This is a genomic window from Pseudarthrobacter sp. NPDC092424, from assembly GCF_044754925.1.
In the GTDB taxonomy this organism is placed as follows: domain Bacteria; phylum Actinomycetota; class Actinomycetes; order Actinomycetales; family Micrococcaceae; genus Arthrobacter.
The window spans coordinates 83,049-138,771 of record NZ_JBIVQC010000007.1 but is presented as its reverse complement, the minus strand read 5'-3'; the positions used below and the strand labels follow the sequence as shown (position 1 = coordinate 138,771).

Annotated in this window: 52 protein-coding genes, 1 tRNA gene and 2 riboswitches (1 of these 55 running past the window's edge); of the genes, 30 read left to right on the top strand and 23 right to left on the bottom strand. The window is 66.8% G+C overall.

Translation table 11 applies throughout. The features are described from left to right. Positions 1-60: 60 nt before the first annotated feature. A complete protein-coding gene (locus ACIQCN_RS11840; protein WP_400605395.1) occupies positions 61-1,032 on the bottom strand; it encodes a Bug family tripartite tricarboxylate transporter substrate binding protein in 972 nt (323 codons plus the stop codon). A 218-nt stretch (positions 1,033-1,250) separates the two neighbouring features. Here ACIQCN_RS11840 and ACIQCN_RS11835 point away from each other — a divergent pair, with 218 nt between their 5' ends. After that, positions 1,251-2,123, top strand: a complete 873-nt coding sequence (locus ACIQCN_RS11835; RefSeq protein ID WP_400611106.1) for a shikimate dehydrogenase — start codon at positions 1,251-1,253, stop codon at positions 2,121-2,123. 10 nt (positions 2,124-2,133) lie between these two features. Continuing rightward, positions 2,134-2,928: an IclR family transcriptional regulator C-terminal domain-containing protein gene (locus ACIQCN_RS11830; RefSeq protein WP_400605391.1), complete on the top strand. Its 795-nt coding sequence runs from the start codon at positions 2,134-2,136 to the stop codon at positions 2,926-2,928. Here the strand turns inward: ACIQCN_RS11830 and ACIQCN_RS11825 are convergent. After that, positions 2,925-3,776, bottom strand: coding sequence for a LysR substrate-binding domain-containing protein (locus ACIQCN_RS11825; protein ID WP_400605389.1), 852 nt, complete (start codon positions 3,774-3,776; stop codon positions 2,925-2,927). The genes ACIQCN_RS11830 and ACIQCN_RS11825 overlap by 4 nt on opposite strands. Before the next feature lie 135 nt (positions 3,777-3,911). Here ACIQCN_RS11825 and ACIQCN_RS11820 point away from each other — a divergent pair, with 135 nt between their 5' ends. Next, positions 3,912-5,279 (top strand): MFS transporter, encoded by a 1,368-nt coding sequence (locus ACIQCN_RS11820; RefSeq protein WP_400605387.1) that lies wholly within the window; start codon positions 3,912-3,914, stop codon positions 5,277-5,279. Between the two features lie 8 nt (positions 5,280-5,287). Here the strand turns inward: ACIQCN_RS11820 and ACIQCN_RS11815 are convergent, their stop codons facing one another. The 3 genes from ACIQCN_RS11815 to ACIQCN_RS11805 all read right to left on the bottom strand — a co-directional run bounded on the left by ACIQCN_RS11815 (position 5,288) and on the right by ACIQCN_RS11805 (position 6,761). Continuing rightward, the gene (locus tag ACIQCN_RS11815; protein ID WP_400611104.1) at positions 5,288-6,442 is read right to left on the bottom strand and encodes a N(5)-(carboxyethyl)ornithine synthase; all 1,155 of its coding nucleotides are present in this window, start codon (positions 6,440-6,442) and stop codon (positions 5,288-5,290) included. Further along, a complete protein-coding gene (locus ACIQCN_RS11810) occupies positions 6,439-6,579 on the bottom strand; it encodes a hypothetical protein (protein WP_400605384.1) in 141 nt (46 codons plus the stop codon). The genes ACIQCN_RS11815 and ACIQCN_RS11810 overlap by 4 nt, the downstream gene beginning before the upstream one ends. 108 nt (positions 6,580-6,687) lie before the next feature. Then, positions 6,688-6,761 (bottom strand) — tRNA-Gly (locus ACIQCN_RS11805). A 227-nt stretch (positions 6,762-6,988) separates the two neighbouring features. Here ACIQCN_RS11805 and ACIQCN_RS11800 point away from each other — a divergent pair. Then, positions 6,989-7,432: an SRPBCC family protein gene (locus ACIQCN_RS11800; protein WP_400605382.1), complete on the top strand. Its 444-nt coding sequence runs from the start codon at positions 6,989-6,991 to the stop codon at positions 7,430-7,432. Between the two features lie 14 nt (positions 7,433-7,446). On the opposite strand, the gene ACIQCN_RS11795 is transcribed toward ACIQCN_RS11800, so the two are convergent. Continuing rightward, positions 7,447-8,802, bottom strand: coding sequence for a CAP domain-containing protein (locus ACIQCN_RS11795; RefSeq protein ID WP_400611102.1), 1,356 nt, complete (start codon positions 8,800-8,802; stop codon positions 7,447-7,449). Between the two features lie 631 nt (positions 8,803-9,433). On the opposite strand from ACIQCN_RS11795, the gene dcd reads away from it, so the two are divergent. Next, a complete protein-coding gene (gene dcd, locus ACIQCN_RS11790) occupies positions 9,434-10,009 on the top strand; it encodes a dCTP deaminase (protein WP_400605378.1) in 576 nt (191 codons plus the stop codon). A 42-nt stretch (positions 10,010-10,051) separates the two neighbouring features. On the opposite strand, the gene ACIQCN_RS11785 is transcribed toward dcd, so the two are convergent. From ACIQCN_RS11785 to ACIQCN_RS11775, 3 genes are read right to left on the bottom strand one after another with little or no spacing between them, the layout of a single operon-like run. Next, positions 10,052-11,233, bottom strand: a complete 1,182-nt coding sequence (locus ACIQCN_RS11785) for a cation:proton antiporter (RefSeq protein WP_400605376.1) — start codon at positions 11,231-11,233, stop codon at positions 10,052-10,054. 5 nt (positions 11,234-11,238) lie between these two features. Continuing rightward, on the bottom strand, positions 11,239-11,721 hold the full coding sequence (locus ACIQCN_RS11780) for a cation:proton antiporter regulatory subunit (protein WP_400611100.1): 483 nt from the start codon (positions 11,719-11,721) through the stop codon (positions 11,239-11,241). 28 nt (positions 11,722-11,749) lie between these two features. Further along, the gene (locus tag ACIQCN_RS11775) at positions 11,750-13,153 is read right to left on the bottom strand and encodes an MFS transporter (protein ID WP_400611141.1); all 1,404 of its coding nucleotides are present in this window, start codon (positions 13,151-13,153) and stop codon (positions 11,750-11,752) included. A gap of 139 nt (positions 13,154-13,292) precedes the next feature. On the opposite strand from ACIQCN_RS11775, the gene ACIQCN_RS11770 reads away from it, so the two are divergent. Genes ACIQCN_RS11770 through mnhG form a run of 6 tightly spaced genes read left to right on the top strand, consistent with a single transcriptional unit; the run spans position 13,293 to position 19,697 of the window. Next, positions 13,293-16,307, top strand: a complete 3,015-nt coding sequence (locus ACIQCN_RS11770) for a Na+/H+ antiporter subunit A (RefSeq protein WP_400611099.1) — start codon at positions 13,293-13,295, stop codon at positions 16,305-16,307. Then, positions 16,304-16,852, top strand: a complete 549-nt coding sequence (locus ACIQCN_RS11765; RefSeq protein ID WP_400611097.1) for a Na(+)/H(+) antiporter subunit C — start codon at positions 16,304-16,306, stop codon at positions 16,850-16,852. The genes ACIQCN_RS11770 and ACIQCN_RS11765 overlap by 4 nt, the downstream gene beginning before the upstream one ends. After that, entirely contained in the window at positions 16,849-18,471 is a 1,623-nt protein-coding gene (locus tag ACIQCN_RS11760) for a Na+/H+ antiporter subunit D (protein WP_400611095.1), read from the top strand. The genes ACIQCN_RS11765 and ACIQCN_RS11760 overlap by 4 nt, the downstream gene beginning before the upstream one ends. Continuing rightward, positions 18,468-19,013 (top strand): Na+/H+ antiporter subunit E, encoded by a 546-nt coding sequence (locus tag ACIQCN_RS11755; RefSeq protein WP_400605368.1) that lies wholly within the window; start codon positions 18,468-18,470, stop codon positions 19,011-19,013. The genes ACIQCN_RS11760 and ACIQCN_RS11755 overlap by 4 nt, the downstream gene beginning before the upstream one ends. Further along, positions 19,010-19,288: a monovalent cation/H+ antiporter complex subunit F gene (locus ACIQCN_RS11750; RefSeq protein WP_400611093.1), complete on the top strand. Its 279-nt coding sequence runs from the start codon at positions 19,010-19,012 to the stop codon at positions 19,286-19,288. Before ACIQCN_RS11755 ends, ACIQCN_RS11750 begins: the two co-directional genes overlap by 4 nt. Beyond that, the gene (mnhG, locus tag ACIQCN_RS11745; RefSeq protein WP_377214097.1) at positions 19,278-19,697 is read left to right on the top strand and encodes a monovalent cation/H(+) antiporter subunit G; all 420 of its coding nucleotides are present in this window, start codon (positions 19,278-19,280) and stop codon (positions 19,695-19,697) included. The genes ACIQCN_RS11750 and mnhG overlap by 11 nt, the downstream gene beginning before the upstream one ends. 35 nt (positions 19,698-19,732) lie before the next feature. On the opposite strand, the gene ACIQCN_RS11740 is transcribed toward mnhG, so the two are convergent. After that, complete coding sequence (locus ACIQCN_RS11740) at positions 19,733-19,996, bottom strand: DUF4235 domain-containing protein (protein WP_400605363.1); 264 nt, start codon at positions 19,994-19,996, stop codon at positions 19,733-19,735. Between the two features lie 134 nt (positions 19,997-20,130). Continuing rightward, positions 20,131-20,270: riboswitch (TPP riboswitch) on the top strand. Between the two features lie 67 nt (positions 20,271-20,337). Here ACIQCN_RS11740 and ACIQCN_RS11735 point away from each other — a divergent pair. From ACIQCN_RS11735 to ACIQCN_RS11710, 6 genes are all read left to right on the top strand, one after another. Continuing rightward, positions 20,338-20,961, top strand: a complete 624-nt coding sequence (locus ACIQCN_RS11735; protein ID WP_400611091.1) for an ECF transporter S component — start codon at positions 20,338-20,340, stop codon at positions 20,959-20,961. Further along, positions 20,961-22,508 carry an ABC transporter ATP-binding protein gene (locus ACIQCN_RS11730; RefSeq protein WP_400611089.1) on the top strand — a complete coding sequence of 516 codons (1,548 nt, stop codon included), beginning with the start codon at positions 20,961-20,963 and terminating at the stop codon, positions 22,506-22,508. The genes ACIQCN_RS11735 and ACIQCN_RS11730 overlap by 1 nt, the downstream gene beginning before the upstream one ends. Next, complete coding sequence (locus ACIQCN_RS11725) at positions 22,505-23,317, top strand: energy-coupling factor transporter transmembrane component T family protein (RefSeq protein ID WP_400605358.1); 813 nt, start codon at positions 22,505-22,507, stop codon at positions 23,315-23,317. Before ACIQCN_RS11730 ends, ACIQCN_RS11725 begins: the two co-directional genes overlap by 4 nt. Positions 23,318-23,431: 114 nt before the next feature. Beyond that, a complete protein-coding gene (locus ACIQCN_RS11720; RefSeq protein ID WP_400611087.1) occupies positions 23,432-24,955 on the top strand; it encodes a UDP-N-acetylglucosamine 1-carboxyvinyltransferase in 1,524 nt (507 codons plus the stop codon). Between the two features lie 69 nt (positions 24,956-25,024). Then, complete coding sequence (locus ACIQCN_RS11715; protein ID WP_400605354.1) at positions 25,025-26,299, top strand: glutamate--cysteine ligase; 1,275 nt, start codon at positions 25,025-25,027, stop codon at positions 26,297-26,299. A 65-nt stretch (positions 26,300-26,364) separates the two neighbouring features. Continuing rightward, positions 26,365-28,950, top strand: a complete 2,586-nt coding sequence (locus tag ACIQCN_RS11710) for an EAL domain-containing protein (RefSeq protein WP_400611086.1) — start codon at positions 26,365-26,367, stop codon at positions 28,948-28,950. On the opposite strand, the gene ACIQCN_RS11705 is transcribed toward ACIQCN_RS11710, so the two are convergent. From ACIQCN_RS11705 to ACIQCN_RS11695, 3 genes are read right to left on the bottom strand one after another with little or no spacing between them, the layout of a single operon-like run. Next, positions 28,916-30,124 (bottom strand): O-succinylhomoserine sulfhydrylase, encoded by a 1,209-nt coding sequence (locus ACIQCN_RS11705; RefSeq protein ID WP_400611084.1) that lies wholly within the window; start codon positions 30,122-30,124, stop codon positions 28,916-28,918. The genes ACIQCN_RS11710 and ACIQCN_RS11705 overlap by 35 nt on opposite strands. Beyond that, positions 30,121-30,534: a rhodanese-like domain-containing protein gene (locus ACIQCN_RS11700; protein ID WP_400605348.1), complete on the bottom strand. Its 414-nt coding sequence runs from the start codon at positions 30,532-30,534 to the stop codon at positions 30,121-30,123. The genes ACIQCN_RS11705 and ACIQCN_RS11700 overlap by 4 nt, the downstream gene beginning before the upstream one ends. After that, positions 30,531-30,803 (bottom strand): DUF1737 domain-containing protein, encoded by a 273-nt coding sequence (locus ACIQCN_RS11695; RefSeq protein ID WP_400605346.1) that lies wholly within the window; start codon positions 30,801-30,803, stop codon positions 30,531-30,533. Before ACIQCN_RS11695 ends, ACIQCN_RS11700 begins: the two co-directional genes overlap by 4 nt. A gap of 13 nt (positions 30,804-30,816) precedes the next feature. Next, positions 30,817-30,932: riboswitch (SAM riboswitch) on the bottom strand. Between the two features lie 238 nt (positions 30,933-31,170). Between ACIQCN_RS11695 and ACIQCN_RS11690 the strand changes: the two genes are divergently transcribed. Genes ACIQCN_RS11690 through ACIQCN_RS11675 form a run of 4 tightly spaced genes read left to right on the top strand, consistent with a single transcriptional unit; the run spans position 31,171 to position 37,614 of the window. Then, the gene (locus tag ACIQCN_RS11690; protein WP_400605344.1) at positions 31,171-32,199 is read left to right on the top strand and encodes an extracellular solute-binding protein; all 1,029 of its coding nucleotides are present in this window, start codon (positions 31,171-31,173) and stop codon (positions 32,197-32,199) included. Beyond that, on the top strand, positions 32,196-33,881 hold the full coding sequence (locus ACIQCN_RS11685) for an ABC transporter permease (RefSeq protein ID WP_400611082.1): 1,686 nt from the start codon (positions 32,196-32,198) through the stop codon (positions 33,879-33,881). The genes ACIQCN_RS11690 and ACIQCN_RS11685 overlap by 4 nt, the downstream gene beginning before the upstream one ends. Beyond that, entirely contained in the window at positions 33,878-35,023 is a 1,146-nt protein-coding gene (locus ACIQCN_RS11680; protein WP_400611081.1) for an ABC transporter ATP-binding protein, read from the top strand. The genes ACIQCN_RS11685 and ACIQCN_RS11680 overlap by 4 nt, the downstream gene beginning before the upstream one ends. A gap of 5 nt (positions 35,024-35,028) precedes the next feature. Further along, positions 35,029-37,614: an AMP-binding protein gene (locus ACIQCN_RS11675; RefSeq protein WP_400611079.1), complete on the top strand. Its 2,586-nt coding sequence runs from the start codon at positions 35,029-35,031 to the stop codon at positions 37,612-37,614. A gap of 26 nt (positions 37,615-37,640) precedes the next feature. Here ACIQCN_RS11675 and ACIQCN_RS11670 read toward each other — a convergent pair whose 3' ends face one another. Continuing rightward, positions 37,641-37,895, bottom strand: a complete 255-nt coding sequence (locus tag ACIQCN_RS11670) for a hypothetical protein (protein ID WP_400611077.1) — start codon at positions 37,893-37,895, stop codon at positions 37,641-37,643. Between the two features lie 233 nt (positions 37,896-38,128). Between ACIQCN_RS11670 and ACIQCN_RS11665 the strand changes: the two genes are divergently transcribed. Then, positions 38,129-38,845, top strand: a complete 717-nt coding sequence (locus ACIQCN_RS11665; RefSeq protein ID WP_400605334.1) for a TetR/AcrR family transcriptional regulator C-terminal domain-containing protein — start codon at positions 38,129-38,131, stop codon at positions 38,843-38,845. A 15-nt stretch (positions 38,846-38,860) separates the two neighbouring features. On the opposite strand, the gene ACIQCN_RS11660 is transcribed toward ACIQCN_RS11665, so the two are convergent. Further along, positions 38,861-39,325, bottom strand: a complete 465-nt coding sequence (locus ACIQCN_RS11660) for a pyridoxamine 5'-phosphate oxidase family protein (protein ID WP_400605332.1) — start codon at positions 39,323-39,325, stop codon at positions 38,861-38,863. A 42-nt stretch (positions 39,326-39,367) separates the two neighbouring features. After that, positions 39,368-40,297 (bottom strand): aminodeoxychorismate lyase, encoded by a 930-nt coding sequence (locus tag ACIQCN_RS11655; RefSeq protein ID WP_400611075.1) that lies wholly within the window; start codon positions 40,295-40,297, stop codon positions 39,368-39,370. Between the two features lie 132 nt (positions 40,298-40,429). On the opposite strand from ACIQCN_RS11655, the gene cls reads away from it, so the two are divergent. Beyond that, positions 40,430-41,869, top strand: a complete 1,440-nt coding sequence (gene cls / locus ACIQCN_RS11650; protein ID WP_400611139.1) for a cardiolipin synthase — start codon at positions 40,430-40,432, stop codon at positions 41,867-41,869. A 14-nt stretch (positions 41,870-41,883) separates the two neighbouring features. Here cls and ACIQCN_RS11645 read toward each other — a convergent pair whose 3' ends face one another. The 7 genes from ACIQCN_RS11645 to ACIQCN_RS11615 form a co-directional block, all read right to left on the bottom strand. After that, complete coding sequence (locus tag ACIQCN_RS11645) at positions 41,884-43,989, bottom strand: chorismate-binding protein (protein ID WP_400605330.1); 2,106 nt, start codon at positions 43,987-43,989, stop codon at positions 41,884-41,886. Between the two features lie 16 nt (positions 43,990-44,005). After that, a complete protein-coding gene (gene ykgO / locus ACIQCN_RS11640) occupies positions 44,006-44,128 on the bottom strand; it encodes a type B 50S ribosomal protein L36 (protein ID WP_011693081.1) in 123 nt (40 codons plus the stop codon). Between the two features lie 47 nt (positions 44,129-44,175). Then, entirely contained in the window at positions 44,176-45,171 is a 996-nt protein-coding gene (locus ACIQCN_RS11635; RefSeq protein WP_400611073.1) for a GTP-binding protein, read from the bottom strand. 49 nt (positions 45,172-45,220) lie between these two features. Then, positions 45,221-45,796, bottom strand: coding sequence for a low molecular weight protein-tyrosine-phosphatase (locus ACIQCN_RS11630; RefSeq protein ID WP_400611071.1), 576 nt, complete (start codon positions 45,794-45,796; stop codon positions 45,221-45,223). Positions 45,797-45,944: 148 nt separating this feature from the next. Then, positions 45,945-46,568, bottom strand: a complete 624-nt coding sequence (locus tag ACIQCN_RS11625; protein WP_400605325.1) for a LysE family transporter — start codon at positions 46,566-46,568, stop codon at positions 45,945-45,947. Between the two features lie 124 nt (positions 46,569-46,692). Further along, positions 46,693-47,511 (bottom strand): methyltransferase domain-containing protein, encoded by an 819-nt coding sequence (locus ACIQCN_RS11620; RefSeq protein WP_400605323.1) that lies wholly within the window; start codon positions 47,509-47,511, stop codon positions 46,693-46,695. Between the two features lie 9 nt (positions 47,512-47,520). Beyond that, a complete protein-coding gene (locus ACIQCN_RS11615; RefSeq protein ID WP_400605321.1) occupies positions 47,521-47,985 on the bottom strand; it encodes a MarR family winged helix-turn-helix transcriptional regulator in 465 nt (154 codons plus the stop codon). A gap of 160 nt (positions 47,986-48,145) precedes the next feature. Between ACIQCN_RS11615 and ACIQCN_RS11610 the strand changes: the two genes are divergently transcribed. The 7 genes from ACIQCN_RS11610 to ACIQCN_RS11580 form a co-directional block, all read left to right on the top strand. Beyond that, complete coding sequence (locus ACIQCN_RS11610) at positions 48,146-50,368, top strand: MMPL family transporter (RefSeq protein WP_400611069.1); 2,223 nt, start codon at positions 48,146-48,148, stop codon at positions 50,366-50,368. A gap of 158 nt (positions 50,369-50,526) precedes the next feature. After that, on the top strand, positions 50,527-52,392 hold the full coding sequence (dnaK, locus tag ACIQCN_RS11605) for a molecular chaperone DnaK (RefSeq protein ID WP_400611067.1): 1,866 nt from the start codon (positions 50,527-50,529) through the stop codon (positions 52,390-52,392). 2 nt (positions 52,393-52,394) lie between these two features. Then, complete coding sequence (locus ACIQCN_RS11600) at positions 52,395-53,081, top strand: nucleotide exchange factor GrpE (protein ID WP_400605316.1); 687 nt, start codon at positions 52,395-52,397, stop codon at positions 53,079-53,081. A 95-nt stretch (positions 53,082-53,176) separates the two neighbouring features. Beyond that, positions 53,177-54,148, top strand: a complete 972-nt coding sequence (locus ACIQCN_RS11595) for a DnaJ C-terminal domain-containing protein (protein ID WP_400605315.1) — start codon at positions 53,177-53,179, stop codon at positions 54,146-54,148. 15 nt (positions 54,149-54,163) lie between these two features. After that, complete coding sequence (locus tag ACIQCN_RS11590; RefSeq protein ID WP_400605313.1) at positions 54,164-54,589, top strand: heat shock protein transcriptional repressor HspR; 426 nt, start codon at positions 54,164-54,166, stop codon at positions 54,587-54,589. A gap of 180 nt (positions 54,590-54,769) precedes the next feature. Then, the gene (locus ACIQCN_RS11585) at positions 54,770-55,168 is read left to right on the top strand and encodes a hypothetical protein (RefSeq protein WP_400611137.1); all 399 of its coding nucleotides are present in this window, start codon (positions 54,770-54,772) and stop codon (positions 55,166-55,168) included. A gap of 8 nt (positions 55,169-55,176) precedes the next feature. After that, positions 55,177-55,723 carry the 5' portion of a phenylacetate--CoA ligase family protein gene (locus tag ACIQCN_RS11580; RefSeq protein WP_400611065.1) on the top strand. 815 nt of this gene lie beyond the right edge of the window, so the window shows 547 of its 1,362 coding nt (coding positions 1-547); its start codon is at positions 55,177-55,179; its stop codon lies off the right edge, out of view.

Below are 55,723 nucleotides of genomic sequence, written 5' to 3'. Positions count from 1 at the left end.
GGAGTTTCCTAACTGGTACCGGGGCCGGCCGCCGGATGGCGGCCGGCCCCGATTCAGGAGCTATTTTCCTTGCGCCAACTTGATCCACGGGCCGTAGCGGTCGGCCTCTTCGTCAAGGAATGCCTTCATTTCTTCGGAGTCCTTGAAGGTGGGGACCAGGTTGGAGCTTTCGATGACCTTCCGGTACTCCGGGTCCTCGACGGCCTTGCCCATGGCCTCGGACAGCTTCTTCACCACGTCCTCCGGCGTTCCGGCCGGGGCCATGATGCCTACCCAGGAGGCGTTCTGGAGGTCGATGCCCTCCTCCTTGGCGGTGGGGACATCCGGGTTCTTGGGATCCCGTTCATCCGTGAGCATGGCCAGGTAGCGCAGCTTGCCGGCGTCCACCTGGTTCTTCTGGGTGCCGATGGCGTCGATGGAGAAGTCGACGTCACCTGCGGCCGCGGCCGCGACTGCCGGTGCGGAGCCGTCGAACGGGACGGATGTCAGTTCGATGCCGGCCAGTTCCTGGAGGCCCTGCGCCGGCGAGTCCCAGACCGAGCCGACGCCGGGGCTGGAGTAGGTCACCTTTCCGGGGTTGGCCTTGGCGTCCGCCACCAGGTCCTTGAGCGACTTGTAGGGGCTGTCCACCGGAACCGCGATGGCGCCGGGGCCGGCCAGGCCCTGCCCGATGGGCTCGTAGTTGGACGGGTCGATGTCGTAGTCCTGGAACTGGAGCGTGGCCACTTCCACACCCATCATCGACAGGTTGTAGCCGTCCGGCTTCTGGTCCTTGAGCCAGTTGTAGGCCACGGAGCCGTTGGCGCCGGGCTTGTTCTCGACGATGACCTCAACGCCAAGCTCCTTTTCCAGGATCGGCGCGATGGTGCGGGCGGTGAGGTCGCCCGAACCGCCCGCGGCCCAGGGAACGGTCAGCCTGATGTCCTGGCTCGGAAATTCAGCGTCAGCATTGCTGTTGTTGCCGGATGCACAGCCGCTGAGGACCATGAGGCCCATGGTCCCCACGGCCAGTGATTTGATGAAGGCTTTCATTTACGGTGGCTCCTTTGATTTCCGTAACGGGGTGCAACGCGGCCCTTCTTTGGGCGGCGTACTGGCTTTAGTTGTCGATCTTGTGCGCTAGGCGAACATATGTGCATAAATCGAACACTACCTGTAATGTAGTTCACACCGGGGGCCCCGGGCAATGCCTGCGCCCCAATCGTGACCAACGGGCCGTTTATTGCGGTGGTTTACAGGAGGGCGTGCGCATGAGTGCAGTCTCGGAATCGTATTTGGTTGGGCTGATCGGGGAGGGGACATCCCACTCCCTGACCCCCGCCCTGCACGAGCGGGAAGCCGATTGCTTTGGCCTCAGGTACCTATATCGCCCCGTAGACCTGACGGTCCTGAACCGCCCGGCCGCCGATGTGGGGAAGCTGCTGCAGGCTGGCCAGGACCTTGGATTCAACGCGTTCAACATCACGGTGCCGGCCAAGCAGGTGGTGCTTCAGTACCTGGATGAATTATCGGACGACGCCGCGCGGCTGGGTGCCGTCAACACCGTCCTGATCAGGGGCGGCCGGTTTATCGGCCACAACACCGACTATTCAGGCTTCGGCACGGCCCTTCAGGAAGGTCTTCCAGACGCGGAATTGGACCAAGTGGTGCAGTTGGGTGCCGGGGGCGCCGGTGCTGCCGTCGCCTACGCGCTGCTTGCGGCAGGCGCCAAGTCCCTGATCCTGGCGGACGTTGACCCGGTGCGGGCCGCGGAGCGGGCCGCCGCGATGTCCAGGCTCTTTCCGGGCCGCGACGTCCGCCAGGTACCGCTCGACAACGCCGCGGAGGCGCTGGCGGATGCGGACGGACTGGTCAACGCCAGTCCCGTCGGGATGCAGGGCCACGCCGGCATGCCGCTGGATCCGTCCGTCATCAAGCCGCGCCAATGGGTGGCGGACATCATCTACCGTCCTATCCAGACCGAATTGCTCAAGGCCGCCGCAGACAAAGGCTGCCGGGTGCTGGACGGCGGGCACATGGCGGTAGGCCAGGCCGTTGACGCCTTCCGCCTCATCACAGGCCTTGAACCACAGGCCCCCCGCATGCGGGAGCACTTCCTCAGCCTGCTCCGGCAGGGCAGGTAATGTAGCAGCCGTGAGCGCCGTCGAGGAAGAGCCCGCGCCTCCCCACTTTGTGAAGTCCGTGGAGAAGACGTTCGCGGTGCTGCTCGCCTTCACCTCCAAGGAACCACGGCTGACGGTTACCCAAGTGGCCGGACGGGCAGACCTCAGCCGCGCCGCCGCCCGGCGCTTCCTGCTCACCCTCACCGACCTTGGCTACCTGCGTGCTGAGGGAAATTTCTTTGAACTGACGCCCCGCACCCTCGACATCGGTGCTTCCTTCATGGCCAACCTGACACTGCCGCGGATCGCCGAACCGCATCTGAAGACGCTGGCGGCGGAGCTTGACGAGACCACGTCGCTATGCATCCTGGACCGGGATGACGTCGTCTACGTTGCGCGGGTGGCGGCGCCCCGGCTCCTGAGTGTTTCCATCAATGTCGGAACGCGCTTCCCGGCGTGGGCCACCTCAATGGGCCGGGTCCTGCTGGCGGGGCTCGCCGGCCATGAGCTGGACGCCTATCTGGAGACCGTCCAGCTGCGGCCCTTCACGGACCACACTGTGAGCACTATCGACGAGCTCCGGACGGCGGTGGATGCCGCCCGCCAGGCCGGGTGGGCCATTGTTTCGGGTGAGCTTGAGGAGGGCCTTCGCGGAGTTGCCGTGCCGGTGTGGCGGGGGAGCCAGGTGGTGGCAGCCCTGAATGTGTCGCTGCAACGACACCGGATCGGGCCGGGGGAGATCGAAAAGAGCATCGTGCCGCTGCTGCTGGACGCGGCCCGCCATATTGGCGACGACTATGGCGGACGCAGCCCGCACAGGAGTTAAGGCTGCTTCAGGGCGCGGCCCAGGATGGCCTGGGTCAGCGCATCCACCACCTCCGTGTTGGCCAGCGGGTTGCGGAGCAGGGTGAAATCGACGTCGCCTACCGGGGGCAGGTCAAAGCGTCGGGTGATGATCTTCAGGTCCTCCGGAACCAGCGACGATGGCATCACCGCCACCCCGATGCCGGCCCGGACCGCGGCCAGGACGCCGCTGATCTGCCGGGTGGTGCAAGTGATGCGCCACGTCCGGCCATGGGCCTCCAGCGCGTCGATAGCCAGCTTCCGGCTCAGGCTCGGCGCCGGGTAGGAGATCAGCGGCACCGGATGCCCCGGTTCAAGGTTGGTCTGTTCCAGCCCCACCCACGCGAACGAGTCGTGCTGTACCGGCGTGCCCTCCTTGGCGCCCGCGACCCACTTGACGAAGACCAGATCGAGCTGGCCTGCGTTGAGCCGGCGGTATAGCTGGTCGCTTTGGCCCACCGTGAGCTCCAGGTTGATCTGCGGATAGACCTGGCGGAACTCGCGCAGGATGCGCGGGAGGCCGGTGATGGCAAGGTCGTCGGCCGTCCCAAAGCGCAGCCGGCCACGCATGGCAGAGCCGGAGAAGTAGCGCGCTGCAGCATCGTGCGCCGAGAGGATGGTGCGCGCGAATCCTGCCATCGCGTCTCCGTTGTCCGTCAGCCTAACTTCACGCGTGTCCCTGGCGATCAGCCCGCGCCTGGCGGCGGCTTCGAGCTTGCGGACGTGCTGGCTGATGGTGGGCTGGGCAAGTCCCAGGCGTTCGGCCGCCTTGGTGAAGCTTTGGGTTTCCGCCACGGCCAGGAACGAACGGAGCTGGGCTGGGTCGAACACTGCGGGACCTCCGGTGCGGGAAACTTACTCATTACGTTCTGCAATGGGAGTTATAGGGGCGATGCCCCTCCATAATCGCGTGCACCCACCCTAGCGTTAAGCACATCCCGACCGCCCGTTTGTGAGGACCTTCCTGTGGCATCCCCTGCGCCATCACCGGCCACCGTCAGCCAGCCCGTCACCGACCCCGCGCTCCACCAAACCCAGCCCGTCGCCGTCGTACCCCAGCACCTTCCCTGGCGCCATACCTTCATCTCGCTGAAGGTCCCCAACTTCCGCATCTTTGCCATCGGCCATTTCGTGGCCGTCATTGCCCTGTGGATGCAGCGCATTGCACAGGACTGGCTGGTGCTGCAGCTGTCCGGTTCCGTGACCGCGGTGGGCATCACTGTTGCACTGCAGTTCCTGCCGTCCCTGCTGCTGGGGCCGTGGGGCGGGATGGTGGCTGACCGGTTCGCGAAGCTGAAGGTGCTGATTCTTTGCCAAGGGATGGCTGCCGTCCTGGCAGCGGCCCTCGCGGTGCTGGCCCTCAGCGGTGCCATCGAGGTGTGGCACGTCTACGGGATAGCTCTGGTTCTTGGCCTGGTCACGGTGCTGGACCAGCCTGCCCGCCAGGTGTTCGTCCATGAACTGGTGGGGCCGGCGTATCTGCGCAACGCCATCAGCGTCAACTCGACCACCTTCCAGCTGGGCGGGCTCATCGGCCCGGCCCTGGCCGGGCTGCTCCTGACTGCCGTAGGGGCCGGCTGGGCCTTCGTGGCCAACGCCGCGGCCTGCTGTTCCACGGTGGTGGCGCTGCTGGTCCTGCGCCGCGACCAGTTGTTCGTCAGTCCACCCGTGCCCGGAAGCAAGGGCATGCTCCGTGCCGGACTGCGCTATGCGCTGGGCAAGCCGACCATCTTCTGGCCCTGGCTGATGGCAGGTTTCGTCGCCGTCTTCGCATTGGGCCTGCCGGTGCTGCTTGCCGCCTTCGCGGACCATGTTTTCAACATCGGAGCCGGCGGATACGGCCTCCTCAACGCGCTGGTGGCCCTTGGTGCGCTGACCGGCGCCGTCGCGTCGACCCGGCGCCGCCAGCTGCGGCTGCGGTCGGTTGTGTTCTGCGCCGGAATGTACGGCACCATGCTGTGCCTGGCTGCGCTTGCACCGTCCCTGGCCTGGTTCGGTGCAGCGATGGTCCTCTCCGGGTTCTGGTGCCTCTTGTTCCTGACAGCAGCCAACCAGCTGGTCCAGGTCAGCTCGAACATGGGAATCCGCGGCCGCGTCATGAGCCTATACATCATGGTGCTGATGGGCGGACAGGCTATCGGCGGGCCCATGATCGGCTGGATCGCTGAACATGCAGGCCCGCAGCTTGCCCTGACCGTCTCCGGCGGTGTACCCGCGCTCGCGGCGGTGACAGTCGCCGCCGTGCTTGCGAGGAAGGGTTCGCTGCGCCTGAAGGTGGATGTGAAGGACCGCCGCCACCCGGTGCGGATCATCAGCCGCGCGATGCCCGCCTGACGCTGCCTTTAGGCTGGAAGGTGCGGGTACTCCGCGGCGCGCCCCTGGAACTCGAGCACGTCCTTGTTGCGGATGACGCCGTCGTGGATTTCGATGGCCCGGGAGATGGTGTCGTTGCCTTCCCAGGCCGCAGGGCCGCCGATGACCGTCTCCAGGAACGGCAGCAGCGCCAGGCTGATCTCCCACGTGGACGAATTCCAGAGGTAGGACGGGCTGTGGTCCACGGCGTAGTAGCCAATGTGGTTCCCCACCGTGAACATGGGCTCGGCGAAGGTGGTGCAGCGGGCCCAGCTAAAGCCCATGCCCTCGTCGCAGGAAACATCAACGATCAGGCTGCCCGGGCTGAAAGCGTCCAGGTCAGCTGTCCGAAGGTACGTCAGCGGATTGTTCGGGTCCTGCAGCGTGCAGTTGACCACAATGTCGCTCTCAGCCAGGAACGGTGCCAGGGGAACCCTGCCACGCTCGGTGATGACCTGGCTCAGGAAGGGGGCTTCGGGGTCGTGGTCAAACTGGACGATGTTGACCGAGTGGATCGGGGCGCCCACAGCGGCCACTTCCCGGTTGGTCAGCACCTGTACGTCGTGAATGCCGTGGGCGTTCAGCGCTGTCACGGCACCGCGGGCGGTGGCACCAAAGCCGATGACGACGGCGCTTAGCCGCCGCCCGTAATCGCCCGTCGATCCGGCCAGGGCGAGGGCATGCAGTACCGAGCAATAGCCGGCCAGTTCGTTGTTCTTGTGGAACACGTGCAGCCCGAAGCCGCCGTCGCTGGCCCAGTGGTTCATGGCCTCAAAGGCGATCAGGGTCAGCTTCTTGTCTACCGCAAGCTGGGTGATGGCACGGTCCTGGACGCAATGCGGCCAGCCCCACAGGACCTGGCCGTCCCGCAGGTCAGCCAGGTCCTCAGGCTGGGGTTTTGGCAGAAGCACGACGTCGGCCTCCGCCAGCAGCGCTTCCCGGCCCGCCATCCTGCCCACAAGGGTGGAGAGGTGGGCATCGGAGACGCCGAAACGCTCGCCGTAGCCCTGCTCGAGGATGATACGGCGCCGGACTTCGGGGGAGACGCGCTCAAAATGCAGCGGATGGATGGGAAGGCGGCGTTCGTCCGGTTTACGTGTGGACGCCAGGACGCCGAGGGTTAGTTGGCTCTGTAGGCCGGTCACTTCTTTTTGGCGGCCTTGCCGGAGGTGATGTCCAGGGAACTCGCCGGTGCTGCGGCTGCGCGCTTATCTGCGCGCTTTTCCTTGATGGACTTGCCGGATTTTTTGGATGCTGCTTGACGGGGGGACTTGTCAGCCATGGTTGCTCCTGTAGTGGAACCGAATAGGTTCCTGACTACTGACGATACATGGCCGTACCTAATGGGAGGCGGCCGGCAACCGGGGAATTGTGGCAACCGGGGGAAGTGTGGAGCGGCTGACGGGAATCGAACCCGCGTATCAAGCTTGGGAAGCTAGCGCTCTACCATTGAGCTACAGCCGCGACGCCCCGCGTGCGGGGCAGGACTTAGCTTAGCGCAGATCAGCGCAGCACCCGCCAACCGCTGCCTCCGGAGGCCGTGTCCTGTTGCTTCCTGCGTCATCCAGTAACTCTTCAATAACGTCCGCCGCCCTGGTTAGGACCCGCCGCGCGGCGCTGGCTAACCTGATCCGGGCGGCCGCTGCGAATGTGGCCGCACGGCAAACGGACGGCGACACGGGAAGAATCTGATGGCATTCGCGGAGCACGAGGTCCTTATCAGGCGCGACGCGCTGTCTGTCTACCTCTACCTCGTTGACGCCACCAACCTGCCCTCATGGCGTGACGGCGTGCGGAGCGTCAAGCTGCTGCACGGGTCCGCCGGGACCAAGGGCGCCGTCTACCGGCAGATGGTGGCCGGCCGGTCCGGCCTCAGCATTCCGGCTGACCTGGAACTCGTTGAAGCCCGCCCCGGCGCCGAGGTCCAGTTCCGCGTGGTTTCCGGACCTGGCCGCAGGTCCGGCGGTTACTATCTGAGCACGGAGCCGGCCGGCACGCGCGTTCGGTTCGCGCTCGAAGCCAGGCCCGAGGGGCCCTTCGGGTTCCTCAACCGGATGGTGCAGCGCAGCCTTGAAGCGGACGTCGCCCAGCTTGAGCGGCTCAAGGGTGTCATGGAGCTCCAGCTCGCCAGCTGACCGGCGCGGCAGCCCTACTGCGCGAGCCTCTGGCCTGACCAGGACCCGGCAATGGACGACGGCGACGCGAGCTTGCCGCTGGTAAGGTCCCAGTACTGCAGGACATCAGTTCCCCGTCGCAGCGCCAGCCCCGTTGAGTTCAGGGCGGTCACATCCCGGAGCGGCCGCACGCTGGTAACGTCCTGCCAGCCGGTGGCCACGGTGGCGCGGACTTCCGCGGGCAGGACGGTGGTGCCGATGCCGCGGTACAGGACCACCGCGCCGTCAGTCCGCAGGGCCAGGACATCCTGGAAGCCGTCGGCGTTGTAGTCGACCATCGTGATGCGGGCCGCGGTCACGCCGGACGTCACCAGAACCCGGGTTGCCAGGTCCGCAACGCCCCGGTTGGGATAGAGGTAGAGGTTCCCTGCGGTATCCAGGGCCAGGATCTGGGGCATCCGATTGTTGGCACACCAACCGCCGACTGCCAGCTTGAGGCTGTCCCATCCGCCGTTGCCCAGGGTGAGCGGAGACTGGAACCCGCCGCCGGCAAGTCCGCGGTGCAGGGTCAGGTTGCCGGTGCTGTTCCACTGGGTCAGGAGGTCGTAGGCGCCGTCGCGGTCCCAGTCAGTAGTGAAGACTTCCTTGGCACCGCCGAACCCTGATCCGATGGCCTTGGCCGCGCCGTACGTCCCTGCGCCCGTGGAAGGACGGTTCAGCAGTTGCCCGGAAGCATTTACGGTGACGATGTCCGCTGCGCTGTTGATCGAGGCGGCGGAAAGGTCCAGCGTGGGCGGCATGTGCTTGGCAGTGGGGTCGCACAGGCTGGGCGGGGGAGCGGGGAAGGCGCCGCCGGGGTCTGTGGTGGAGCCGCCGGGAGCCGTGGTGGTTCCGGCCGGGAGGGTGCTGTAGCCGAAGAAGTTGACCACACCCCAGATCTTGTAGGTGCTGTCCGTGTACGTGATGCCCGCGCCCATAACGTTAAACCGCGGGTCCAGCAGCAGGGCGTTGTGGCCCGGGGAGCCCTTCCACCAGTTCACCAGGAGGGCGGGGTCACGGATCGTGTTGATGGAGATGACTTCCCCGGCGCCCTTGTCCGGGCTTAGCGCGCGCGGGTCGAGCCAGAAATTTGCCCGGTGTTCGATGACTTCGCGGCTGGCGATACTGTCTGACCACTCCTGCGCCATGCCGGCCACGGTGGCGTGGTACTTCAGCGGCGCCAGGCTCTTGGACACGCGGTACTCATTGATGAGGTTGAAGAGTTTGAGGATGTCGGCCGCGTTGCTGTCCTTGACCAGCGCCTGGGTGGACGGCAGTGGTTCTTCCGGTTCGGGCGGCGCCGCTGCCGCTCCGACCATCGAGTTGGCCAATTGACGGTCGGTGGCCCACAACGCCGGGATCCAGTTGGGGGAGGGCTTTGTTTCCGCAGGCGGTGTTCCGGTTGCGGGTGGGTCCGCAGGGGCGGACGGTGAAGGCGCAGGGGCGGCCGGCGGCACGGGGCTGGCAGGTGCTGGATCCGGACCATGGGTGGTGCCCGCGGCAGGTGCCTCTTCCTTTCCGGCGGCGGGTGCCTCGGCAAACCCGTCCGAAGAGCCGGGGGCCTGAGGCGTGGAAGCCGCGCTGCCGGCGTCGTCGGCTCCATGGGAGCCGGCAAGCCGCGGCCGTTCCCGGAGAGAATCCCTGGCCTGCTGGGGCTCCGCGTCCTTCTCCGCCGGTACGGGAGGACTATCGTCCGGCAGGGCACTCTCCGGCTGCGCGGCGGCCGACAGTGCTGACCCCGCCGATGGTCCGGTCTGGGGGGATCCGGGCGGCGCGCCCGCAGGGGACGAAACCAGCGCGACGGTACATAAGGTACCGATCACGGCGTTTGCCAGCCATTTTTTCACAAGATCCCCAGCTCAGTCGGGCCATCCGGGAGACCATCCGGCGCCTGAATGTTCACACGCAACATTAGCCCCACCTGTTGACGGCAACAACGGGTGCGCGATGCGGTGTGGATAACCCATACGGTAATTTGGGACAGTGCTGATCTCTGACCGCGACATTCGTGCCGAAATTGACTCCCGCCGGATTGTGCTTGAACCGTACGATGCCGCGATGGTGCAGCCGTCCTCCGTGGACGTGCGGATCGACAAGTTCTTCCGCCTTTTCGATAACCACAAGTACGCGCACATCGACCCCGCGCAGGAGCAGCCCGAGCTGACCCGCCTGGTGGAGGTGGAGGAGGACGAGGCGTTCATCCTGCACCCGGGCGAGTTCGTCCTGGGCTCCACCTATGAGACCGTGACGCTCCCGGACGACATCGCCGCCCGCCTGGAGGGCAAGTCGTCGCTGGGCCGCCTCGGCCTGCTGACGCACTCCACCGCCGGGTTCATCGACCCCGGGTTCTCCGGCCACGTAACCCTGGAACTGTCCAACATGGCTACGTTGCCCATCAAGCTGTGGCCCGGTATGAAGATCGGCCAGCTCTGCTTCTTCCGGCTGACCTCAGCCGCCGAATTCCCCTATGGCCAGGGCGAGTACGGGAACCGGTACCAGGGCCAGCGCGGCCCCACCGCGAGCCGCAGCCACCTGAACTTCCACCGCACGGGCATCTGAGCGGGCACTTCGGCAACCGGCCTGCGCAGCCGGGGCTAACCCCTAGGCCGGCGCTGCTGCCGCCCGCCGCCGGGTAGCGGCTTTGAGCAGCGGCTCAACGTAGCGCGCTGCGAGTGGTCCCAGAACCGCCATCAGCAATACATAGGCTGTCGCAAGGGCCGCAAGTTCGCCGGATATCGCGCCGGAGGCCACCGCGAGGCCCGCGATGACGATGGAGAATTCACCGCGGGCAATGAGCGTGGCGCCCGCACGGAAACGGCCGGGCCGGGCGATCCCCGCGCGCTTGGCGGCCCAGACGCCGGTCAGCATTTTGGTGGCGGCCGTGGTGACGGCCAGTACCAGCGCCCAGCCCAGCACCGGCGGAATGGTGGCAGGGTCGGTGTTAAGGCCGAACGCCACGAAGAAGATTGCGGCGAAGAGGTCGCGGAGCGGTTCGAGGATGCGGGTGGCGTTGTGCGCCGTGGCGCCGGAAATGGCGATGCCGAGCATGAATGCGCCCACCGCGGCAGAGACCTGCATGGCGGACGCCAGCCCGGCCACCAGCAGCGCCGCACCCAGGACGTTCAGCAGGAACACTTCCGAGTTTTCGCTGTGCACCGCCTTGGACACGTGGTGCCCGTGCCGCAGCGCCACCATCAGCACCACGCTGACCACCGCCAGGGCGATGCCCACGCTGGTCAGTCCGCCCAGGAAGCTGACCCCGGCCAGCACGGTGGTGAGCAACGGCAGGTACACGGCCATGGCAAGATCCTCGAACACCAGGATGGAGAGCACCACCGGGGTTTCGCGGTTACCGATCCGCCCCAGGTCTGTGATCACCTTGGCCGCGATGCCGGAGGAGGAGATGTACGTGACGCCGCCCAGCACCATCGCCCCTACCCCGCCCCAGCCCAGGAAGTAGGCCAGGGCGGCGCCAGGAAGGAAATTCAGGACAAGGTCCAGGACACCTGCATGCCAGGAGCGCCGCAGGCCGGTGAACAGTTCAGCAGCCGTATATTCCAGCCCGAGCATGAGCAGCAGCAGGATGACGCCGATCTCGCCGGAGAGATGGGCGAACTCGTGCATGCCCTCGAGCTTTACGATTCCGCCGGCCCCGAACGCCAGTCCGCCCAGAAGGTAGAGCGGGATGGGTGACATTCCGATCCGCCCGGCCAGCCTGGCCAACAGGCCAAGGCAGAACACAACGGCCCCCAGTTCGATGAGGGCCAGGGCGAGCGGATCCATGACAGTCAGCCGTGGCGGAGGATAGTTGCCGCCTCGTCCAGGCCTTCCTGGGTTCCAACGGCTACCAGGAGGTCGCCCGGGCGGAGGACGACGTCGGGTCCCGGCGAGGGGAGCACCTCGCCTTCGCGCATGATCGCAACGATGGACACGCCGCAGCGGGTCCGGATCGCCGCATTGCCCATGGGCTGGTCATGGAAGGGGGAATCGGGGGCGATGGAAAACTGCCGGGTGACGATGCCGGGCACATCCTTGTGTTCCTCGGTCAGCTTCATGGTCAAGTGCCGGCCGCCCAGCAGGTTGCCCAGGGTGGCGGCTTCGTCTCCGGTGAGCGGAATCGAGGCCAGGCAGGTGTCGGGGTCGTCCCAGGCGGAAACGATGAGTTCAGTCTGGCCTTCCCGCAGCTCCACCACGCCGATCCGGCGCCCGGACGCCGTCATGAAATCCTTCCGGCGCCCCAGGCCGGGAAGGTCAGTCTCATCCACGTTCATGGTTCCAGCCTAGTCTTCCCTGCGCGTTTCACGCGGCCGGAACCACCGCGATGGGTGCCTTGTCGGGGGACTTCACCGGGAGCAGGACCAGCAGACCGGCGAGGAGGACCAGCATGATCCCCAGGATCCCCCAGCGCTGTGCTTCCCCGGGAGCCACCAGCGGGGTGGCCACGGTGATGCTGAGCGTAAAGAGCGCCGGGGCAAGGAAGCTGACAGCGCGGCCGGTGGTGGCGTAGAGGCCGAACAGTTCGCCGGACTCGCCGTGCGGGGCGAGCCGGGCCAGGTAGGCGCGGGAGGATGACTGCGCCGGGCCCACGAAGAGGCACAGGAACAGCCCGAACACCCAGAAGGTGGTGCTGCCGGCCCACTCCTGCCCGAAGAACACGTAATCACCATTGCCCAGGATGAGGATTACGGTCCCGGCAAGCAGCAGACCCACCAATGAACCGGTAATGACGGCTTTGGGCCCCGCCCTGTCATCAAGGAAGCCGCCGATGAACGCCCCCACCGCGGCCACCACGTTACCGAAGATGGCGAAGAAGATGACCTGGGACAGCTCGAACCCGAATGTGCCGGCCGCAATCACCCCGCCGAAGGTGAAGACGGCGGCCAGGCCGTCCCGGAATACGGCGCTGGCGAGGAGGAAGTAGATGGTGTGCGGGCTGGTGGCGTAGATGGCCTTGATCCGCCGGACCAGCAGCGCGTAACTGGCCATGATCCCCAGCCGTTTGGCCTGTACCGCACGGGGCAGTTCCGGCACGGCGAACAGGACCGGCAGGGCGAAGATGAAGAACCAGAGCGCCGAGAAAACGGCCACCAGGCGAATGTTCAGGCTGTCCGCCGTGGAGGCGCCGAACCACTCGAACCTGGGTTGGACGAAGAGCTGGAGCACCACCAGCAGCGCCACGATCCCGCCCAGGTATCCCGCGCCCCAGCCCAGGCCGCTGACTTTTCCGATATTCCGCGGCGTGGAAATCTGCGTGAGCATGGCGTTGTAGTTGACGCCGGCGAATTCGAAGAAGACATTTCCCAGGGCTATGAGGGTGACGCCCAGGAGCAGGAATTCGGGGCGGGGGAACACGAAGAAGCACAGCGCCGTCAGGATGGCGACGGCGGCTGTATTGACTCCCAGCCACAGCTTCCGGCGGCCGCCGGCATCCGAACGCTGACCCGTGACAGGTGCCAGGAGGGCGATCGCCAGGCCGGCCAGTGCCAAGGCCGCACCCAGGACGGCGGACGCCTGGTCTTCACCGCCGAACGGCTCGGAGGTGAGGTAAACGGTGAACACGAAAGTGGTCATCACGGCGTTGAAGGCGGCCGAGCCCCAGTCCCAGGCTGCCCAGGCGAGGACCTGCCCCTTTCCGGGGGCCCGGGTCCCCGGCGCGGGTTCCGACGCTGGCCGGGCGGGGCCGGGAGCGCCTGCGCTGTCCATGGGTGTGGCGCTGTTCATAGGTGCATCGTATCCGTCGCGCCGTGTCCGGCTTGATAAACTGGCCGCTCTTTTGAACCTTACTTTTGGCCCGCCTGCTCCAACTTTTGATAATCGAATTCCTGACGTTGCGGAGATTCCAGTGATCACAGTCCTTGCCGTGCACTTTTCGGTGGCTGTGCTGGCTCCGTTCCTGTTCAGGAAGTGGGGCCGGAATGCGTTCTACGCGCTTGCCGCGGTGCCTGCCGGGTCCTTCGGCTGGCTCATCCTGCAGCACGCCCCGGTCTACTCCGGAGCCGGCGCGGTGGCCGAGGTGCATCCCTGGATTCCCGGACTCAGCGTGGACCTGGCGTTCCGGATGGACGCGCTGGCCTGGGTGATGTCGCTCCTGGTGCTGGGCGTGGGTGCGCTGGTGCTGGTGTACTGCGCCCGCTACTTTAAGCGGAAGGACCAGGATCTGGGCGCGTTCGGCGCGCAGCTGCTGGCGTTTGCCGGCGCCATGTTCGGCCTGGTGGTGGCAGACGACCTCCTGCTGCTGTTCGTCTTCTGGGAACTGACCACCATCCTGTCCTACCTGCTCATCGGGTTCGCCCGCACCCGGCTGGCCGCGCGCCGGTCGGCGCTGCAGGCACTCATGGTCACCACCGCCGGCGGCCTGGCGATGCTCGTGGGACTGGTCATGCTGGGCCATGCGGCGGGGACCTACCGGCTCTCGGCGATTGTGGCGCAGGCGCCCCCGCTGCTGGGTGGGCCGTCGGGCGCGATGGCGGGCGCCGCCGTCGTACTCATCCTGGTCGGCGCCATCACCAAGTCCGCGCTGGTCCCCTTCCATTTCTGGCTGCCCGGCGCCATGGCGGCCCCCACCCCGGTGAGCGCGTACCTGCACGCGGCCGCGATGGTGAAGGCCGGGATCTACCTGGTGGCGCGGCTGGCGCCCGGATTCGCGGAGGTGCCGTACTGGCAGCCGGTGGTGCTGGGCCTGGGCCTGGCCACCATGCTGGTGGGCGGCTACCGGGCCCTGCGGCAGACGGACATCAAGCTCATCCTGGCCCACGGCACGGTCAGCCAGCTCGGCTTCCTCACCGTGGCGGTCGGGCTGGGCACCCCTGATGCGGCCCTGGCCGGCCTGGCGATGCTGCTGGCGCACGGCCTGTTCAAGGCGGCGCTGTTCCTGGTGGTGGGGATCATCGACCACCAGTCGGGCACCCGCGACGTCCGCAAGCTGTCCGGCGTGTTCAGCTCGTCCCGGGCGCTCGGGATCGTGGCGGGGATCAGCGCCGCCTCCATGGCCGGGGTGCCGCTGCTGGCGGGCTTCGTGGCCAAGGAGTCAGTCCTGGAAGCCTTCGTGCACCACGCCGAGGACCCGGCCACGGGTCCGTGGGGGATGGTGATGCTGGCCGGGATGGTCCTGGGCTCCGTGCTCACCTTCGCATACAGCGCGCGGTTCATGTGGGGCGCGTTCGGCACCAAACCGGGCGTGCCGCGCACCCCGTTCAAGTCCATCAAGCCGTCGTTCCTTGCCGCGCCCGGCCTGCTCAGCCTCCTGACCATCGCCTACGGCATGTGGCCGGCCCCCGTGGACGGGTGGATCCAGCCCTACGCAGCCCAACTCGCCTCAGCAGCGCCCGACGCCGGAAGTCCCGCCGAGCAGGCAGGCCACCTTGCGCTGTGGCACGGTTTGTCCCCCGCCCTGGGACTGACGGCGCTCGCTTTCTCGCTGGGTCTGGCCCTCTATGCTGCCCGGGCGGCGGTGGAGCGGCTGCAGGCGCGGGTGCCGGCCTGGGTTGACTCGGACCGCGCCTACCAGCTGACTATCGGTGCCCTGGATGACGTGGCGGTGTGGGTGACCGGCCGGACGCAGCGGGGTTCGCTGTACTACTACCTGGCCGTCATTCTCACCGCGGCGTTCGCCCTCCCGCTGGCTGCGCTGCTGTTGGCCCGCAGGCCGCTGCCGGAAGGGATCTACCTGGTGGATCCGCATTCACCGCTGCAGCTGGTGGCGGGCGCCGGAATCGTGGCGGCGGCGCTCGCCGCGGTCCGGGCCAACAAGCGGTTCCTAGCGGTGCTCATGGTGTCCGTGGCCGGATACGGGATTGCACTGATGTTCGCGCTGCAAGGCGCCCCGGACCTTGCCCTCACGCAGATGCTGGTGGAAACCATCGTCCTGGTCGCGTTCGTTCTGGCCATGCGCAGCCTGCCGGCCGAGCTGCGGGACCGCACGGGCGGCAAATACCGGGTGGTGCGCGTGATCATCGGTCTGGCGTTCGGTGCCACCATGGTGTTTGCGGCCATCCAGGCCATGGGCGCCCGGATCGCAGTGCCTGTCTCCCTTGAGTTTCCGCGGCTGGCTTACGAAGGCGGCGGCGGGAAGAACATCGTCAACGTAACCCTGGTGGACATCCGGGCGTGGGACACCTTCGGCGAACTCACGGTCCTTGCGCTCGCCGCGACGGGCGTGGCCAGCCTGATTTTCATCCGCGGGCGCGGCGACAGCCTCAAGTCCTCCAGCACCGTGGCCGAAGGCACCGTGGGCCGGCACACCGGCGTGGATCCGGGCTCCCGGGACGGGGCCGCACTGGCGCTCAGCCGCAAGTTCGCAGCCGCCACGCGCGACCCCTGGATCGTGGCCGGCCGGACGCTGGCCCCGGAACGGCGTTCCATCATCTTCGAGGTGGTGACGCGGCTGATCTTCCACTCGCTCATTATCTTCTCGCTGTACCTGCTCCTGGCCGGCCACAACCTTCCGGGCGGCGGCTTCGCAGGCGGCCTCACCGCCGGACTGGCCCTGGCGATCCGCTACCTGGCCGGCGGCAGGTTCGAACTGCGTGAGGCCACGCCCGTAAGTGCCGGCGCGCTGCTGGGCATCGGCCTGGCCGTAGCGGCCGCCTCCGGCGCTGTGCCGCTGCTCCTGGGCGGGCAGGTGTTCCAGACGGCCATCATCGAGCTCTGGCTGCCCGTGTTCGGGGACATCAAGTTCGTCACCTCCACCATCTTCGACACCGGCGTGTACATCGTGGTGGTGGGGCTGGCCCTGGACGTGCTGCGCAGCCTGGGCGCCGAAATTGACGAGCACTTCGAGGAACGGTCCGCGGAACCTGCCAGCGGCCAGGAACCGGACGGGGTTCCGGCCGAAACCACTGTGAAGGGCAAAGCATGAGCGTCAACCTGACCCTGCTGCTGGTCATGGGCGCCCTGTTCGCCTGCGGCATCTACCTGATCCTGGAGCGCAGCCTCACGCGGGTGCTCCTGGGCCTGATGCTGCTGGCCAACGCCACCAACCTGCTGATCCTTGCCACCGGCGGTTATGCCGGGCTGGCGCCGCTGTACTCCGGGGACGCAGCCCCCGGGGACTACAGCGACCCCCTCCCGCAGGCCCTGATCCTCACCTCGATCGTCATCTCGTTCGCCGTGACCGCGTTTATGCTGGGCATCATCTACCGCACCTGGGTCCTGGCGCGGCAGGACGAGATCCAGGACGACGTGGAAGACCTCCGCGTGGCGGAGACCCCGAGTTTCGATGCGGAGGACGACGCCGAGATTCCGGCCGAGACATCCGAGTTCCCTGTGCTGGTGACGGGCGGACGGGAAATGCCGGTGGACGGTGCGGTATCGGAGGAGACTCCAGGGTCACTGAATGTGGCGCCGGCCGAGGGATCCCGCGCGCCCAAAGCGGCCCGGCCCACTGAAGGGACCGAACAGTGAACGTCGCTTCCCTGGCCCCGCTCGCCGTCGTCCTTCCCGTCCTGGGAGCGGCCCTCACGTTCCTGCTGATCCGGCACACGCGCGCGCAGCGGAGCGTGAGCATTGTGCTGTTGTCCCTGACGCTGCTGCTCGAATGCCTCCTGCTGGCCTCGGTGTGGAACGGCGGGACGGCAGCGGTGACGATCGGAGGGTGGCTGCCGCCGTGGGGGATTGTGCTGGTGGTGGACCAGTTCTCCTCTCTGATGCTGGTGGTGTCCTCCGCGGTGAGCCTCGCGGTGCTGGTCTACGCCACCGGGCAGGGCATGGCCGACGGCGACCGCGACGCGCCCGTATCGATCTTCCACCCCACCTACCTGATCCTGGTCGCGGGCGTCTCCAACGCGTTCCTCTCCGGCGACCTGTTCAACCTCTACGTCGGGTTCGAAATCCTGCTGACCGCGAGCTACGTGCTCATGACGCTTGGCGGGACCGGACCGAGGATCCGCGCCGGGGTCACGTATGTGGTGGTATCGGTGGTGTCCTCGATACTGTTCCTGATCGCGATCGCCATGGTCTACGGCGCCACGGGTACGGTGAACATGGCGGACCTGGCCCTGAAGCTGGGGGAACTGGACCAGGGCACCAGAACGCTGCTGCACGTGATGCTGCTGGTGGCGTTCGGGATCAAGGCGGCCGTCTTCCCGCTCTCGTTCTGGCTGCCCGACTCCTACCCCACCGCGCCGGCGCCGGTCACCGCGGTGTTCGCAGGGCTCTTGACCAAAGTTGGCGTCTACGCGATGGTCCGGACCGAAACGCTGCTGTTTCCCGGCGACTCGCTGAACACCCCCCTTATGGTGGCAGCGCTGCTGACCATGCTGGTGGGCATCCTGGGCGCCCTGGCGCAGAGCGACATCAAGCGTCTGCTGTCCTTCACGCTGGTCAGCCACATCGGCTACATGGTGTTCGGGCTGGCGATGTCCTCCGCTGCCGGGCTCGGTGCGGCCGTCTTCTACGTGGCCCACCACATCACCATCCAGACCAGCCTCTTCCTGGTGACCGGACTGATCGAACGCCGCGGCGGCAGTTCGTCCGTGGACCGGCTGGGCGGACTGGCCAAGCTCTCGCCGCTGCTGGCGGTGCTGTTCTTCATCCCCGCAATGAACCTGGCCGGCATTCCGCCATTCTCCGGATTCCTGGGCAAGGCCGGGCTGATCCAGGCAGGGGTCGCCCTGGGCACGCCACTTGCTTACGTGCTGGTGGCGGGCGGCGTGCTGACCAGCCTGCTCACCCTCCTGGCGGTGGCGCGGGTGTGGAACAGGGCCTTCTGGCGCAAGCCGTCCGATGCCGAACATCCGGATCCCGTGTTGCTGTCGGTTTCCGGGGCAGGGGGAACGGCATCCGGTGCCGGCCGCACGAACACCACCGGCCAGCCGCACACCACGGTGCTTCCGCGGACCATGGTGGGGTCCACCTTGGGCCTGGTGGCGCTCGGGGTTGCCCTGACCGTGTTTGCGGGTCCGCTGTTCACGCTGTCCGGGCAGGCGGCCCAGGACATGCTGGACAGGACGGACTATGTTCAGGCCGTGCTGGGCGCGGACACCTCCGTCCCGCAGATCACCACCGCTGGAGGAGGACAATGAGCCGCCGCCGGATTTCGCTGCGCCAGGAACTGCCGCTGCTGGTATGGCTGGTGATCGTCTGGGGTGCCCTGTGGCAGGACTTCAGTCCGGGAAACGTACTGTTCGGCGCGCTGCTTGCCGTGGCGGTGGCCCGGCTGTTCTACCTGCCGCCTGTGGAACTGAGCGGCCGCTTCAACATCCTGTACGCAATACCGTTCGCTTTTGCGTTCCTCGGAAAGGTGGCCGGCGCAAGCGCCCAGGTGCTCTTCCTGGCGGTGGCCCGGGGCCGCAAGGTGAGGAACGCCGTCGTCGCTGTCACTTTGCGAAGCCATCAGGACCTCATGGTGACGGCCACCGGACACGTGATTTCGCTGATCCCGGGCTCACTGGTGGTGGAGGTGGACCGCTCCACGTCCACTCTTTACCTGCACGGGCTGAACATCAGCACTGAGCAGGACGTGGCCCGGCTGCGGAACGAGGTACTTTCCATCGAGGCGGGGCTGATCAGGATTATGGGAACACCGGCCGAGCTTGAGGCTGTCCGCAGGGAGGCCGCGGCATGATGCAGTCCGTGCTGGCCGTGACGGCCGTGATCCTGGCGCTCGCCGCCGGCGGCGCCATTCTCCGGATCGCCCGGGGACCGTCGCTCCTGGACAGGGTGCTGGCCACCGACGTGCTGCTGGCCGTCCTGGGGGCGGCGCTGTGCATCGATATGGCCGTAAACCGCCACCTGAACAACCTGATGCTGGTGGTGGCCATCTCGATCATCGGCTTCGTCGGTTCAGTGACGGTGGCCCGGTTCGTCGCGGACAGAAGGGAACAGCCGCATGAATCCTGAACTGCTCACGGGCTACCGGGCGGTGGGCGAGACTGTCGCCGGCGTTGATGCCTGGGTGGACGCCGTGTCTGCGGTGTTCATGGTGGTCGGCGCTGCCCTGTCGCTGGGCGCCGCCATTGGCCTGCTGCGCTTTCCGGACCTGCTGAGCCGGATGCACGCCGCCACGAAGCCGCAGGTGCTGGGACTGTTCCTGCTGCTGGCGGCGATCGGACTGCAGCTGCGCACCTGGTGGGTGTGGCCCGTGCTGCTGGTGGCCTGGATCTTCCAGTTACTGACGGTGCCGGTCTCCGCGCACATGGTGGGCCGGGCCGGCTATCGCACCAAGCACCTGCACCGGGAACTGCTGACCTCGGACGAGCTCGAAGCCGTGGTCCAAAAAGCCGCCGGCAACCCGCCTCCCGAGGAATGAGTGAGACGGGTTGCCGGCGGCAGGTTGAAGCGGGGCTAAACGATGTCCTGGCTCTTGGCGAAGCGGGTGATGGCGCGCTGGGTGCCGCGGTTCGCCAGGACCTGGATGACGGTGCTCACCGATGCTGAGATCAGGGCAAACGTCAGGGCCGAGTGCAGGCTGGTGGGCACATCCTCGTCCTTGCCGGTGGGAGGCTTCCGGCCTGTGGTCTTCTCCCAGACGGTGTTGACCATCTTGGTGCCGACGAAGCCTGCCACCAGCGAGATGCCGGTGCCGAGCAGCTTAATGAAAAGGTTCATTCCTTGTACTCCTTGCGGGCAGAAAACGGACTGACCCCAGCCTAACGGCCCGGCGCCGTAATTTTCCCCGCCGCCATTGGCCGCTGCGGTGTAAACTGGAGCACGCCCTCAGGGGCATACCACTCAACGCAACATTCAAACGACAGGGGAGCGCCGCCGTCGGGCATTGCCGGCTCAGCCGGGAACCCGTGTGGGCGCTGAGAGTGCGGAGATCCGCAGACCCTCGAACCTGATCCGGTTAGTACCGGCGCAAGGGAGTCGAGTTCTCGAAGTGGCCGGCAACACCGTTCAACGCGGTTGCCGTGACCACTTTCCCCTCCTGCTACCCAGGAGGATTCACCATGGCAACTGAAGCAATCAAGAAGACCCCCGGCAAGTCCTGGCGCGTCGTGGACATCGTGGTGGCGGCGCTGATCGCCATCGCCGGCGGGGTGATTTTCTGGGCGTGGTCCCAGGGCGCCCTAGCGGTGTCCGCTCCGATGAACGCCGTCTACCCGCCCCTGACCGGCCTGATCGCCGGCGGCTGGATGATTCCGGCTGTCCTGGGGATGCTCATCATCCGCAAGCCCGGCGCGGCACTCTTCTGCGAGACGGTTGCAGCCACCGGCGAACTGCTGATGGGTTCGCAGTACGGCACGTCGGTGCTGTTCTCCGGATTCGTCCAGGGCCTCGGCGCGGAAATCATCTTCGCGGTTTTCGTCTACAGGAAGTTCAACCTGCCCGTGGCCCTGCTCGCGGGCGCCGCGGCAGGCCTGTTCTGCGGCCTGAACGACTCGTTCTCCCCGTGGGGCTGGAACATCGCCTACTCCGCCGGTGACAAGTTCGCCTACATCCTGTTCACCAGCATCTCCGGTGCGATCATCGCCGGCGCCCTGTCCTGGATCGCCACCCGCGGCCTCGCCCGGACCGGCGTGCTGAGCCCGTTCGCCTCCCGCAAGGCGGCCACGGAGCCCGTCTTCTCCTGATGCCAAGACCTTCCGGCAGCGCATCCGCCGTCCGCCCCGCCGCGGTTGCCGCCCGCGGCTGGGGCTGGCGGCACCCCGGACGCGCCAAGCCAGCCGTCCGGGGCCTTGACCTGGACATCGCGCCGGGGGAGCGGGTGCTCCTGCTGGGCCCGTCGGGTGCCGGCAAGTCGACGCTGCTCCACGCCCTCGCCGGGGTGCTGGGGGACGCGGACGACGACGGCGAGGCAGGCGACGCTGACGAGTCCGGTTCGCTTCTGGTTGACGGGGCTTCCCCCCGGGGCCGGCGCGGCCGCGCGGGGCTGATGCAGCAGGACCCCGAAACGCAGGTGGTTCTGTCACGGCTGGGTGACGACGCCGCCTTCGGTGCCGAGAACCTCGCGGTTCCCCGCGACGCAATTTGGGCGCGCGTGCATGAGGCGCTTGCCGACGTCGGACTTTCCCACCTGCCGCTGCACCACCCCACGTCCGCGCTGTCCGGTGGGCAAAAACAGCGGCTGGCGCTGGCGGGCATCCTGGCGATGCGCCCGGGGCTGATCCTGCTGGACGAACCAACCGCCAACCTGGACCCGGCCGGCGTGCTGGAAGTCCGGGACGCCGTGGGCCGCTGCCTGGACAAGACCGGCGCCACGCTGGTGGTGGTGGAACACCGCGTGTCCGTGTGGAAGGACCTGGTGGACCGGATCGTGGTCCTGCAGCCGGGATCCGGCGCCGGGCCGGCCGTATTGCTGGACGGACCTCCGGACCGGGTGCTGCGCGAGGCCAGGACCATGCTCATGGCGGCCGGTGTGTGGGTGCCGGGATACGTTCCGGAGACGCGCCAACGGGCGGCCATGCCCCCTCCGGGTTCCGGCGGCCTCCTGCTCGCCGCCGAGGGGCTGGGAGTTTCGCGGGAACGGACGGGCCGGAAGGGTCTCAGGAAGATCCCGCCGGTACCGGTGCAGCGTGACATCTCGGCGCAGGTGCGCGCTGGCCAGGCGCTGGCCGTCACAGGGCCCAACGGGGCGGGCAAGTCCACCTTTGCGCTGACCCTGGCCGGGCTCCTGGCGCCGGTGAAAGGGAAGGTTTCGGCCGCCGTTGACCTGAGCCGCGGGGCGGGAATCGATCCGTACCAATGGAAGGCGGAGCAGCTGATCGAGCGGATCGGCACCGTCTTCCAGGAACCCGAGCACCAGTTCGTCACCGGGAATGTCCGGGACGAGCTGCTCTTCGGTCCCCGGCACCTGGGCCACGGCGGGGAACGCGTTGACGAGCTGCTTGAGCGGCTGCGGCTCACCGGCCTGGTGGACGCAAACCCGTACACGCTGTCCGGCGGGGAGAAACGGCGGCTCTCCGTGGCCACCGTGCTGGCCGCCAGCCCGCAGGTGCTGGTCCTGGATGAACCCACCTTCGGGCAGGACGCCAACACCTGGGCCGAGTTGGCGTCCTTCCTGTCCGAGCTTCTGGACCAGGGTGCCGCCGTGGTTGCAGTAACGCACGACGCCGAATTCACCGCCGCGCTTGGCGGTGCGGAACTGCGCATGGCAGCGCCGGACCGGGTGGCACCATGACCGGGGCAGGGCGGCAGGAACTGAACCTGCGCGGAAACCAGGCGCTTCTCACCCACGCCAACCCACTGAGCAAGTTCGCGTCCGTCTTCCTCATCACCCTGGTGCTGGCGCTGTCCATCGACTGGGTCTCGGCCACCGTGGCGCTGGTCTTCGAACTTCTCCTGTTTCCGCTGGCCGGGCTGACGTTTGTGCTGCTGTGGCAGCGCGGCTGGCCGTTGATCCTCGCGGCCGCGGCAGGGGGCTGGAGCACCTCCATCCTGGCTCCTGACAGTGGAAGGACGCTGATCGACGTCGGACTCTGGACCATGAGCGAAGGCTCCCTAGAGCTCGGTGCCGGATTCATGCTGCGCGGGTTGGCCATCGCGCTGCCGGCCGTGCTGCTGATGAGCTGCACCGACCCCACCGACCTTGCGGACGCCTTGGCGCAGAAGGCCCGGTTGCCGCACCGGTTCGTGCTGGGCACGCTCGCCGCGATGCGCCTCGTGGGGCTGATGGCGGAGGAATGGCAGACCATTGGAATGGCACGACGGGCGCGCGGCGTGGGTTCGCGCGGGAACGTGCTGCAGCGGGCGAAGGCCACGCTGGGGCAGAGCTTCGGGCTGCTGATCCAGGCGATCCGGCGTGCGTCGCGGCTGGCCGTGACCATGGAGGCACGCGGGTTCGGCGGCGGGCCGCGGACCTGGGCCCGCGAATCCACGTACAGCAGGCTGGATGTCTGGGTTTTAGCCGGCGGGGCACTGGTTGCGGGACTGTCGGCGGCTGCGGCCATCTCGGCCGGCACCTGGAATATGGTCTGGCTGGAGAACTGAGACACGGGTCTTGCTGTTGCACGGGTATCGCACGCGGCGGGTACTGGATCCCTATCCGGGCCTCTGTCCGCCCCTTCTGGCGCCCTCGTAACTCATGAATGATATATTCGAGGTATGACGCAGGAAACCACAGAACACGTTGCCGCCATGCTCCGGGACGCCCGCGCAGAAAAAGGCTGGACGCAGGGGCAACTTGCGGCCGAACTTGGAACCAGCCAAAGCGCCGTGGCCCGGATGGAGCAGGGCAAGCAGAACCTGAGCCTGAAGATGATCCAGCGGCTCGAGGCCATCTTTGACCGCAGCATCGTGAACGTGGGCAAGCCCCGGATGACCCACCTCCGCGTGGAGGGCGGGCGCACGCTCTCCGGCGCAGTGGACGTCAACAGCAGCAAGAACGCAGGCGTCGCGCTGCTGTGTGCCAGCCTCGTGAATCGCGGAACCACCGTCCTCCGCCGACTGGCGCGCATCGAGGAAGTCAACCGGATCGTCGAAGTGCTCGCGAGCATCGGCGTCGAATGCACCTGGCTCAACGACACCGACCTCCGCCTGCGCCGACCGGCCGTCCTGGACCTGGCCGGCATGGATATCGACGCCGCCCGCCGCACGCGCAGCGTCATCATGCTGCTGGGGCCGCTGCTGGACGAGACTGCCGAATACCGGCTGCCGTACGCGGGCGGCTGCGACCTGGGCACCCGCACCGTGGAACCCCACATGCAGGCGCTGCGCCAATTCGGCCTGTCCGTGGAAGCTGGCGGCGGTTTTTACACTGTCCAGGCCCCGCCCGCCGACACCCGCGAACGGTCCTTCGTGCTGACCGAGCGCGGCGACACCGTCACCGAAAATGCCATCATGGCTGCGGCGCACCGCGAGGGCACCACCGTGATCCGCAACGCGAGCCCCAACTACATGGTTCAGGACCTGTGCTTCTACCTGCAGATGCTGGGCGTGGACATCGAGGGTATCGGCACCACCACGCTCCGGATCACCGGCCGCCCGCGGATTGAGGCCGACGTCGAATACTTCCCCTCCGAGGACCCGATCGAGGCGATGAGCCTGATCACCGCCGGCATCGTCACCAACTCCGAGGTGACCGTGCGGCGCGTGCCGATTGAGTTCATGGAGATTGAACTGGCCACGCTGGAGCAGATGGGCCAGCAGCTGGAAGTCTCGGGTGAGTACATGGCCCGGAACGGCCGCACCCGCCTGGTGGACGTCACCACGAAGCCGTCGGAGCTGCGGGCGCCCGAGGACAAGATCCATCCCATGCCGTTCCCCGGGCTCAATATCGACAACCTGCCGTTCTTCGCAGTCATCGCGGCCAACGCGCACGGCCAGACCATGATCCACGACTGGGTCTACGAAAACCGCGCCATCTACCTCACGGAACTTAACCGGCTGGGTGCGCAGGTGCAGCTGCTGGATCCGCACCGTATCTACGTCAACGGTCCCACCAAGTGGCGTGCCGCCGAGGTGGGCTGCCCGCCGGCACTGCGTCCCGCGGCGTGCCTGCTCCTGGCCATGCTCGCGGCCCGCGGCGTATCGGAGCTGCGGAACATCTACGTGATTGAGCGCGGCTACGAGGACCTGGCCGAGCGGCTGAACACCATCGGCGCCAAGGTGGAGTATTTCCAGGACTAGGCATTCACGCTTCGTCATGAATTGCACGTTTGGCCGTGCAAATGCCCCGGGCTGCAGCAGAATGTGAATATGCGTACATTCGGCGTTGAGGAAGAGCTTCTGATCGTCTCCCCCGAAACGGGGGAGCCGCTTGCCCTGGCCGACGCCATGCTGTCCGGCCGGCGCATGGCCGCCGACGACGCCCCGCAGGTTTCCCATGCTCCGGGGCCGCAGGTGCTCGAGACGCGGGATGTCGACCCGCACTCGCTGGAGAAGCGGGACGAGACGGTCTACGACGACGAAGAGATGGGCTTGAGCGCCGAGCTGAAGCTTGAGCAGATCGAGACGCAGACGCGGCCATGCCGGGAGTACGGGGTACTTCTTGAGCAGATCAGGGCCGGCCGTACCCTGGCGGATCTCGCAGCCCGAAAGAGCAACGCCCGCGTGGCGGCCCTGGCCACCTCACCGCTGGCCTCGGCAACGCACACCACTCCGGACCCGCGTTATGCGCTGATGCTGGAACGCTTCGGCCTTACGGCGCAGGAACAGCTGACCTGCGGGTTCCACGTCCACACATATGTTGAAACGCCGGACGAAGGCGTTGCCGTTCTTGACCGGATCCGCGACAAGCTCGCAGTCCTCACCGCGCTCAGCGCGAACTCGCCATTCTGGAACGGGCAGCAGACAGGCTTCGAAAGTTACCGGACCCAGGCCTGGAACCGCTGGCCGACAGCAGGGCCGACGGGAATCTACGGGACGTACCCGGCGTACCGGCGCGTGGTCACCCGACTGTTGGACAGCGGGGTCATGCTGGACGAGGGCATGCTCTATTTCGACGCAAGGCTCTCCCGGAACCACCCCACGGTGGAAGTCCGGGTGGCGGACGTTTGCCTCCGGGCCGAAGATGCGGCCCTGATCGCCCTGCTGGTCCGGGCGCTGGTGGAGTCGGCCAGCCGGGAGTGGCGGGCGGGAGTGGATCCCGCACCGGTGCCGACCGTGTTGCTGAGAATGGCGTCCTGGCAGGCCAGCAGCAGCGGACTCAGCGGGGAACTGCTCGACTTCGGTACATTCAGGCCGGCGCGCGCCGCGGACGTAGTCCGGTCCCTGGTCGACTACCTCGCGCCGGTCCTGGACGAGCAGGGTGAACTGGCGGTTGCACGGCAGGGCGTAGAGGACATCATTGCGCGCGGTACCGGCGCGGCAGAGCAGCGCCGCATCCGGGACAGGATGCTTGCACAGTCGCAGCCGGAGGACTTCGGCTTCGGTGCCGTGGTGCAGCATGCTGTGAACGTGACCATGCGCGGCGCGCCCGACCCCTCCGATCTGGACGCCGTCCCGGACCTCCTTAGGGTCCGCCAGTCCTAGGGTGTCGGGGAGTTGCCGCTCGGGCCCCCTGTCGTGCCGTAGGCTGGGGTTCAAATGCTTGGGGGGTGCTCGCGGTTCGCAGGATCAGCAGGTGGCGGTTCAGGGGGAAAGTTGGCCGGAGGGCTTCAGTCGAGCGTGCCCTGGATGAGGCCCGGGAACGCTATAAATCCCTCTTCCAACACAATCCCCACGCCGTCTACTCATTCGACCTGTCAGGCAGGTTCCTCTCGGCCAACCCTGCGTGCGAACAACTGACGGGTTACACCGAGGCGGAGCTGCTGAAGTTGCAGTTCCACCAGCTTGTTGTCCCGGAGAAGATCGCCCGGACTGCCGCCGCGTTCAAGCGGGCAGCCGCCGGGGAACCCCAGCACTACGAGTCCACCCACCTGCACAGGGACGGCCACCGCGTTGATATCGCAGTGACGAACATGCCGATCATCATTGCCGGGGCCGTGGTGGGCGTGTACGGGGTTGCAGAGAACATCGGAGAGCGCCGCCAGGCGGAAGTAGCCCTGAGGGAAAGTGAACGATACTACCGCAAGATCCTGGAAGAGATCGCCGAAGGGTATTTCGAGACCGACCTGGCCGGCAACCTGACCTTTGCCAACAACGCACTCTGCGTACTCTTCGGCTGCTCCCGCGAGGAGGCCCTGACGCTGACCAACAAGGACTTTTCCGGGCCTGCCGAAGCCGCCAGGATAGCCCGGTATTTCAGGATGATACGTGCCGGCGAAACTCCGGATCCGGGCTTCGAGTGGACGTTGACCCGGAAAGACGGTGAACAGCGTGTTGTCTCCACCTCGGCCTCATTGATCCAGGACAGGAACGGAGAACCGGTCGGCTTTCGCGGCATCACCCGCGACGTCACCGAGCGCAGCAGGGCCCAGGAGGCGCTAAGGAGGAGCGAAGAGCGGTACCGCCTGGCCATGCGCGCCACCCAGGAGGTCCTCTGGGACAGTGACCTGCAGACCGGGAGGACCGTGTGGCACGGCGCGGTCCGGTCCATGTTCGGGATCGTCGGCCAGACATTCGTTCACACCGGGGAATGGTGGGAATCCAGGCTTCATCCGGAGGACAAGGAGCCCCTCCTGGATTCCCTGGCCAGCCTCTTTGGCTCTGACGGGGAAATGTGGAGCAGGGAGTACCGCTTCCGCCGGCAGGACGGCAGCTACATGGACGTCTTCGCCAGGGGCCATGTGGTCCGGAGCCAGCCCGGGCAGGCCATCCGCTTCGTGGGGTCGATGATGGATGTCAGTGCACAGAAACGCAGCGAGGCGGAGCTCGAACGGCTGGCCTTCATCGATCCGTTGACCGGCCTGGCCAACCGAAGCAGGCTGCTTGCGCACCTTGATCAGGTCCTTGCCGACGCGGACAGGACCGGAAGCGCCGTGGCGGTCTTTTTCCTGGACCTGGACCGGTTCAAGCTCATCAACGATGGAATGGGCCATGCTGCAGGTGACAGCCTGCTCGCCCAGTTCGGCGCACGGCTTTCGGGAGTCATCCGCGCCCAGGACGCCGCCTCGCGGTTCGCCGGGGACGAATTTGTGGTCGTCTGCAGCGATACGGATGAGGAAAATGCCAGGAAGATAGCGGACCGGATAGCGACAGCTGTCCAGGACCCCTTCAATATCCAGGGAAATGAGCTGTTTGTCTCCGTGAGCATCGGCGTCGTCCTCTCGGAGCCGGGGGATACGGCGGCCTCCCTCCTGCACCGCTCCGACGCTGCCATGTACCACTCGAAAGCCGACGGGAAAGGGGCCGCGTTCCTTTTTGACGAGAAGATGCAGCACAGGGCCCTTGAGGTCATCAACATCGAGTCGCAGCTTTCCCGGGCAATAGAACGGGACGAACTGGAACTGCACTACCAGCCGATCCTTGACCTGGAGGACTGCAGGCCGATCGGCCTTGAAGCCGTGGTGCGCTGGAACCGGCCCGGCGTGGGGATGGTGACCGCCGGGGAATTCATCCCCATCGCGGAAAAATCGGGGCTGATTCTTCGAATCGGCGCCTGGGTGCTGCGGGAGGCCCTGCAGCAGGCCCAAGTCTGGCGGCAGCGGCTCCTTGGGGCCGGCGACCTCGCCATAGGGGTGAATATCTCCGCCAGGCAGCTGCAGGACCCCTCAATCTTCGATGAGGTCCAGGACGCAATAGCCCGGGCCGGGATCCAGCCGGACGCCGTGGTGCTTGAAATCACCGAATCCGGACTGGTGGGTGACCTCGACGGCTCCATCCAGGTCCTGGAACGGCTCCGGAAACTGGGTGTGGGCATCGCCGTGGACGATTTCGGAACCGGATATTCCGCACTCAGCTACCTCAGCCGGATACCGGCCAACGTCATAAAAATCGACCGGTCTTTCATCAGCCCGCTGGGGCGGGAGGGCTCCGCGCGGGAACGCGGCCTGGTGGCCGCCATCATTTCCATGGCAGCGGCGCTCGACCTGGTGGTCGTGGCCGAAGGCGTGGAAACGGATAGGCAGGCGAGCGAGGTGGCAGGACTTAACGCGGGGCTCGGCCAGGGCTACCACTGGTGCCGGCCCCTTCCCGGCGCCGCGGTCGAGGACTGGCTGCGTGCCCAGTACGCCCGGGCGGCGGAGCCTTCCCAGGGCCGGGACTGCCTCAGATTTGCTTCAGGGCCTGTTCAAGGTCGCTGACGAGATCGTCCGGATCCTCGAGGCCAACTGACAGCCGGACAACGCCGTCGCTCAGCCCGATCGCCGCCCGCCCTTCCGGCCCCATCGCCCGGTGCGTGGTGGTGGCAGGATGCGTGATGAGCGACTTCGCATCGCCCAGGTTGTTGGAAATGTCGATGATGCGCAGCCCGTCCAGCAGGGCGAAAGCCGCGTCCTTGCCGGTCCGGCCGTCGGACGCCGCCAGCTCAAACGTCAGCACCGTTCCCCCGGCACGCATCTGCCTGGCTGCCAGGTCGTACTGCGGATGGGACGCCAGCAGCGGATACTTCACCCACCGGACCGCAGGCTGTTCCTCCAGCCATTCGGCCAGGCGCAGGGCTGTGGAGGAAGAGTGGTTGACACGGAGCGCCATGGTTTCCAGGCCTTTGGTCAGCACCCAGGCGTTGAACGCGGACAGCGCCGGACCGGTGTGCCGCATCAGCTGCTTCACCGGGCCGTCGATGAACTCCCGGGTTCCCAGGATCGCTCCGCCCAGCACCCGGCCCTGCCCGTCGATGTGCTTGGTACCCGAGTAGACAATGACGTCGGCGCCCAGGTCGCCGCACCGCTGCAGCAGGGGAGTGGCAAAGACATTGTCGACGACGACGGCCGCCCCCGCAGCATGCGCCAGTTCACTGACCGCCGCGATGTCCACTATTTCCTGCATCGGATTGGAGGGGGATTCGAAGAAGACGGCGGTGGTGGGCCGGGACAGGGCGTCGCGCCACTGGTCCAGGTCCGGGCCGTCCACGAACACGGTCTCCACACCCCAGCGCGGCAGGATTTCGTTGAGGATGACGAAGCAGGACCCGAACAGCGAGCGGGCAGCCACCACGCGGTCCCCGGCCGCCAGTAGGGCGCCGAGGGCGGTGAACACCGCGGACATGCCGGACGCCGTCGCAAAGCACGCCTCGGTGCCTTCGAGTAGGCGCAGCCGTTCCTGGAAGGTGGCCACGGACGGGTTGCCGTAGCGGGAATACACGAACCGCTCGTCTTCGCCTGTGAACGCCCGCTCCGCGGCGGCAGCCGACTCGTAGACAAAGCCGGAGTTCAGGAAGACAGCTTCGGACGTTTCCTGGAAGTTGGTGCGGTCAAGGCCGCCGCGGACCGCCTGGGTATCTGGATTCCAGGCGGCGGCATCGGGGTTGAACGTCACTCGGCGATCCCCAGGTTGGTGGGCAGTCCGCTGTTCTTCCAGCCATTAACCGTCCGCTCACCGTGCCGGTCCGGGACGCCCTCGAAGCCCTCAAGGATGTTGTACGACGTGAAGCCGGCCTGCGTGGCAGCGATGGCGGCGGAGATTGAGCGCTGGCCGGAGCGGCACAGGAACAGCAGTTCCGCGTTGGAATCCTCTGGTGCCTGGCTCCGGAGGTCCTTGATGAAGTCAGGGTTGGGGATTCCGCCGGGAAAAGTCCACTGGATAAAGAGCGGGTCGTTGTCCGTGGCGTTGGTGTCAGGGATGCCGATATGCGCCCATTCGCCCTCCGTGCGCACATCCACCAGGATGGCGCCCTGCTCCAGCTTGGCCCAGGCCTCCTGCGGGGTGAGGTCGCCCGCGTAGCTCACGCGTGGCCCTCGCCGTCGAACTCGAGGTCCGGCGATTCCAGGTCCTCGACTGCGGTGGCAACGGCCGCATCGGCAGATGCGATGGCGGCCGGCAGGATAAGGGCCTGCGCCACGATGACTCCGGTGCCGTTGAACGTGGCCGCGGGGCTGCCGTGCAGGACGTAGCCCTCGGCCAGGGCGGCGGAAATGCGCTCACAGAAGGCGCGGTCATCAGGGCCCGTGATCAGGCGGTAAGACAACTTTTCTTCAGGGGCGGATGCGTCAGACACGACAGAACTCCTTCTCTCACGCTTGCAGCTCGAATGGGTCGATATGCCGAGTATTCACCTGAGGCACCCCGCCGCGAAAGGGAGGGTTGCCGACCGGCCAGTCAGGGCTTGGCGCCGATTCTCATTACTCTCCCAAAACGTAACATCCGGCGCCCATGCCCGCACCGCCGTCGTCGTCATGTTCCGTAATCGAACTGCGCGCGTTCAGGGGCGTCCACCGGCGATGGCGTGCGTACGGCGTGGCGGCGGCGCTGGCGTGACGTATCCCATATACTTCTGCCGCCGCGGCCTCTGGTAAGGTAACGCTAACCTTCCTTTTGTGTCAGTTTCGCGCGGCCCCGGCCGTTTCTTCCAGGAGTGCCCCCTCATGCATCGACCCAAGCTTCTCGCTGCCTGCGCCGCCTTCGCGGTGTCCGCCCTCGCCTTGAGCGGCTGCGGCGTGCTGGGGATCGGCAAGGCGCCGGCGGACCTGCAGATCTATTCGGCCCGGCACTACGACCTTGAAGGTGCCTTCGGCGAGTTCACCAAGGAAACCGGCATCTCCGTCGAATTCATCACCGGCGATGACGCGGAGCTCCTGGAGCGGCTCAAGGCAGAAGGAAAAGACACCCCCGCCGACATCTTCATGACGGTCGACGCGGGCAACCTCTGGAACGCCGGGCGGCAGGATGTGCTGGCAAGCGTTAATTCCGCTGCCCTCGAACAGGCGGTCCCGTCGGACCTGCGTGACCCCGACGGGAAGTGGTTCGGGCTGGCGATGCGTGCCCGCACCATTACCTACAACCCGGACAAGGTGGATCCAGCTGAATTTGACGCCAAGGACACGTACGCGGGCCTTGCGGACCCCAAGTGGAAGGGCCGCCTCTGCATGCGCGACGCGACCTCTTCCTACACCCAGTCATTGGTGGCCGGTCTGATCGGCCTCCACGGCAAGGAGAAGGCCCTTGGGATCGTCAAGGGCTGGGTTGCAAACGACGTGGACATCATGAGCAATGACGTCCTGCTGCTCGAGGCGATTGACGCCGGCGCCTGCGACGTGGGCATCAACAACCACTACTACCTGGCGCGCAAGCTGGAGTCGGACCCGGATTTCGGCGTTGACCTGTTCTGGGCCAGCCAGGGCGGTGCCGGTACGCACGTGAACATCTCAGGCGCGGGCGTGGCCGCAAACTCCGACAACGCGGCCGAGGCCCAGCAGCTCATCGAATGGCTGGCCACAAAGGGACAGAACGCCTTCGTGGACGCAAACCACGAGTTCCCGGTCAATCCGTCTGCCAAGCCCGAGCCGCTGATCGCCGGCTTCGGAGACTTCAAGCGCATGCCGCTGAACGCCGAAGCCTACGGCGACCTGAACGCGGAGGCTACCGAGCTGCTTGCCGAGGCAGGATATAAGTGAGTGGACCGGCTGTCCTGACCGCATCCGCAGCGCCGGCCCGGCGGCGGATGCTGGCAGGAAACGGGCGGCCGCTCTGGTCTGCGCTGGTCCTGCTTGTGGCCGTCCTGGTGGCTACGCCTGTTGTTGCCGTCCTGGTGGACGGACTGGGTACGCTGGGCAGCGGCACCGTGCCCCGCGACCTCGGTGCAATGGTGCTCACCACCGTGCTGCTGATGGCCGGCGTCGGTGCCGGAACGCTGCTGGTGGGCGGCGGACTCGCCTGGCTGGTCACCGCCTACACCTTTCCGCTCCGCAACGTCCTTTCGTGGGCGCTGGTGCTGCCCCTTGCCATGCCCGCCTACATACTGGGCTTCGTCTTCCTGTCCACCTTCGACGTCGGCGGCCCGGTACAGGCCATGCTGCGCTCCATCTTCGGGCCGGGGGCCTGGCTCCCTGAGGTGCGCTCCCTGCCCGGAGCGGTCCTGGTCATGTCGCTGACCCTGTACCCGTACGTCTACCTCCTGGCCAGGACGGCGTTCAGCGAGCAGGGCGCTGCGACGTATGACGCCGCCCGCACCCTGGGCGCCAGTCGTGGCCGGACGCTGTGGCGCGTCCTGGCGCCTCTCGCCCGGCCGTCCCTGGCCGCGGCCCTGGCCCTGGTGATGATGGAGACCCTCACGGACTTTGCCACCGTCCAGTACTTCAACGTCCAAACGGTGTCCGTCGGGGTGTACCTCGTGTGGAAGGGGAGCTTCGATTTCCACGCGGCCACGCAGCTCTCCGTCCTGGTCCTCCTCTTTGCCGTTGCCGTGCTCGCCGCAGAGCGCCTGTTCCGCGGGCGGTCCCGGTTCCATCAGAAAGCCGGCCGGGGAGAAGGGCTGCAGCCGCAGAAACTGTCCGGCTGGGCCGGCTGGGCCGCGATGTTCGCCGGCCTGGCTGTGCTCTCCGCAGGTTTCCTTCTCCCGCTTGCCAGGCTGGCCGCCTGGGCTGTTGGCGAGGCCGTGTCCGCCACGGGACCGGTGCTTGACCCCCGCTTCCCGGGCTACCTGCTGAACAGCGTGGTGGTCGCGGGGATCGCCGCCCTGACATGCGCTGCACTTGCCCTCGCGATCGGCCACAGCGTGCGCCTGGGCGGCGGGCCGGTGGTGGTCTCTGCCGCGCAGGCCACCACATTCGGCTACGCCGTTCCTGGCGCCGTGATCGGCATCGGCGTGCTCATTGCCTTCGCCAACCTCGACGGGTTCCTGGAAGGTGCCGGTGTGCCGGGCGGTACCGGACTCCTGGTGACCGGCTCGGTGGCCGGCATCCTCGCCGCCTACGTGGTGCGCTTCCTGGGACCCGCCTACCAGGCCGTGGACGCAAGCTTTGCCAAGATCTCACCCGCGCTGACGGCGTCCGCATTGAGCCTCGGCGCCTCGCCGGGGCGGCTCCTGGCGCGGGTGCACCTGCCGCTGGCCCGACGCGGAGCGGCCGTGGCCGCAGCTCTCGTAGCCATCGATGCGGTCAAGGAGCTGCCAATAGTCCTGCTCCTGCGTCCATTTGGATTCACCACCGTTTCGGTCTGGGTATATGAGCTTGCCCGCGAGAACTTTTGGGAAAAGGCGGCGCTGCCTGCGCTGGGGATCGTCGCAGTCGCCATTATTCCGGTGTACTTCCTTTTCCGGCGCACAGCCGGCCTCCGCGACCGGACGGTGGCACCATGAGCAGTTCCCCGACCCACGGAACGCCCTCCCTGGAGCTTGCGGGCGTCAGCATGAGCTACGGCAAGGTCGCAGCGGCGGCATCCATCGACCTCACGGTGGCGCCCGGCGAACTGGTCACCGTCATCGGACCTTCAGGGTGCGGCAAATCGACGATGCTTCGCCTTATCGCCGGGCTGGAGCGGCCCGACGCAGGAACCATCACCATTGCCGGCGAGACGGTCGCTGACCGGCGCCGGTTCCTGGAGCCGGAGCGCCGCCGCGTAGGCCTTGTGTTCCAGGAACACGCGCTCTTCCCCAACATGACCGTGGCCAGGAACGTCGCCTTCGGGCTGAACCGGCTGCCGGCCACGGAGCGCCGGAAAAGGGTTGCCGAGGTCCTGGAAATCGTCCGGCTCGGGCACCTGGCCAGCCGCTACCCCCACGAGCTCTCCGGCGGAGAGCAACAGCGTGTGGCGCTGGCGCGTGCACTGGCGCCCCGCCCCGCCGTCGTCCTTTTGGATGAACCGTTCTCCAGCCTGGACGAAACCCTCCGCGGCCGGGTGCGTGCGGACATCGTTGCCGCGCTGCAGGAAAGCGGAACCACGGGCCTGTTCGTCACGCACGACCAGACCGAGGCGCTCTCCGTGGGGCAGCGCGTGGTGGTGATGCGCGCGGGTGCCATCGAACAAAGCGACATCCCGGAGAAGGTCTTTGAACAGCCGGCGACGCGCTTCGTGGCCTCGTTCATGGGCGACGCCGACTTCCTTCCCGCGCATGTCCACAATGCGCTGCTGACATGCGAGATCGGGGTCGTGTCGACGGTTCCCGGCTGGGGCGGGTGCGATGTGGACGTCGACGTGGTGCTCCGCCCCCACGAGGTGGCGCTGAGCCTGGATCCGGCCGGTACCGCCGAGGTGGTATCGCTGGAGTACCGGGGGGCGTTTGTCCTCCACCACGTCCGCCTGGCCTCCGGCCGCACCCTCCGCTCCTGGCAGCCGCACCAGGTGCGCCACGCCCCGGGCACCCGGGTCCACGTTTCCGTCACTGCGGGAACGACGCCGACCCTTCTGGTTGGCGACCACGCGGTCACCGGCCCGCCGGCCGGCTCAGCGCGCTCCACGCAACGCCTGGCGGCGCCTTCCCCCGCCACAACCTTGAGGTAATTTCCGTGACGATCGCACCACCCAGCAGGCTCCTTGAGACGGCGGCGCCCGCCGTGCCATTTGCGGCGCAACTTGCCCGGTTCGGGGACCGCCCCGCGGTGGTCGCCGGGCCGGACACGCTCAGCTACACGCAGCTGGCGGTGCGGGTGCACGAGGCGGCGGAACGGCTTGGATCGGCACGGCGGCTGGTGCTGCTGGCGGCAACCAACGGCATCGATTCCCTGGTGGCGTACCTGGCCGCGCTGTCCGCCGGGCACCCCTTGGTGCTGGTGCCCGGCGACAATCCGGCAGCCGTGGAATCCATCAGGACAGCATTCGACCCGGACGTGATCATGGTCGACGGCGCCGGCGACGGGGCGCCGCGCATCGCGGAGGTCCGTCCGGAGACCCGGCACGTGCTCCACCCGGACCTTGCCCTGATGCTGAGCACTTCCGGGTCCACCGGCTCTCCCAAGCTGGTCCGGCTCTCGCACCGCAACGTCCAGGCAAATGCCGAGGCCATCAGCGAATACCTCCGGCTCAGCTCCGACGACCGTGCCGCGACCACGCTGCCCATGTCCTACTGCTATGGCCTCTCGGTGATCAACAGCCACCTGGCGGTTGGTGCTTCCCTGGCGCTGACCGATCTTTCCGTGGTGGACCCGTGCTTCTGGGAACTTTTCCGCCGTGCCGAAGCCACGGCGTTCGCTGCCGTACCGTACACGTTCGAGCTCCTGGAGCGGATCGGGTTCCAGGACCTGGACCTTCCGCATCTCCGCTACGTCACCCAGGCCGGCGGAAGGCTTTCCCCTGAGCTGGTGCAGCGCTACGCCGGGCTCGGCCAGGAACGGGGCTGGGAGCTTTTCGTCATGTACGGCCAGACAGAAGCAACCGCCCGGATGGCCTATCTGCCCCCGGAGCTCGCGGCGAAAAGCCCGGCGCGCATCGGAGTGCCGATTCCCGGCGGAAGCTTCCGCATCGATCCCGTGGACGGGCTCGAGGACGGGGAACTCGTCTACACCGGCCCCAACGTGATGCTGGGATATGCCGAGTCGTCCGCGGACCTGGCCGAAGGGCGGACGATCACCGAACTGCGCACCGGCGACCTGGGCCGACGGCACCCGGATGGACTTTACGAAGTAACGGGGCGGCGCAGCCGGTTCCTCAAGATCGCCGGCCTGCGGATCGACCTCGGCCGGGTGGAACAGATCCTGGCGGAGCTGGGCGTGCAGGCCACGAGCGCCGGCACCGACGGACACCTGGTGGTGGCATTGCAAGGCAGCCACGACCCGGATCTGCTGCGGAAACTGCTCGCCGGAAGCCTGGGCATTCCGCGCGTGGCCATACAGATGTTCTCCGTCGAGGAACTGCCGCGGCTGGCAAGCGGCAAGCCGGACTACCAGGCTGTGCTTGCCCTTGCCGCCCCGATCCCGGCAAAGGAGGAGCGTCCCGCCAAAGCGGAGGGTCCGCAGGATGTGCGTAGGATCATGGCCGAGCAGCTGGAACTCGACACTGTGGACGGGGACAGCACTTTTGTCTCCCTGGGCGGTGATTCCCTGTCCTACGTGGCAACCTCTGTGCGGCTGGAAAAGGCGCTGGGCATCCTTCCGTCAGACTGGCACCTCAGGACTGTCGCCGAGCTGGAACAAGTGTCAGCGCCTGCCAGAAGGCGCAGGAAGCTGACCGCACGCATCGAGTCCAGCATCGTGCTGCGCGCGGTGGCCATCATCCTCATCATCAGCACCCACATCGGACTGTTCCACTGGGAGGGCACGGCCCATGTGCTTCTGGCCGTGGCGGGCTACAACTTTGCACGTTTCCAGCTCGGGGGCGAGCGGGCCCGGCGGCTCCGCCGGCAGACCGCGAGCCTGGCCCGGATCGTGGTACCCAGCATGGCGTTCATCGCCTTCGCCTATGTGGTCACCGACCACTACAGCGTGGCGAATATCCTCCTGCTCAACGCACTGATCGGGCCTCAGGAGGTGACCACGGAGTGGCACTTCTGGTTTGTGGAGGTGCTGACGTACCTGCTTGTCTGCATGACTGCGCTGCTGGCCGTCCCCGCTGTGAGCCGCCTGGAACGGCGGTTCCCGCTGGCATTCCCGCTTGGCCTGACAGCAGTGGGGCTGCTGGGCAGGTTTGAAATCGTTGACCTGGGCGTGCCGAACACCGGACCGGCGCTGTGGCTGTTTGCACTGGGGTGGACCGTCGCCCGGGCGCGGACGGCCCGGCACCGCCTGCTGGCCTCAGCCATTGCGCTGCTGTGCGTTCCGGGATTTTTCTTCAACGACCTGCTGCGTGAGGGCACGCTCCTTGCCGGAATCCTGGTGCTCATCTGGGTGCGGACACTGCCGGTCCCGAAGGGCCTGCAGAAGGTGACAGTACTCTTGGCCAGCGCCTCACTGTACATCTACCTCACCCATTGGCTGGTTTTCCCGCACTTCGTTGCCCTGCACCCGGGCATTGCCGTCGTGGCGTCCCTGGCTGCCGGCGTCGGATATTGGGCGCTGGTCAACGGAGCGCTGGTACTGAAGCGGCGCCGCACGCCGGCACGCCGCGGAAGCCTGGCCGGCGGTGCAGGGGCCCGGCAGGAAGGGCCGGGCCACTCCTAGGCCAGGTCCTGCCGGGCCGGCCTCCCTTAGACCAGGCCCGGGGAGCTGGCCAGGATGTAATCCGCTGCGGCGGGACCCTTCATGGTCAGGCCAGGCTGGTCTGGATTAATGCGCTGCTTCATGGCGGCCCAAAAGGTGGCCTCCGGCCGGGGCGCCTTCTGGTTGATAAAGCACCAGCTGGTGTACAGCCCGTAGAGACGGTCACAGTCCAGGGCGGACTCTGATGCGGGGTCAAGGTGGGTGGCTTCCCGGAGGAAGAGGTCGAACTGCGAATGTGCCATGACGGCTTCCCATCGCTAAGTGCTCGGCGCCGCCGTTCGGCTACAGCGGCGAACTCCCATGCCATGCACAAGTGCGTGGGAGTGTTGGGCGGCGCCACCGCGAAAAAGATGGACCGCTAAGCGATAGTTCGCTTGTCTACGATGTAGACTTTACCTGTAGACCAACTAAATAGGCAAGCGTCTGGACTATTAACCCAGCGGCGCCCAGCCGAACCAATTGGACGGAACAGCCGATGGCATCCCCCAAAAGCCCGGTCGCGCGGACGCGCACCGGCAAAGCACCACTGACAAGAGAACTGGTCCTCAGCAGGGCGCTGGAAATTGTAGATTCGGAAGGCCTCGAGGCCCTCACCATGCGGCGCCTGGGCCAGGCCCTGGACCGTGACCCCATGAGCCTGTACCGCCACGCTGAAAATCGGGCGGCCCTGCTTGACGGTGTCTCGGAGCTTGTGTTGAACGAGCTCTCGATCCATCCCGAGGATCCGGACTGGAAGGCTCAATTGCGGCATATCGCGCATGGTTTGCGGGCCTTGGCGCTGCAGCATCCCAACGTGGTCCCGCTCCTGGTGACCAGGCCGCTGTCCACACCGCTGGGCCTGCGGCCGCTGGGAACCCTGCGCCCGCTTGAGCAGATCCTCTCCCTGCTGGTGGGAGCCGGGTTCGCGCCGGACGACGCCCTCCATGTCTACCGCGCCTACTACGGCTTCCTGTACGGCCACATCCTGAACGAACTGCAGGAGTTCGTGGTGGACCCGGAGGAGAATGAAGTCCTACTGAGGCTGGGGCTGCACCGGCTGCCGGCCAAGGAGTTTCCCCGTCTGCGCGCACTGGCGCCGGCACTGGCGGACTACGACGGCGCCGCGGAGCTTGACCAGGGCCTGACCATCCTGCTGTCGGGGCTTGAAGCACACCTGTCCCGGCAGGAGGAGGGCGCGGTTCCCGCTTCCTGAGTTTGTGGACGCCGGTTATTCGAACGAGGCCCTGCGGGGGTCCGACGCCCGGGTGTTCCAGACGTCCGGACGGGTGACTTTGAAGCGCCGGCCCGTAAGGGCGCGGGCGGTGAGCTGGACGTAGTGGTCCTTCTCGCCCGGCTGCCACGGCTCCAGCCGTTCGGCGTCCACCGCGTCCTTTTCCACCTGATCCTGCATCAGCGCAGTCTCACCCCGGGCCACCACGCTCCACGCCGTCTCTGACTGCGGGTCGTAGCCGTCGATCTCCAGGGCGGCGGGACGCTCCGTCATGGCGCTCCAGAGCTTGGTGCCGCCGGCGGTCCGGAACACGATGGTCCGGCGGTGGAGCACGTAGTTCACGGGAAAGATCTCCGGATGGCCGTCCACCACAATGGCGATCCGGCCCACGGTGTCATTGGCCAGGAGGTCCCAGCACTCGTCGAACGTCAGCTGGTCGGTCCGGGGCGCGTCAGCGTTCATGGTCCCACCATACGGGCACCTGGCCCTGCCCGGAACGGGTTTTTAATCAATCCCCGCAAACAGGGTGCTCAGCTCCGCCGTCAGTTCTTTCTGGAGGGCGGGGGTACCGATTTCCTTTCCGTCGATCCTGTTGACCGGCGCCAGGAGCCGCACGCTGGAGATCAGCCATACCGCGTCCGCATCCAAGAGGTCCCGGGGCTCCAGCGGGCCATAGCCCAGCTCCCAGCCCGCAGCCCTGGCGGCGCCGAAGAGGGCGCCCTGTGAGGTGCCGGCGAGAATGCCGCTGTCCAGCTGCGGGGTCACCAGCCGCTTGACCTGCGTGCCGTCGTCGGACTTTTCCACATGCGCCAAAAGCACCGTGGACGTGGGGCCCTCCAGCACGCGACCATCGGAGGAGACGAAGATGACATCGTCCGCGCCCTGCGTGCGTGCATACCGGAGGGCGGCCATATTGACTGCATAGGAGAGGGTTTTGGCACCAAGGAGCAGCCACGGGGCACGCTCGCCCACCTCGCTGTCGTAGCCCCGGTCCAGGAGGATCACGTCAAGGCCGGTCTCGCGCTGGCGGCGGCCCACGCTGCCGGCGGGGGAGACCTGGACCCAGGCCGTGGGGGCGTCGCTGCCTTCCACGCCGCGGGTGACCACCAGCTTCACCACCCGTTCGTCCCCCGCTGCGTCTGTGGCGGGGTACTGCCCCAGGTGCTCCGAAAGGGCCGTGTCGATTGCTCTCCGCCACGCAGCCTGGTCCGGGATGACAAGGTCCAGGGCGGCCGCGGAGCCGCCCAGCCGGTTCAGGTGCGCCTGCATTTTCCGGACTGAACCGTCCAAAGCCAGCATGGTCTCGAAGATGCCGTCGCCGCGGGTGGCACCTTGGTCGGTGACCATCAGTTGCGGCTTCGCAGCGTCGGCCAGCCGGCCGTTCGGGAAGGAAGGGTCAAGAAAGACGAGAACCACGGGAACTGGAGAGGTCATGGCTCCAGCTTAGTGCGGCGCCGCCCGGATAAGCTGGGCGCAGCGCCCCGGCAGGAAGCAGTCCGCCGGGAGCTCGTGTCCCCGGGGGTTGTTCGCTTGTTGTGGCCGTTTTCGCTTTCCGGCACCACGCCGATGTGGGTTGTGGTGATCCTTGCCGCCGCCGACCTGCTGATCAGGGTACTCGCCGTGGGAATCATCCCCGGCAACCGGCGTCCTACCACGGCCATGGCCTGGCTGCTGGGCATCTTCTTCGTGCCGTTCGTGGGCCTCGTCCTGTTCCTGCTGTTCGGCAATTTCCGGCTCTCAAGCCGCCGCCGGCAGCAGCAACAGCAGGTCAATGACAGGGTCCGGGCGGGAATTTCCGCGCTCGCAGACGCGGAGAGCGATTACCCGGGCCCCGAATGGGTGAAATCAGCCGCCGAGCTCAACCGCCGGCTGGGCTCGCTTCCCATGGTGGACGGGAACTCCGTGGACCTGATCCCGGGCTACCCGGACTCAATCCTGGCCATGACCGAGGCCGTGCGCAAGGCGAAGACATTCGTCAACGCGGAGTTCTACATCATGAGCACGGACCACGTGACCAACGAGCTCCTCACGGCACTGGAGGAAGCTGCCGAGCGCGGCGTGGAAGTCCGGGTGCTGTTTGACCACATCGGCACCCTGCGCGTGAAGGGCTACCGCAAACTCCTCAAGAGGCTGCGGGCCGGCAAGATCCAGTGGAAACGGATGCTTCCCCTGCTGCCGATCCATGGCCAGTGGCGCCGGCCGGACCTAAGGAACCACCGCAAGATCATGGTGGTGGACGGAGAGATAGCCTTCACGGGGTCCCAGAACCTGATCGAGCCCTCGTACAACAACCCGCGGCACCGGAAGGCCGGGCGCGAATGGGTTGAGCTGATGGCGTGCCTGCGCGGACCCATCGTCACCACCCTCAACGTCGTGTTCGCAACGGACTGGCTGAGCGAGACAGACGAGTCCCTCGAGCATCAGCTGCAGCTTCCTGCGAATCCCGAGCCCGGGGACGTCACAGCCCAGGTGGTGCCCAGCGGTCCCGGATTCATCACGGAAAACAACCTGCGCCTCTTCAACACCTTGATTTATTCCGCCCAGCACAGGATTTCCATCTGCAGCCCGTACTTCGTGCCGGACGACTCCCTGCTTTACGCCATTACCACCGCTGCCCAGCGGGGTGTGGACGTTGAGCTGTTCGTCTCCGAAAAGGGCGACCAGTTCCTGGTGCACCACGCCCAGCGCTCATACTACGAAGCGCTGCTGGAGGCGGGCGTCCGGATTTACCTCTACAAGGCGCCGTTCGTGCTGCACGCCAAGCATTTCACCATCGACGACGAGGTGGCAGTTCTCGGATCCAGCAACATGGACATGCGTTCCTTCTCGCTGAACCTTGAGGTCTCGGTGATGCTGCTGGGGGAGAAGATCGTCAATGAAATGCGGGCCGTGGAGGATACGTACCGGGACATCTCGCACGAACTCAAGCTGGCCGACTGGCTCAACCGGCCCCTGGCGGCACGGTACGTAGACAACGTGGCCCGCCTCACCGCAACGGTCCAGTAGGCGGCAGGCCCGCGTCAGGCTCCCGGGAAGACCGAGCCCAGGGTGGAGAGGACCCCGTAGGCCTTGGTGCGGATTTCGTCGTATTCCTCGTCGGGAATGGAATCGGCCGTGATGGCGCCGCCGACGCCGAGGGACAGTTCGGCAGCCCGGCCCTCATCCCGGTGGGTGACCACCAGGGTGCGAATGGCGACGGCGAGGTCCGTGGCGCCGTTCAACGAAAAGTAGCCGATCGCGCCTGAATATATTCCGCGCGGGCCATCCTCCAGGCCGTCCAGGATCGCCATGGTGCTGATCTTGGGCGCCCCGGTCATGGAACCGGCAGGGAAGCAGGCGGCCACGGCCTCGGCCCGCGACGCCCCGGGCATCAGCCGGGCGTCGATGGTGCTGACCATTTGGTGCACGGTGGCGTAACTTTCGATCGCGCACAGCCGGCTCACCGTCACGGTCCCCGGTACTGCAAAGTGGCTAAGGTCGTTGCGCAGCAGGTCAACGATCATGATGTTCTCCGCCCGGTCCTTCAACGACGACGCCAGATCGTTGCGCAGCAGGGCGTCCTCGGCCGGGGCGGCGGCCCGGCGGCGGGTGCCCTTGATCGGCTCGGCCCGCATCCCGCCGTTGGCCGCGATTTTCAGGAACCGCTCGGGTGATGTGCTGGCAACGGTCACGCTTCCCAGCCGCAGGTAACTGGCGAAGGGGGCCGGATTCCGGCGGCGGAGGGCCAGGTAGGTTGCCCAGGCGTCGAATTCGTCCGCCGCTACCGTGGCGGCCAGCGTGGTGGTCAGGCAAACCTCGTAGGAGTTGCCCTCCGCGATCTGCTCCTGCGCCGCCGCGATCTTCCGCCGGTATTCAGCGCCGCTGTCACGGCTGTGGAATACCGGGGCAGGACGGACGACGGCGGTGCCGGCGCCGGCTTCCGGAGGCCGGCCGCCGTGTGCTGCGGCAGCTTCCACGGCAGCCCTGGCCTCGGCGAACCAGGCGTCAGCCCCAGGCTCGTCCAGCGCGAGCAGCCAGACAGTGCCCTCTTCATGGTCCAGGACCACTGCCCGTCCGGCGAAGATCAGGGCCGCGTCCGGGGTGGGTGAGTCCACGTCAGCGCCGCCGGTTTCCCGTTTCAGCTCATATCCCAGATAGCCCAGCCAGCCCAGAGTGAACCCGCACGGATATTCCCGGGGAACCGTCACCGGGCCGGCGCCCCAGACCGTGTGGAGCCAGCGGAAGAACGGGCCGGCCACGCGGGCTGTGACGGAACCGGCACTTAGCCGGGCGACCCCGGAACTGTGGGTGACCGACTGGCCGGACGCACCGCCGTCGTCCGCCATGATGCTGAAGCGGCTGCGCCCGTTGGAGTGCTCTTCTCCCCCTCTGGCAGCGGACTCCCCCTTGCCTTCGGCGGGGACTTGTCCGTGCCGGGGGGAGTTCTGCGAGCTGTCCAGCCATACGGCCCTTGGCGAGCCGCCATACAGGGCGTGGAACAGGGCGGGCGCGTCCGGCCGGAACTCGAGCCGTTCAGTCCGGAGGGTGTAGGCCTGGCGGGCCGCCACTTCGGGTGCGAGCACGGCGGACAGCGCCGGAAGGTGCGGGAGGAGGTGCAGTACGTCGGCGGGAGCCTTGCCGTCCGCCAGGTTCCGGACCTGTAGGTCGGCATGGTCCGGAACGGGGTCGGCGGCCAGCCACGCAGACTCCTGGGCCGCCCACTGATCCCAGAAGGGTTCATACGTGCTGCCGTCGCGGTCCAGGGCGCGGGTGCGGCGGACGTCCGCCGGTGAATCGGCCCAGATGACCGCGCCCAGGAAGGGGCGGGCTGCGGCGGACGCGGCCCCCACCCCCTCCACGATGACGATCTCGGCGGGAAGCGTGACCCGGGCGGCGCCGTCGTAATGGTTCTCCCAGTCCCAGCTGGTCCAGGTAGCGGCCTCGCCCCTGCTCAACGGCGCGAGCACGGTGGCCACGTACCGCTCGATGCCGGCGGCCAGGCCGTTCCAGCCGGGATAGATGTCCTCCAGGTGGAACAGCGAGACCTTGTGATGGGCGCGCAGCCGGGCCGCAAGCTCGACGGCGAGGGTGGTCTTCCCTGCGCCCGAACGCCCGTCGATGGCAATGATGACGGGGGCTGGGCTCATGGATTAGAGCGTACCGCTATCCTTGGCGGGCTTTCATCCGGGGGTTCTTCTTGTTGATGACGAACGTGCGCCCGCGCCGGCGGACGATCTGGGCACCTGGGATCTTCTTCAGCGCCCGCAGTGAATTCCTGACCTTCATGATTTCTCCTCGTGTTGGGTGTTGTTGCGTTATGTTCCTTGTGGCGTTCAGCCGGCAGCAGCCAGGCCGAACGGGTCCTGCAGCTCCAGTCCTGCGGCCAGTTCCTCGTCCGTCAGCTGGCAGTGCAGCAGGAGTTCCGCGAGCTCCGCCGGATCAAGGTCCTCACCCGTTGCTTCGATGACGGTGCCGGCGTCGAGCCTGCCCTCGTCGGGGACGACGGTTCCAACGTTTTCCAGCCACACGCGCGGGCCGATGCCCTGGATGGCAATCCGGCACTCCGGCGCCGATGCCACCCACAGATGCCCGCGAAGCACGCAACAGCCCTCGGCCAGCGTGCCCAGGGCGAGGCGGAACCGGCCCGGATGGAGCGGCCGCTCCAGGGACTGCCGGATTGTGGTGAACGGCGATGGCATGGCGGCGGGCTTGTCCGGATCCGGGGCTATGCGGGTGTGCGGCGCGAGCTCGCGGATCAGGTGCAGGCCCCGGTCGCGGCCCGCTGGATGCGCCGGCACGATATCCGGTTCGGCCAGCAGGACGGTGTCGGCGGACTCGAGTTCACCGACGAGGAATTCGCCGGGCGTGCGTTCGTCGTCCACCACCGGCGTGAACCCGGATTCGTAGAGGGTGTGCGAATCCCAGATGTGGTCCTCCAGGGCGTCGGGCGCGCAGGCGAGCATTCTCTCGTAGCTGTGGACCTGCCCCGGCCCCGGAGGCCGGTCGAGGCCACGCTTCAGGGCGGTGACGGCCACCGTTGCCGGAACAGCGGGGGGCAGGCCGATGATGATGGGGCCGGCGGTCCCGGCAGACAGGCGTTCGACGGCGGGTACCAGGTCCAGGCGGACAGCGCAGCTAAGGCAGCCGTGCTCGAGCAGGGTCTCTTCCCGCTCAACGAGTCCCTCACCGCCGAAGACGCGGCGGATGACAACCCCGTTTTCAAGGAGATCGTGCAGCACCACCAAGGATTCGGGGTGCGTTGCGGCCAAGTCTTCACAGGCCTGCTGGCGGCAAAGGGCGTCCAGGGAACTGACGACGATGAGGTGCATGCACCACAGAGTAGTTGAGAATGATTCTCAACTACAAATCGCCTGGGCGTTACCTCGCCTGCCGTTGGAGTTCGGACCCCGATAGGATGCCGGCTCCGGAAAGGGCTGCTGTTTCCCGGAGGGCGGCGCTCCGGATATGGTCGACGAGGCCCGGAACTGCGGCATGGATCTGGTGCCAGACGGCGTCGAAGTCGGCATGGCCCCCATACCAAGGGTCCTCGATGCCCTGGTCCAACAGGTCGAGGCCTTCCATGGCGGGGTCGAAGCTCCGCAGCATGCGGATCTTGTCCAGCGACTCCTGGTCGGGGGCCGCTTCGCTGAGCCATGCATAGTGGTCGATGTCCAGGGCGAGGATGAGGTCCCGGTCCTTGAACCAGCGCGGTTCCCACTCCCTGGCTACGTGCTCGGCCGAGGCGATCTGGGTTGCCGCGAGGCGCCGCGCTGCCCGCGGGTCAATGGGTCGTCCGGACTCGTAGCCGGTGGTGCCGGCGGAGTCGACAATTACAGTTCCGCCCAGCCCTTCGCGATTCAATGCCTCCCTGAGCATGAGCTCAACCATGGGGGACCGGCAGATATTTCCGGTACAGACGGCGATGACGCGGTATGGGCTCGACGCTGAGTTCATGAGACTAAGCATGCGCGCATATCGGGCCCTTGGCTAGCGCGGGATTCATGTGGGTTGACGATTTTGTAAAGATGAGTGACTTTAGGTCAAACGGGGTAGGGCCCATGGTTGGGCTGCGTCCGGACGCCCGCCTTACCGTTCCCCATGCTCAATGCATGAAGGCGAGGAGGATCCCCACTGCGATGAAGAGGACGCCGAACACGCGATTGAGCACCAGCTGCCCCCGCTCATTTTGCGTGAACCGCTGGAAAGACCGCGCCGCCGCGGCGAAGAAGAACCACATGACCAGGATGTCGATGGCGACCACCGTGGCCGTGAGGACCGCATACTGCGGCAGCAGCGGCTGCTCAGCCCGGATGAACTGAGGCATGAACGCCAGGAAGAAGACAATCGCCTTGGGGTTCAGCAGGTTCACCCAGAGTCCCCGCCGGAAAATGGACCAGGCGGGTTCATTGCGCCGTGCGGCGGTCTGTTCCCGGGCGACGGTGGGTTTCGCCAGGAATTGCCGGACGCCCAGGTAGACCAGGTAGGCGGCGCCGGCGTACCGGATTACGTTGAAGGCCACGGGAGAGCTGGCCACCAGGACCCCCAGGCCCAGGGCAACGATCACCACGTGGATGACCAGCGCCGCCTGCTGGCCGAGGATGCCCCAAATGGAACGGCGGAAGCCGGCATTTAGCGAGTTGCTCATGGTGTTGATAGCCCCTGCTCCGGGCGTGAAGCTGATCAGGGCGCCGGCGCCCGCAAGGGTGAGCCACAAGGAGAATTGCACTTGATAATCGTACGCGTGGCGGGGCGGTATTCCCTGGCAGCCGCGGTATCCGGTGCCTGCCGTGGGCCTCCATCAGGGGGAAGTCCGGGAGCCGCCCCAACTTGTGCGTGGGTGTCGAGGACCCTCACGCCCGGGCAATGACCTCGCCGTTGGGAATGAGGAACCAGCCGTCATCCGTGGAGCCCCAACGGTGCCAGCCGGCCGAAATCCTGGCCAGGTCCGCGGGGTTGGCGAAGCCGTACTCCAGGGCCTGCTCCGCGAAGGCCGAGTGCAGGATCCTCTCGCCCCACACGCGCGCCTGCCAGCGGCGCTGCTGCCCGGTGGCGTAAAGCCAGTTGCTGCTGGTGGGCGCAACGTCGCTGAATCCCGCGGCCTGGGCCCAGCTGACCAGCCGCCGTCCGGCGTCGGGCTCTGCTCCGTTCCTCCGTGCGATCCGCTGGTAAAGCTCCATCCACTCGTCGAGTTCAGGAATCGCCGGGTACCAGCTCATGCCGTGGAAGTCGGCGTCCCGCACGGCGACGATGCCGCCAGGCTTGGCGACCCGGCGCATTTCACGCAGGGCTTCCACCGGGTCCGTAAGATGCTGCAGGACCTGGTGGGCGTGCACGACGTCGAACGTGTCGTCGTTGAACTCCAGATCGTAGATGTTGCCCGTGACGAACTCGACGTTGGAGATCCCGCGCTCACCGGCAAGTGCCTTGGCCTGCGCGATGATGTCCGGCGACCGGTCCAGCCCGGTGACCGTTCCCGGGGCCACCAGCCCGGCGAAGTCGCAGGTGATGCTCCCTGGTCCGCAGCCGACGTCGAGCATGTCCGTCCCCGGCTGCAGGTGGGGGAGCACGAAGGCGGCGGAGTTCTCGGCCGTCCGGGCCGCGTGGGCGCGGACCACGGATTCGTGGTGGCCGTGCGTGTAGACATCATCTTCGGGCTGCTGCGCACTCATAACCAAACGCTACTCCTCCCGCGCGGCCACCGTCGCTTCCACCATGGCGGTCATGAAGCGCGTCGCCACCTCGAGTTCCTCCGGCGTGAAAGCAGCCAGCGCTTCCCCCATGTGGCGCGAGAGCGGGGCGAAGATGACGCTGCCGTCCTGGTACGCCTTGGGGGTCATCTTCAGTTCAACCTGGCGGCGGTCGGTGCTGGCGCGCTCGCGGACTACGTGCCCGGACTGGTCCAGCCGGTCGATCAGTGCAGTGGTTGCGGGGGAGCTGAGATTCAGTTCCTTCCGCAGCACGCCGGGCGTGACTACGGCACCCCTGGCGGTGTGGCGCATGATCACGGCCAGGGCATTAAGGTCCGTCCGGTGCATGTCCTTCCGCGCGCCGGCGGTGTCCACGTACCGGTTGGCCTCCAATGTGAACTCCTGGAGGAGGCGCACCAGCGGGTGCGGCCCCGCGGCTGGTCCGGTGCCGGCCATTGCCCGCCTCCTCTTGCAGTCGTAGTGAAATCTTCCGGGCGGTCCAACAGCCCGAACGGATCCTACCCCTTAGCCGGTGCGGCCAAAGAAATCTAGACTGTCACTTATCTCTATAGTAGAGATAATCTGTTGATGAAACACCGACGCCGGGGAAGGCAGCATGAGAGCAAAGCACGCGGGCCCAGTAACCACTAAGGCACCCTTCTGGCTGCGGTGGCTGGTTCCCACAGTCCTGGTCCTTACGTGGCTGGCGCTTGCCGGGATCGGCGGCCCCACCTTCGGCAGGCTGGAGGAGGTCTCCTCCAATGACCAGGCCTCCTTCCTGCCGGCCAGTGCCGAAGCAACCGCGGCCCAGGACTGGCAGGCCAGGTTCCGGGACGCGGATGAGGTTCCGGGTGTCATCGTGATTGAAAATTCGAAACCCTTTACCCCGGCCGAGCTGCGTGAGGCTGCCGGCCTGAAGGCGGAGTTGGAAGGCCTGGAGCTGGGCAGCGCCGTCATCGGGCCCATCCCTTCCGAAGACGGCGAAGCGGTGCAGTTCATCGTGCCCGTCAGCGAATCCCTGGAACTCGAGGGGGCCGTGCAGGAACTGCGGGAAACCGCCTCCGCCGGGACGCCGGAGGGCATGCAGTCCTACGTGACCGGCCCCGCAGGCCTCGCGGCGGACCTCACCGGCGCCTTCGCCGGCATCGACGGACTCCTGCTGCTGGTGGCACTGGCGGCGGTGCTGGTCATCCTCCTGGTCGTCTACCGCTCCATCCTGCTGCCGGTCATGGTCCTGTTGACCTCCGTGTTTGCCCTTTGCGCGGCCATCCTCCTGGTGTTCGCCATGGCCAAGGCGGGCTGGATCCAGCTCAACGGGCAAAGCCAGGGCATCCTCTCCATCCTGGTGATCGGCGCGGCTACCGACTACGCACTCCTCTACGTGGCGCGGTTCCGCGAAGCGCTCACGCACACCACCAGCAGGACGGCTGCCGCGCTCACCGCCTGGAAGGCTTCCTTCGAGCCGATCCTGGCCTCCGGTGCCACGGTGATCATCGCCCTTTTGTGCCTGCTGTTCTCCGACCTGAACTCCAACAAAGGGCTGGGTCCGGTGGCCGCGGCCGGCATCCTCTGTGCGCTGTTCGCCGCGCTGACCCTGCTTCCCGCCCTGATGGCGCTGTCCGGCCGGGCGGCCTTCTGGCCCTTCCGTCCCAAGCTATTGCCCGACGACGAACGCGAACCCGAGCTGGTCACCGGACTTGAAGGGCAGAAGGGTTTGTGGCGGGCCACCGGTTCCCTGGTCCGGCGCCGGCCGCGCACCGTGTGGGTCGCCTCGGTCCTGCTGCTGCTCGTGGCGTCCGCCGGGGTGCTCCAGCTCAAGGCCAACGGCGTTCCGCAGACGGAGGTCATCCTGTCGGCCTCCAGTGCTGTGGACGGCCAGGAAGCACTGGCCCGCCACTTCGATGCCGGCAGCGGCAGCCCCGCCGTCGTGGTTGCGGAGCAGGGCAAGGCGCCGGAGGTGCTGGAAACGGTGAAAGCGGCCGACGGCGTGGGCGAGGCATATCTGTTGGCTGAGGGTGGTGTTCCCATCACCGGAGCTCCCGGAACCCCCAGCGCCCCGGCGGCCAGGGACGGAAAGGTGCTGATCAACGCGACTCTGGACGCCGCCGCCGATTCGCTTGAGGCCGAGGAGTCCGTCAAGGCCCTGCGCGCTGACGTGAAGGCGGTGGACTCCGGCGCCCTGGTGGGCGGCGTGACGGCGATCGCCCTGGACACCAACACCACGGCGCAGCGGGACCTGCTGATCATCATCCCGATCGTCCTGCTGGTCATTCTGTTCATCCTCATGCTGCTGCTCCGGTCGATTATCGCGCCGGTCCTCCTGGTGCTCTCAGTCGTGCTCTCCTACGCGGCGGCCATGGGGGTGGCGGCGTTCGTGTTCAACAACATCCTGGGCTTCCCCGGTGCCGATGCCACCGTGCCGCTGTTCGGCTTCGTGTTCCTGGTGGCCCTGGGCGTGGACTACAACATCTTCCTGATGAGCCGGGTCCGGGAGGAGTCCCTGAAGCACGGCACCCGCCCCGGAATCCTGCGCGGCCTTGGCGTTACCGGCGGCGTGATCACCTCCGCCGGGGTGGTCCTCGCGGCAACGTTCGCCGCGCTGGGCGTCATCCCCATCATGTTCATGGTGCAGCTGGCGTTCATCGTGGCGTTCGGCGTGCTCCTGGACACCGTCCTGGTGCGCTCCCTGCTGGTCCCCGCGCTGGCCTACGACATCGGCCCGAAGATCTGGTGGCCGGGAAAGCTGGCCCGGGAGGAGCTCCAGAACCCCCGCCCATCGTTCTCCAACGGCGAAACCGTGGTGCCGGCGTCGTACGCGGACGCCCGGGAAACCCGCTGAACGGTGCGGAATTGCCGGCAAGCATGCGGCGCAAAATGCAAAGTTGAGTCAGCTTCGCTCAACTTCGGATTGACATCGCATGCGCCCTGAGTAAAGTTGAGTGCAGAACGCTCAATAGCGGGCGCCAGCAAGTTTCCAAGGAAAGAAGGAAGCAACACATGTCACGTGCAGTAGGTATCGACCTCGGAACCACCAACTCCGTCGTCTCCGTTCTCGAAGGTGGCGAGCCCACCGTTATTGCCAACGCCGAGGGTGGCCGCACCACGCCGTCCGTCGTTGCGTTCTCCAAGTCCGGCGAAGTCCTGGTGGGCGAGATCGCCAAGCGCCAGGCCGTCAACAACATCGACCGCACCATCGCCTCGGTCAAGCGCCACATGGGCACCGACTGGACCAAGGCCATCGATGACAAGAAGTACACCCCGCAGGAAATCTCAGCGCGCATCCTCATGAAGCTGAAGAACGACGCCGAGTCCTACCTGGGTGAAAAGGTCACCGACGCCGTGATCACCGTCCCCGCGTACTTCAACGACGCCGAGCGCCAGGCCACCAAGGAGGCCGGCGAAATCGCGGGCCTGAACGTCCTGCGCATCGTCAACGAGCCCACGGCAGCAGCTCTCGCCTACGGCCTGGACAAGGGCAAGGAAGATGAGCTCATCCTGGTCTTCGACCTCGGTGGCGGTACCTTCGACGTCTCCCTGCTGGAAGTCGGCAAGGACGAAGACAACTTCTCCACCATCCAGGTCCGCGCCACGGCCGGTGACAACCGCCTCGGCGGCGACGACTGGGACCAGCGCGTCGTTGACTACCTGCTGAACCAGCTGAAGGTCAAGGGCATCGACCTGTCCAAGGACAAGATCGCCCTGCAGCGCCTGCGCGAAGCTGCCGAGCAGGCCAAGAAGGAACTGTCCTCCTCCACCAGCACCAACGTCTCGCTTCAGTACCTCTCCGTCACCCCCGACGGCCCGGTCCACCTGGACGAGCAGCTGACCCGCGCCAAGTTCCAGGACCTCACGAAGGACCTGCTGGAGCGCACCAAGAAGCCGTTCCACGACGTCATCAAGGAAGCCGGCATCAAGCTCTCCGACATCAACCACATCGTGCTGGTGGGTGGCTCAACCCGTATGCCCGCCGTGTACGACCTGGTCAAGGAACTGGCCGGCGGCAAGGAGCCGAACAAGGGCGTGAACCCGGACGAGGTTGTCGCCGTTGGTGCAGCCCTGCAGGCCGGTGTTCTGAAGGGTGAGCGCAAGGACGTCCTGCTGATCGACGTCACCCCGCTGTCCCTCGGCATCGAAACCAAGGGCGGAGTGATGACGCACCTGATCGAGCGCAACACCGCCATCCCCACCAAGCGGTCCGAGACCTTCACCACGGCGGACGACAACCAGCCGTCCGTGGCCATCCAGGTCTTCCAGGGCGAGCGCGAGTTCACCCGCGACAACAAGCCGCTGGGCACGTTCGAGCTGACCGGCATCGCGCCGGCACCGCGCGGCGTCCCGCAGGTCGAGGTCACCTTCGACATCGACGCCAACGGCATCGTCCACGTTTCCGCGAAGGACAAGGGCACCGGCAAGGAACAGTCCATGACCATCACCGGCGGCACCGCGCTCTCCAAGGAAGACATCGACCGCATGGTCCGTGACGCCGAGGAGCACGCAGCCGAGGACAAGGCCCGCCGCGAGGCAACCGACACCCGCAACTCCGCCGAGCAGCTGGCCTACTCCGTGGACAAGCTGATCGCGGACAACGCCGACAAGCTGCCTGAAGAGGTCAAGACCGAGGTCCAGTCCGACGTCGACGAGCTCAAGAAGGCACTCGAAGGCACCGACGATGCCGCCGTGAAGACTGCGTTCGAGAAGCTGCAGGCTTCCCAGACCAAGCTCGGCGAGGCCATCTACGCCCAGGCCGGTTCCCCTGACGGCGCCACCGGCGCTGCAGGTGCCGAAGGTGCCCCCGCCGGTGACAAGGCTGACGAAGACATCGTTGACGCCGAGATCATCGACGAAGACGAAGCGAAGAAGTAGCCATGCCCCATCACGGTAACGAGGAAGAGCACAACGCTTCCCGCGATCAGGAACGCCGTGACGGCGGCTCGGGCCACCAGGAGCCGGTGATCCGGGACAACCGCAAGGTTGACCCGGTCACCGGGCAGGCCCGGCACCCGGACGCGCAGGCTTCGGGCCGGGAGGGCCAGGATTCCGACGGCGATGCGCTCGCCCAGGCGGAGGAGATCCTTAACGGCGTGGACGTGCCGGCCGAGGAATCCGTAGCCCGGGGCGTGGCGGCGGAAGCGGGAAGCGCGGAGGCAGCCGAACTCCGCAACGACCTGCTCCGCCTGCAGGCGGAGTACGTCAACTACCGCAAGCGCGTTGAACGCGACCGCGCCGTGGCAGGGGAGATGGCCGTCATCGGCGTCCTGAACTCCCTGCTTCCGGTCCTGGATGACGTGGATGCCGCCCGGCAGCACGGCGACCTTGCCGACGGCCCCTTCGCCGCGATCGCAGCCAAGCTGGAGAACGCACTGAAGACCTACGGCCTGGTCCGCATCGACCAGACCGGCGTGGAGTTCGATCCCACGATCCACGAGGCCCTGATCCAGCAGCCCGGCGAGGACATCGAGGTTGACACCGTCAGCCAGGTGCTCCGCTCCGGCTACAAGTCAGGCGAACGCGTCCTCCGCGCGGCCCAGGTCATCGTCGCGGTACCTGCGTAGCATTACCCCACGCGAGATGGCAGTTCGCGGCAGTGTTGGGCAACCACATTGCTGTGAACTGCCATCTCGGCAAAGATTTTTGAAAGGAAACGCCATTGGCTAGCCAGGATTGGGTGGACAAGGACTTTTACAAGATCCTCGGTGTCGCCAAGGACGCTTCCGACGCCGACATCAAGAAGGCCTACCGGAAGCTGGCCCGCGAGCACCACCCTGACACCAACTCGGGCAACTCGGCGTCCGAGAAGAAGTTCAAGGACATCTCCGAGGCCTATTCCGTGCTGTCCGACCCCGAGGAGCGCCAGCAGTACGACGCCATCCGGGCCATGGGCAGCGGTGCCCGGTTCGCGCCGGGCGGCGCCGGTGCGGCAAACGGCGGGTTTGAGGACATGTTCGGCGGCCTCTTCACGGGCAACACCGGACGCCACGCCGGGGGGTTCAACCCGGCCGGCGGGGGCATTCCGCCGGAATTCGCGGACCTCTTCGGCGGCTTCGGCGGCGCCGGCGGCTACCAGCGCGCTCCGCAACGGGGCGCGGACCGCACGGCTTCCACCACCATCTCGTTCGCAGGGTCCATCCGCGGCACCACCATCGGCCTGCGCGAACCGAACGGCGAGGTCATCGACGTCCGCGTCCCCGCCGGCATCAAGGACGGCCAGAAGATCCGCGTCCGCGGCAAGGGCCAGCCCAGCCCCGCGGGCAACGGAGACCTGATGGTTGCTGTTTCGGTCAAGCCGCACCCGTTCTACACGCGCGACGGCGACAACCTCCGCATCCATGTCCCGGTCAGCTTCCCGGAGGCTGCCTTGGGCGCCGACATCGAGGTCCCGACGATCGACGGCGACAAGGTGCGGGTCCGCGTTCCGGCGGGAACGCCGTCGGGCCGTACGCTGCGGGTGAAGGGCAAAGGCGTGAAGACCTCCAAGGGGACGGGCGACCTGCTGGTGACCATCGACGTCGCGGTTCCCAAGAACCTGAACAAAGAAGCCGAAGCTGCCGTCAAGGCGTTTGCCGAAGCCACCGCGGACGCTGACGTCCGGGAAGGCCTGGCCGCCAAGGCCCGGCTGTAACCGGCGGTCATTGCCATGGACATCAGCGCTGATCAGCCAATCTTCGTGATTTCGGTGGCGGCCGAACTGGCGGACATGCATCCCCAGACGCTCCGGCAGTACGACCGGCTGGGGATCGTTTCGCCGCGCCGGGCGCCCGGTAAATCGCGGCGCTACTCGCAGCGGGACGTCAACATGCTCCGCGAGGTGCAGCGGCTGTCCCAGGAAGGCGTATCGCTCGAGGGGATCAAGCGCATCCTGGAACTTGAGAACCAGGTGGCCGCCCTCCGGAACCGCGTGTCCGAGCTGACCGAAGAGCTGGCCCGGCGCCCGCAGCCGTTCGATTCGCGCATCTTCGCTGCGGGTGCGGCCGGCGATGTGGTGAGCCTGGCCCGCGGCCAGCGTCCCCGGCCGCGTTCGCAGGCCGTAGTGGTCTGGCGGCCGCGCGCCCTGGGGCAGTAAGCGGCATCCAAGTACCCGGCCCGGTGCCCTGCGGGAAAGTAGAGTACCCGCTACTGGTGACCCGCCAACCCCTGGAACCTTGAATTGAATCACCTGCTGGATCAGCAGCAGGCGGTTTCAATGTTCTGGGGGTTTTTCCATGTTTGGTTCTCACTGCAAGGCCCGGCGATGAGCCCGGGAATGGAATCGGTGGCGGCGATCAGCGCGTCCCTTCCGGGTCTGGTCATCCTGTCCCTGGGGCAGGCCATGGTGGTGGTGTGCGTCTGCTTCGACATGGTGCGAGCACTGTCCGTGCCAGGGTCCCAGAGCCGTTACGTGGCCAGCACCGTTTTCCGCACCCTGGCGGTGCCGTCCGTCATCTCGCTGGCTGTCAGCGTGCTGGTGGATCTGGTGATGGCCTCCATGTCGGGAGTGGGGATGGCCATGTTCGTCCTGGTGGCCATCATTTTCCGCCTGCACCACGACAAGGACGAAGACAACTGGTGGAAGGGCAAGGGCAAGAAACTCGCCCGCTGGGCCCGCCGCCGGTTCGCAGGACGTGTGTCCGGCAGGGCAGTCGCCGCCCCGGCCCTGGGATAGGCCCGAGCGTGGCGGACCTTCGGCTCATCGCGCGTGTGCTGTTCCTGCGTGCGGCATGGCGTCCCCGAGACCACTGGGATGCGGCCAGGATCTCCCGCCACCAGGAGGAGTCCCTGCGGAGGCTGCGCGGGGCAGCCTATACGGGCTCGGAGTTCTACCGGCGGCATCACGCGGGGCTGCAAAACGCCCCCTTGGACCAGCTGCCGCCGGTCACCAAGGCCGACCTCATGGAGAACTTCGACCAGGCGGTCACCGCGCCGGGACTGAAGCTGGCCGACGTCGAAGATCAACTGCGCATCTTGACCGACGGCGGGGGTAACCCGGGGAAGCCGTGGCGGGGGAGGTGGTGGGCGGCTGCAACCGCCGGGACCACCGGCCGGCGGGGTACGTTCGTCTGGAACCGGTCCGAATGGTCGACGGTCCTGGCTTCGTACGCGAGGGCGAACGACTGGGCCGGTATCGCTGCGGGCCCTTGGCGGCCGCTCAAGATGGCACTGGTCAGCTCCCGCGTGCCCACCCACCAGTCCGCCGTGGTGGGGGCATCGTTCAGCTCCC

Excerpts from the sequence above, each read along its gene's own strand:
- ACIQCN_RS11840 (WP_400605395.1), bottom strand. The coding sequence starts at position 1,032 with ATGAAAGCCTTCATCAAATCACTGGCCGTGGGGACCATGGGCCTCATG.
- ACIQCN_RS11835 (WP_400611106.1), top strand. The coding sequence starts at position 1,251 with ATGAGTGCAGTCTCGGAATCGTATTTGGTTGGGCTGATCGGGGAGGGG.
- ACIQCN_RS11810 (WP_400605384.1), bottom strand. The coding sequence starts at position 6,579 with ATGGCTGACAAGTCCCCCCGTCAAGCAGCATCCAAAAAATCCGGCAAG.
- ACIQCN_RS11800 (WP_400605382.1), top strand. The coding sequence starts at position 6,989 with ATGGCATTCGCGGAGCACGAGGTCCTTATCAGGCGCGACGCGCTGTCT.
- ACIQCN_RS11785 (WP_400605376.1), bottom strand. The coding sequence starts at position 11,233 with ATGGATCCGCTCGCCCTGGCCCTCATCGAACTGGGGGCCGTTGTGTTC.
- ACIQCN_RS11780 (WP_400611100.1), bottom strand. The coding sequence starts at position 11,721 with ATGAACGTGGATGAGACTGACCTTCCCGGCCTGGGGCGCCGGAAGGAT.
- ACIQCN_RS11775 (WP_400611141.1), bottom strand. The coding sequence starts at position 13,153 with ATGGACAGCGCAGGCGCTCCCGGCCCCGCCCGGCCAGCGTCGGAACCC.
- ACIQCN_RS11765 (WP_400611097.1), top strand. The coding sequence starts at position 16,304 with ATGAGCGTCAACCTGACCCTGCTGCTGGTCATGGGCGCCCTGTTCGCC.
- ACIQCN_RS11755 (WP_400605368.1), top strand. The coding sequence starts at position 18,468 with ATGAGCCGCCGCCGGATTTCGCTGCGCCAGGAACTGCCGCTGCTGGTA.
- ACIQCN_RS11750 (WP_400611093.1), top strand. The coding sequence starts at position 19,010 with ATGATGCAGTCCGTGCTGGCCGTGACGGCCGTGATCCTGGCGCTCGCC.
- mnhG (WP_377214097.1), top strand. The coding sequence starts at position 19,278 with ATGAATCCTGAACTGCTCACGGGCTACCGGGCGGTGGGCGAGACTGTC.
- ACIQCN_RS11740 (WP_400605363.1), bottom strand. The coding sequence starts at position 19,996 with ATGAACCTTTTCATTAAGCTGCTCGGCACCGGCATCTCGCTGGTGGCA.
- ACIQCN_RS11735 (WP_400611091.1), top strand. The coding sequence starts at position 20,338 with ATGGCAACTGAAGCAATCAAGAAGACCCCCGGCAAGTCCTGGCGCGTC.
- ACIQCN_RS11730 (WP_400611089.1), top strand. The coding sequence starts at position 20,961 with ATGCCAAGACCTTCCGGCAGCGCATCCGCCGTCCGCCCCGCCGCGGTT.
- ACIQCN_RS11725 (WP_400605358.1), top strand. The coding sequence starts at position 22,505 with ATGACCGGGGCAGGGCGGCAGGAACTGAACCTGCGCGGAAACCAGGCG.
- ACIQCN_RS11720 (WP_400611087.1), top strand. The coding sequence starts at position 23,432 with ATGACGCAGGAAACCACAGAACACGTTGCCGCCATGCTCCGGGACGCC.
- ACIQCN_RS11715 (WP_400605354.1), top strand. The coding sequence starts at position 25,025 with ATGCGTACATTCGGCGTTGAGGAAGAGCTTCTGATCGTCTCCCCCGAA.
- ACIQCN_RS11690 (WP_400605344.1), top strand. The coding sequence starts at position 31,171 with ATGCATCGACCCAAGCTTCTCGCTGCCTGCGCCGCCTTCGCGGTGTCC.
- ACIQCN_RS11680 (WP_400611081.1), top strand. The coding sequence starts at position 33,878 with ATGAGCAGTTCCCCGACCCACGGAACGCCCTCCCTGGAGCTTGCGGGC.
- ACIQCN_RS11670 (WP_400611077.1), bottom strand. The coding sequence starts at position 37,895 with ATGGCACATTCGCAGTTCGACCTCTTCCTCCGGGAAGCCACCCACCTT.
- ACIQCN_RS11665 (WP_400605334.1), top strand. The coding sequence starts at position 38,129 with ATGGCATCCCCCAAAAGCCCGGTCGCGCGGACGCGCACCGGCAAAGCA.
- ACIQCN_RS11660 (WP_400605332.1), bottom strand. The coding sequence starts at position 39,325 with ATGAACGCTGACGCGCCCCGGACCGACCAGCTGACGTTCGACGAGTGC.
- ACIQCN_RS11655 (WP_400611075.1), bottom strand. The coding sequence starts at position 40,297 with ATGACCTCTCCAGTTCCCGTGGTTCTCGTCTTTCTTGACCCTTCCTTC.
- cls (WP_400611139.1), top strand. The coding sequence starts at position 40,430 with ATGTGGGTTGTGGTGATCCTTGCCGCCGCCGACCTGCTGATCAGGGTA.
- ACIQCN_RS11645 (WP_400605330.1), bottom strand. The coding sequence starts at position 43,989 with ATGAGCCCAGCCCCCGTCATCATTGCCATCGACGGGCGTTCGGGCGCA.
- ykgO (WP_011693081.1), bottom strand. The coding sequence starts at position 44,128 with ATGAAGGTCAGGAATTCACTGCGGGCGCTGAAGAAGATCCCAGGTGCC.
- ACIQCN_RS11635 (WP_400611073.1), bottom strand. The coding sequence starts at position 45,171 with ATGCACCTCATCGTCGTCAGTTCCCTGGACGCCCTTTGCCGCCAGCAG.
- ACIQCN_RS11630 (WP_400611071.1), bottom strand. The coding sequence starts at position 45,796 with ATGAACTCAGCGTCGAGCCCATACCGCGTCATCGCCGTCTGTACCGGA.
- ACIQCN_RS11620 (WP_400605323.1), bottom strand. The coding sequence starts at position 47,511 with ATGAGTGCGCAGCAGCCCGAAGATGATGTCTACACGCACGGCCACCAC.
- ACIQCN_RS11615 (WP_400605321.1), bottom strand. The coding sequence starts at position 47,985 with ATGGCCGGCACCGGACCAGCCGCGGGGCCGCACCCGCTGGTGCGCCTC.
- ACIQCN_RS11610 (WP_400611069.1), top strand. The coding sequence starts at position 48,146 with ATGAGAGCAAAGCACGCGGGCCCAGTAACCACTAAGGCACCCTTCTGG.
- dnaK (WP_400611067.1), top strand. The coding sequence starts at position 50,527 with ATGTCACGTGCAGTAGGTATCGACCTCGGAACCACCAACTCCGTCGTC.
- ACIQCN_RS11600 (WP_400605316.1), top strand. The coding sequence starts at position 52,395 with ATGCCCCATCACGGTAACGAGGAAGAGCACAACGCTTCCCGCGATCAG.
- ACIQCN_RS11590 (WP_400605313.1), top strand. The coding sequence starts at position 54,164 with ATGGACATCAGCGCTGATCAGCCAATCTTCGTGATTTCGGTGGCGGCC.
- ACIQCN_RS11585 (WP_400611137.1), top strand. The coding sequence starts at position 54,770 with ATGGAATCGGTGGCGGCGATCAGCGCGTCCCTTCCGGGTCTGGTCATC.